The sequence below is a fragment of the Gaetbulibacter sp. S0825 genome, assembly GCF_011777505.1.
GTDB lineage: Bacteria > Bacteroidota > Bacteroidia > Flavobacteriales > Flavobacteriaceae > Pontimicrobium.
On record NZ_JAATJT010000002.1, the window covers coordinates 519043 to 576713 of the forward strand.

Below are 57671 nucleotides of genomic sequence, written 5' to 3' on the forward strand. Positions count from 1 at the left end.
CTATAATAGGTGTGCCAAGGTCTATATACATAACCTCTGTTGTAAACATTAATAAATCCTGTACAGTGCGAAAACCTATTGTATGCATTGTAGTGTACATATAATCCACCAACTCGGTTTACGTAACCATAGTTGTTATATCTAATACGTACATCACCAGCGCGAACAATACGACCATAATAATCGTAATAGATTGGAATGTTTTCAATTTGCACAACGGCACCATAATCATCATATTGTACATAGGCATCGTAACTGTGCCCTGTGTTAAAACTAATACTTACACCATTAAAATCGCTATAAGCACTAAAGCGTGGACCATAATCTAGTACGTTAAAGTCGAACTGACCATCTGGAAACACCGAAAACTCTACACCTTGTTCCACAAAGATGAAAGAATTACCATAACCTCTCACATAAGTGTTTTGTGCATGAGCATTAATATCTAAACTGTTGTCGGTTGATGTTGCGCTAACAGAGACTCCTGTAAGGAGCACACCTGCAAAAAATAATAGTAACTTTTTCATCTTAATTTGATTTTTGCGTTAAGCAATACAACAAACATGTACTACAAAACAATTCGTTTTTCTCTTGATACTTAATAGTTACCAAGCATCGTGCCAAAAGATGTTTTTAAATAAAACTACTTGAATATTAAGCTAATAAGTATGAATAGAATATTTAGATGTTGATAAGTTTATAAGAAGTGTATGAAAATCATTACTCTATCTTGTGAGAGTTTACGACCTTAGACCTATAAATTAATTAAACACTATTTGATATGAAAAAAAATTACATTTTACATTGTATTGTTACTTGCTTAATTTTTATAAGCACACAAGTGATTGTTGCTCAATCTACCGAAGCTTTTGAAGGCGAAGCTGGTAAATCAACAACGTTTACTGATGGTGGACAAACATTTAATATAGTTTCTGCAGAAGGGTATGATGTCTTTCTTCATGGTACAGTAAATGGTATTGGACCAGGAACAGATAATTGTACTGGATGCGGTTGGAGTGGTTCTGCTCCAGACCAACAATTTGTTGATAATACAGGTAATGGTAATTATGATGGAGATAACAATGGAAGTAGTTTCTCAATTGTTCCAGTTGGAATTGAAATGACTGTACAATCACTGTATCTTTTTTGTTCAACAAGATCTTTAGCTGCAACTACTGGTACATTAACTATTACTGGTAATAAAGGAGGAGTAGAAGTTTTTTCTTTCTCAAAATCTTCTGGATTTGCAAGCCCAGTTACATTTACACCAAATAATGGGTTTACATTTATTGATTTTGCAACAGAAGGAGCATCAGATTTTTCTATTAAAGGAATTGATGAATTAGTTATTTCTAGTACTGGAAATTTAGATTATATGGCATTGGATGCATTTTCTTGGACATTAAATGTTTTATCAAATGATCACAAAGAGCTAAACAATATTTCTGTTTTCCCTAACCCATCATCAGATTTTATTAATATGGCAAATTTGGAGACTTCAGAAAAATATAATGTGTATTCTATAACTGGGAGATTAATTAAGCAAGGTGTTGTTAGCAAAACAAAACCAATTAATATTCAAAATTTTTCTAAAGGCATATATTTTCTACAAATTGAAAACTCAAATAAAAGTTATAAGTTTATTAAAAATTAGTATTTGTTTATGGCAAAAGGCTACATACTTATTAACTTAAACTAGCATCCATGAAAAATTTAGCACTTTTTATTACATTATCACTCATTGTTTTTAGCTGTAATAATTCAAAAGAAAAAGACGTCAAGAATTCTGAAAAAAGTAGTTACTTAGACTATTCCAAGCGTGATGACAAGCTTAGCGGTGGCGTAAAAATGATTCCAATACAAACTGCTTCTGGTGAATTTAAGGTTTGGACCAAAAGAGTAGGGAATAACCCAACAATGAAAGTGTTATTGCTTCATGGAGGTCCTGGTGCTACCCACGAATACTTTGAAGCTTTTGATTCGTATTTCCCAAATGCTGGAATTGAATACTATTATTACGACCAGTTGGAATCGGCGTACAGCGACCAACCAAACGACAGTACATTATGGAGTGTTAATAGATATGTAGATGAAGTAGAACAAGTTCGCAAAGCTCTAGGTTTAAATAAAGATAATTTTTACTTATTAGGAAATTCTTGGGGAGGCATTTTATGTATGGAATATGCCTTAAAATATCAAGATAATTTAAAAGGATTGATTATTACCAATATGATGGCGTCTGTTCCTGAATATAATAAATATGCCAATGAAGTTTTAGGGCCACAGTTGCCGCCAGAAGTTTTAAAAGAAGTTAAAGAATTAGAAGCCAAAGGAGAGTTTGATAACCCTAGATACAGTGAACTCTTATTTCAGCATTATTATACTGAGCATATTTTAAGAATGCCTCTTGATGAATGGCCAGACCCAGTAAATAGAGCGTTTGCTAAGATGAATCATGGCTTGTATATCACTATGCAAGGGCCAAGTGAATTTGGCATTGTTGGTGACGCAAAGTTAAAAGATTGGGATATTACTGCAGAATTACCAAAGATTACAGTACCAACGTTAAGTATTGGTGGCGCTTACGACACCATGGATCCTAAACACATGGAATGGATTGCAACACAAGTACAAAACGGTCAATATTTGCATTGTCCAAATGGTAGTCATATGTCTATGTACGATGATGCAGAAACGTATTTTAAAGGCTTGATTAAGTTTATTAAGGAAGTGGATAAAAAATAAAAAGCGAATTATGAAAAACTATTTTTTAATAATATGTTGTCTCTTATCATTCACAGCACCTGGACAAGTAAAAGATAACGAGGCTATTGATAAAGTTTTTGCAGACTGGAATAAAATAGACGCTCCAGGAGCTGCTCTAGGAATTGTAAAAAACGGAAAACTTATCTATGCTAAGGGATATGGTATGGCAGATTTAGAGCATGATTTGCCAATCACGCCTTCTTCTGTTTTTTATACAGGATCTGTTTCAAAACAATTTGTAACCTTTGCTATTCTATTACTTGAAGAAGAAGGTAAATTGAATTTAGATGATGAAATTCAAGTCTTTTTACCAGACTTTCCAAAATATGAAGCTCCGTTAACGATTAGACATTTTATACACCATACCAGTGGTGTTAGAGATTATTTAACATTGATGGCTTTAAAAGGAAGAAGTTATCTAGATAACATGGAAGTGGATGAGGTATACGAATTAATAAAGAGCCAAAAAGTTCTAAATTTTTCTCCTGGAGATCAATACTTATACAGTAACTCCTGCTATTTTATGTTAGCAATGATTGTTGAAAAAGCAGCAGGTAAATCCATAAGAGATTTTGCTGAAGAAAAGATGTTTGGGCCGCTAGGGATGAAAAACACACTTTTTTATGATGATAATAGAGATCTTATAAAGAATAAAGTGTTTAGTTATGAAAAGAAAACAGAAGGAGAGGGTTTTAATAACCTAATAATGAGGTTTGATCTAGTTGGTTCTGGAGGTGTTTATTCCAGTATAGAAGATCTTTTGTTGTGGGATCAAAATTTTTATAATAATATTCTAGGTAAAGGAGGTCAAGACATTATTACTAAAATGCATCAAGAAGGACTGCTTAATAATGGAAAGAGTAGTGGGTATGCTTTTGCGCTAAATAATGGAACTTATAAAGGATTAAAAACTGTTAGTCACGGTGGTTCTTTAGCTGGGTATCGTGCGCAATTAATGCGTTTTCCAGATCAAAGTTTTTCTGTAATTATTTTGGCTAATAGAAATGATGCAAATCCAACTGTTATGAGTTACCAAGTTGCTGACATTCTTTTAAAAGATAACTTCAAAGAAAAGCCTGAAAAAGTTGTTAAGAAACCCGTTACGCCAACTTCAAATAGTAAAACAGAATTTGCCTTAAAGCAAATGACTGGTCTTTATGAAATACAACAAGGAGTTGATGCAGAAATTACTATTAAAGACGGAAAGTTAAATGTTTTGCAAAAATGGAACAATTCGTCCTACCCTATAGTAAATACAAACGGAAATATATTCGAGATACCTAATAATGATACAATACAATTTATTTTTTCAAATTTAAAGAATGATCAAACTCAAGTGCTTACAGTTGTTCAAAATGGTAATAAAACTACTTCTAAGCGGAAAGAAGAAGCTACTTTATTAAAAATCAATTTAAAAATATACTTGGGTAATTATTATAATGCAGAAATTAATGCTATTTACCAATTAGTATTGCATGATGGTGTTTTAAAAGTAAAAATACCAAATGAACAACCCGAAGAAATTGTACGAATTGATAATGATAAATTTTTATTTGATGGTGTTGTGTTTAGATTTATTAGAACAGATGGTAAGATAACTGGCCTTTTTGTTGATGCTGGCAGGGTTAAGAATTTAGAATTTATTAAGCAATAGAAAACCCCAAAAGTCATTGGGAAATAACTAATGAGGTTTCTAAATAACCAATTTTAGTAGGTTACGAACAATAGGTTAATACTTGCGTCTTTTTTTAACGCCTTTCTTTTTCTTTTTTAAGGTTTTATCATTCTTTCTGTAATAGTAGTAATCGTCATCGCGACCATCCCATCTATCATCATATCTATCATCATCATACCAATCGTTGTCTTTATGGAAATGATCGGTTGTGCAACCTGTCATTCCACAAAAGCCACAACCTTGGTTGCTTCTATTAACTTTTCCTCGTACGTCAATCATATCACCCCAACGGTTGTATTGTATATGCAAACCACCAACTTGTTTAAGTTGACCAAAACGATATTGCATATATACTGAACCTATACGTTTTACACGTCCTTGATAATCATAGTTAATAAACACATTACCAATTCTACGTACACGTCCTAATCGGTCATGGGTAATAATAACACCACGTGGACGGTTGTAGTTAATTCTTACTCCTGGTGCTCCAAAAGTGGCATTAATGCTACCACGCTTAGTTCTCGATTTTCGGTAATATGAATCACCAAAATGTCCATAATTGACATCGGTATTAAAATCGAATTCACCATTTGGAAAGATTAAGAATTCCACACCACGCTCCACAAACAAAATAGGTTGCGTAAAACGATAGCGTTTCGTAATTCTTAAATCTTTACTGTCTAATTCAGAAACTTGTTCTGATGCTGTTGCAAATGTTACTCCAAGTAACATAGTTGCTAATACTAAAGTAATTTTTCTCATAGTAAAAGTATTTAAGATTAATGCCTACTCATTTAGCTTTTCGGCTTACGCTATTTGTTAAGGTAGTTTTCATTTATCGTGCCAAAATTGTAAGTATCTGAAATACAACAGTTAACATGATTTTGTAACAAGTTGTTGGTATTACTCGTCATTATAATGAAGAAGTAATCTTCTTTTTATTAAATTTATATCGCACTATAAAATCGTTAACCAACCATCGATGGCAAAAAATTCCGAAATAACCAATTCTTCAGAAAATGACGAGAACGTAGATTTTGCATTAGAGCAAAACATAACGACGTGTCAAAACTGTGAAAAGGAGCATAATATCGAGTTTGATTTTTGCCCTCATTGCGGACAACAAACCAATGATGAGCTAACGGTTGGCGTATTGTTTTATAATACCATTGCCAATTATTTCTCGTTCGATGCACGATTTTTTAGAAGCTTTATTCCTTTAGTATTTAAGCCAGGGATTTTAGCAAAACGTTTTGTAAGTGGTAAACGTTTAATGTATTTGCATCCAGCACAAATGTATTTGTTTATTTCTGTTGTGTTTTTCTTCATGTTTTCGTTTACAATTCGAGAGTATAATGCCAATTTTGATAAAGTTTTGAGGAAAGGTTTTGAAGTTGAGCAATCTAAGGACTCTATTAACCTAAGACCTTTAGATTCTGCTGCTATTGCTAAGATTGCTAAGCCATTGCAGAACGAAAACTTAATGTCAGGACTTTCTGAAGAGGAAAAAGAAGCTATGGATTCTATATTGACAGCTGCTTCTAATCCAGCTAATGTTAAGAATAACTTCAATTTTGGGTATGATACAAAAAAATTAGACTCCTTAATAGCTATTAATGCACCTGAAAAGGAGCAATTGCAGGCTGTAGGTATGAAAGAAGATGCAGGATTTTTTAAAAAGCAGTTTTTTAGGCAGTTAATTAAGTTTCATAAAAATAGAGGAGGAGGTATTGTGCAAGCAATTTTTGATAGTGTGCCTATTTCGTTATTTATTCTCTTACCAATATTTGCACTGTTGCTTAAAATATTTTATTGGCGCCGAGGACGATTTGCACATCATTTAGTATTTAGTTTCTATTATTTCTCCTTTTTGTTTACTGTGATGTGTATTATAATTGGCATAAATTATATTGTGGAAATCCCAGATTGGATAGATTTTCTGGTGCTTCTCTCAACATTTTTCTACTTAGTTTTTGCAGTACGAAATTATTATGAACAAGGCTTTTTTATTAGTTTGATAAAATCATCAATGCTCACATTTATGTATATGATGGTTGTAGTTCCTATGGCAATTGCAATTATGCTTGTATTGTCATTTTTACTTTATTAATTACTGAATTTAGTCAATTCACTATAACCCATGAGTTTGCCTTTTTTATTATAGGATTCAGAGCGAACCATACCAACATTTTCTGAATACCATTCTTTAGAAGACGCAGTTACTTTTATCATCATTTTTGTATAAATGGTTTGTGATAATACAAGGCAATCAAATGTTCCAGCAGGTGTCGTTAGTTCTTCTCTTTTTTGTACTTTTCTATCGGTAATTTCAATATTCATGTTTACAGCCATAATTCCTGTATCTACACTTATACCAAGAGTTGCATCATCTAAGGTTGTTCCAGCTGGAGCATCCATATCTGGAATTTCAAATTTCGATGCATCTACTTGAACGTCCATGTCTTCATATGCTTGTAATTGATTGCCATCCATTTTAAAAGCCATACCAAAATCGAATTTACCATCCTTACAAACGGCTTCAAACTCATTAGTGTATGCTTCTTTTCCTTTTTTGTCAACTGAAACGGCTCTAATCTTAAAGGTTACATCATTGCCAGTGACTACTTTATCTAACAATTCATAATTTGTTACACCTTGAACTTTCCCCTTGGCATTGTAATTTGTTATCTCCCAAGTAGCGCCTTTATTTGTTGGTACATAAGGTCTGCAATCGGGTTGAGCGTAAGTGGTTCCTACAATTGCCAAAAGCAAAAGGATGGTTTTAATAACTTTCATTTTAAGTGATTTATTGGTTTATAAATACTAGGGAGAATTGTTGCTTAAAGATAGCAATAATTATAGAATTAAAACTCTAAAGCTTGTCTTTTAAGTATTTACCAGTAAACGATGCTTTGCTTTTTGCTACTTCTTCTGGAGTTCCCGAAGCTAATAGTTGCCCACCATTCTCGCCTCCTTCTGGACCTAAATCGATAATATAATCTGCACATTTAATGAGTTCTACATTATGTTCTACTACAATAATGGAATGCCCTTTTTCAATAAGAGCATTAAACGACTTTAGCAGTTTTTTAATATCATGAAAATGCAATCCAGTAGTAGGTTCATCAAAAATGAATAAAGCAGTTTCTTTAGTATTTCCTTTACCAAGGAAAGTTGCTAGTTTAATACGTTGCGCCTCACCACCAGACAATGTCGATGAACTTTGACCAAGTGTCACATAGCCTAAACCAACATCTTGTAAGGGTTGTAGCTTATTCTTTATTTTAGTTTGAGCGGTTTCCTCAAAAAATGAAATGGCATCATCAATGGTCATGTTTAAAATATCATCAATGGTTTTGCCTTCGAAAGCGACTTCTAGTACTTCCTTTTTAAAGCGTTTGCCTTTACAAGTTTCACACTCCAAATGCACATCTGCCATAAATTGCATTTCAATGGTTACTTCACCCTCGCCTTTACAGGTTTCACAGCGACCACCATCGACATTAAAACTAAAATGTTTTGCTTGATAGCCTCTAATAGTACTTAATTTTTGTTTTGAGTACAAAGCTCTTATGTCATCGTAAGCTTTGATATAAGTTACAGGGTTTGAGCGCGATGAACGACCAATTGGATTTTGGTCTACAAATTCAATATGTTTTACATTGCTGAAATTACCAGAAATAGAAGTAAACTCTCCAGGTTTATCACCATAACTCCCAATTTCTTTGATAAGCGCAGGATGCAGTATTTTTTTAACTAAAGTACTTTTTCCACTTCCTGAAACACCCGTAATTACTGTTAGCATTCCTAAAGGAAAGGTTACATCAATATTTTTTAGATTATGTTCTCTGGCACCTTTTATATCTACAAAATATTTTGAAGTTCTTCGTTCTTTTGGGGTTTCAATTTCAAATGTGCCATTTAAGTATTTGGCTGTTAAAGAATCGGAATTCAATATATCATTGTAACTTCCAGTAGCAACAACTTCGCCACCAAAGGTTCCGGCTTCTGGTCCAATATCAATAATTTCATCAGCTGCAGCCATAATATCTTCATCATGCTCTACAACAATCACAGTATTTCCAAGGTCACGTAAAGACTTTAATACGGTTATTAAACGTTCTGTATCACGTGGATGCAAGCCAATACTTGGTTCGTCTAAAATGTACATAGAACCCACTAAACTACTACCAAGCGATGTCGCTAAGTTGATACGCTGGCTTTCACCACCAGACAAGGTGTTGGATTTTCTGTTAAGCGTTAAATAATTTAATCCAACATTAGTTAAGAAAGATAATCTATTGGATATTTCTTTTAATAAGCGTTTAGCAATTTGAGTGTCGTAATCGTTTAGCTCTAATTGCTGAAAAAATGTGACTAACTTATTTAAAGGCATTTCTACCAAATCGGTAATGGTTGCATTACTAATTTTCACATAGTTAGCTTCTGGACGTAATCGCTTACCATTACATACGTTACATTTTGTTTTGCCTCTATATCGAGATAACATGACACGGTTCTGGATTTTATAGGCTTTAGATTCTAGTTCTTCAAAGAAACTGTTAAGTCCTTCAAAATACTCGTTCCCTGTCCAAATAAGTTGTTTTTGCTCAAGGGTCAATTCAAAATACGGCTTATGGATTGGAAAATCGAACTTATGAGAATTATTTACTAATTGGTCTCGGTACCAACTCATACTTTCACCTCTCCAAGCAAAAATGGCGTTTTCGTAAATAGACAACCCTGTATTTGGAACAACTAAATGTCCGTCAATACCAATAACATCACCATATCCCTCACATTTTGGGCAAGCGCCATAAGGATTATTAAAACTAAATAAATGAATATTTGGCTCTAAAAAACTAATACCATCCAATTCAAACTTATTACTAAAGTGCTGCTGCGTATTATCTTTTAAAGACTCAATATAACATTGCCCTTTTCCTTCAAAGAATGCTGTTTGAATAGCATCAGCTAAACGATTAAAGAAATCTTCATCGTGTTTTGTAATAACACGGTCTATAACCAAAAACACAACGTCTTTGCTATTTGGTTTTTGAATATACTCATCAATTCTAATGACAGTATCGTTAACTTTAACTCTCGCATATCCTTGTTGGTATAAAACTTTAAGCTTATCGCTCATAGTTCTTCCTTCTTCTAAATGAATAGGAGCGAGGAGTAATAATTTTTCACCTTCATCAAATGATTTTATATGATTGATAACATCAGAAACGGTATCTTTTTTGACTTCATCTCCAGATTTTGGTGAGTAGGTTTTACCAATTCTGGCAAACAACAATTTTAAATAATCGTAAATCTCGGTAGTAGTACCTACAGTTGATCGCGGATTTGTTGAATTGACTTTTTGCTCAATGGCAATAGCAGGAGCAATACCTTTTATGAAATCTACCTTGGGTTTATTAAGTCTTCCTAAAAATTGACGTGCGTAGCTCGACAAGCTTTCAACATAACGCCGTTGTCCTTCAGCATACAACGTGTCGAATGCTAAACTAGATTTTCCAGATCCCGAAAGTCCAGTAATAACAACTAGTTTATTTCTTGGGATAACAACATCAATGTTTTTTAGGTTATGCAGTTTTGCACCTTTAATAATGATGTTTTTCTTAGGATCTACGTTTATAATGCTAGTATTTATCGACATTTTTAAGGAATAATTTTGCAAAGATACCACTTCTATCTTAGCTTTTAAAATGGATGTTTCATCGAATATTTAAGAAAAAAAAGAGTTTTTTTTGTTTTTTAGGAACGATTGTTGTTATATTTGGAACATATTAATCAGCAAATTAAACTATTAGCTTATAGCATAACATTACTTTTTAAATTCTAAACCCCTAACAAAGAAGATTGCTTCTTTGCGAATTAAAGTAATGACTATGAAAAAAGAACTTATCACAGATGCTGAGTTAGTAAGTAACTACATTAAAGGCGACGAGAGCGCTTTATCAGTTTTAATTACCAGACACAAACAAAAAATTTACAGTTTTATCTATTCTAAGGTTTACGATCGTGACGTTACCGAAGATGTCTTTCAAGACACCTTTATTAAGGTTATTAGAACGCTAAAGCTTGGAAAATACAATGAAGAAGGAAAATTTCTTCCTTGGGTAATGCGTATTGCTCATAATTTGGTGATTGATCATTTTAGAAAAAATAGCAGAATGCCAAAATTTGATAACAATCAAGAATTTAATATTTTTTCGGTAATAAGTGATTCGTCTTTAAATGCAGAAAAAACAATTATAAAAGAACAAGTACAAGAAGACGTTAGACGTTTAATTGAAGAACTTCCTGAAGACCAAAAACAAGTATTGGTTATGCGTATGTATAATGATATGAGTTTTAAGGAAATATCTGAAAACACAGGAGTTAGCATTAATACTGCATTAGGTAGAATGCGTTACGCACTTATTAATTTAAGAAAGGTTATAGATAAACATAATATAGTTTTGACAAATTAATGCAATAAATAAAGTTATGCCACGTTACTCTATTATATTAACAACTAATTTAGTCAGATGGCAAAACTTTACATTGAAGATTCAAAACATTTTGAAACGTTAAAACCGAAGGAAGAGACGGTTAATTTTCTTCTGAATTATTCTCAGGCTTTAAGTGTTATCAGTCATAATAAATTAAAGTTTGAAGCGCTTTTAAACTAAACTTTGGCGAAAAAAAGCCCTAATTTAATTATTAGGGCTTTTTTGCGTCATAATATTTCTGGATTACTGTTTTTCTTCCAATAGTTTTAGTGATAATATCTTTTTCAAGATCCCATCCTCTTGCAGGCGAATATTCACGACCATACCATATTATTTGTAAATGCAAATCGTTCCATAATTTTTTTGGAAACAATCTTTTAGCATCCTTTTCTGTTTGTACTACATTTTTTCCATTCGTTAAACTCCAGCGATACATCAATCTGTGAATATGTGTATCTACAGGAAATGCAGGCACACCAAATGCTTGAGACATCACTACACTAGCCGTCTTATGACCAACAGCAGGCAATTCCTCTAAAGCTTCAAAACTTTGAGGTACTTTGCCATCATGCTTGTCAATAAGTATATGGGATAGCCCATGTATTCCTTTACTTTTCATAGGCGATAGTCCTACAGGCTTTATGATATCTCGTATTTCGTCTACAGTTAGCTTTATCATATCGTATGGATTATCGGCTTTTGCAAATAATAAAGGTGTTATTTGATTTACTCTCACATCTGTACTCTGAGCAGACATTAGTACAGCAATTAATAATGTATAAGGGTCTTTGTGATCTAACGGAATAGGTATTTCTGGGTAGAGCTTATTTAAGGTTTTTATAACAAAATCTACTTTTTCTTGCTTGGTCATTGACTTATCTTTGTAAAAAATCAAATATACTAAATATGACGAGTTTAAAAATAGGGGATAAGGCTCCAGATTTTCAAGCCAAAGACCAAGATGGTAATATTATTTCTTTAAGCGATTATAAAGAAAAAAAATTGGTGTTATTCTTTTATCCAAAGGCAAGCACACCTGGATGTACAGTGGAAGCTTGTAATTTAAGAGATAATTACGAACGTTTTCAGTCTTTAGGCTACGAAATACTAGGAGTAAGCGCTGATAGCGAAAAAAGACAATCAAATTTTAGAAACAAATATGATTTCCCTTATCCATTATTAGCTGACGAAGACAAAACTGTTATCAATTCATTTGGAGTTTGGGGACCTAAAAAATTTATGGGTAGAGAGTTTGATGGTATACATCGAACAACATTTGTGATTGACGAATATGGTGTTATTGAAGATGTAATTACTAAGGTAAAAACCAAAGAACACACGAGTCAAATACTTAAGTAGAAATAAAAAAAGCGACCAGAAAGTCGCTTTTTTTTATTTTTTTATTTTTTTCTTACTAATGACAATTGGTTTCCTTGTAAAACCAAACATTCTATAATCTTTTATTAAGTCACCAATTCCTTCAGGTAATTTATCGCTCCAACCTCGCTTTCCGGTTGCAATTTTCTCTAATATTTCACGTGAGAAAATATTTAAAGTCTCCAGGTCGTAATCTTCTATATCTGTAACTTTCCCATTGTATTTAAAGAACTTGTATAATTCTTTCATTCGAGGGTGTACTTTTAAATTTTTGCTTGTTATTAATTCACCAGACTTTTTGTCAACCATTGGATATAGGTAAACTTTTAAATCTTTAAAGAACAGCTTACCAAAGGCTTCTAAAATACCTCCACTTAAATGTCTGTAATATTTTTCATCAAAAATATCTACCAAATTGTTCACTCCCATTGCTAATCCAAGACGAGCTTTTGTGTATTGAGAGAAGTATTCTACTAGTTTATAATATTCTTGAAAATTGGAAATTAATACTGTTTGCCCCAACGAACAAAGCAAATCTGCTCTATCCATAAAATCCTGTTCATCAATTTCACCTTCAGCTCGAAGATTGGAAAGCGTAATTTCAAAAAGGGTTTGTGTATTTTTTTCGTCAACTCTATTTTCTTTTAAGAACATTTCATAAGACTTTTGAAACATATCCATGTTTACCTTGGTAACAGGCCTAAAACTACCTCTAAGTGCTAAAATATTCTTTTTATAAAGGACTCTTGCTGGCAATACATTATGACCATCTGGATCAAACATTACAGCATCAGTCATAGCGTTTTTAACTAGTTGCAAACTCATCAAACGATTGTCGACATTCTCGAAAATTGGTCCAGAAAAATTTATGGTATCAATTTCCAATTGGTCTTTATCTAAATGATCGTATAAATAGCGCAATAATTTTTTAGGCTCGTTATATTTATAAAAAGCGCCATAAATTAGGTTAGTACCAAGTTTTCCAAGAGTTTCTTGTTGCAATCGTGCATCATTTTCTTTAAAGCGAAAATGCAAGATAATTTCATTGTAATCTTGATTAGGGTCAATTTGATATTTAATACCAACCCAACCATGTCCTTTAAATTTTTTTGCAAAGTCAATAGTAGTAACGGTATTGGCATACGCAAAAAACATTTTATTTGGGTGCTTATCTCTTGTTATACGTTCTTCAATAAGTTGTATTTCGTGAGAAAGCATTTTGCGTAATCTCGATTCGGTTACATAACGTTTATCATTTTCAATTCCATAAATTGCGTCACTAAAATCTTTATCGTAAGCCGACATTGATTTTGCAATGGTTCTCGAAGCTCCACCAGCTCTAAAAAATTGTCTAACGGTTTCTTGCCCGGCTCCAATTTCTGCAAAGGTTCCGTAAATATGTTCGTTTAAATTTATTCGTAGTGCTTTTTGCTTCAGTGAAGGGATATTTTCAATATCCATATCTCCTTTTAGAGTAATTTCCATCGCAATTGTAACGTTTTTTATTGTGTTCACAAAGGTATTAAAATAGAGGCGCAAAGAAAAAAAATAACATTACTTTTGTTATAAAATTTCCACTTTTGAAGATTACATTTTTAGGAACTGGTACATCTCAAGGAATTCCTGTAATAGGAAGCAATCATCCAGTTTGCCTAAGTAAGAATATAAAGGATAAGCGTTTGCGTGTATCTGTTTTAATTGAATGGGACAATTATTCCTATGTTATTGATTGTGGACCAGATTTTAGGCAGCAAATGCTTCGTGCAAATGTGTCTAAAATTGATGGTATTTTATTTACTCATGAACATGCCGACCATACCGCTGGGTTAGACGATATTAGACCGTTTTTTTTTAGACAGGGAGATATTCCCGTTTTTGCACATCAAAGGGTTATGAGGTCTTTAGAAAGGCGTTTTGACTATATTTTTGAAACTGAAAACAAATATCCTGGAGCTCCAAGTGTTAAGAAAATTGTTGTTGAGAACAAACCTTTTCAAGTAGGTAATTTAGAAATTATACCAATTAATGGATTTCATAATAAATTACAAGTTTTTGGGTTTAGATTTAAAGACTTTGCTTATCTCACAGATATGAAAACTGTTGAAGAGCATGAGATAGAGAAGTTAAAAGGAGTTGAAGTACTTGTTGTAAATGCTTTAAGGGAAGAGAAGCATGAATCGCATTTTAATTTAAAAGAAGCGCTCAATTTCATCAAAAAAGTAAACCCAAATAAAGCATATTTAACGCATATTAGCTCCTTGCTTGGGTTTCATGACGACGTTGAAAAATCGTTACCTAAAAATGTTTTTCTGGCTTACGATAATTTAGTAGTGACTGTTTAATTAATTATTTTATGAAAAGTAAAATTTACCTATACCTATTTGTGTTCACCTTGTTATTGGTGCTTTTTATGTATGTTAATTCTAAAAGTATTTTAGAGAAATATGAAAAAGATATTACTACCGCTAAAGAGCGTATAGAAATATATAAGGATTCATTAACTGTTTTACAAGATGAAAATTATGACCTAATGTACTTTAATTTGGAACATAATGAAGATGCCATTACTTATTTTGAAAAAGAAGGTATCGATGTAACGACCTTAATTCCGTTTTTAAAGGATGAGTTATATAAATTAAACGAAGCAAAAGGTGAACATCCATTGGTCCCTTATGTCGCTATGACTAATGGAAAGATGATGATTAACAATATTAAATTCTTGAATCATAAATGGATAATTGCCGATTTCTCTGATGGAAAATATTGGGGTGAATTGTTTTTAACTTATGAAATTACTAAAGATAAACAACTAACTTATAGATTGGTTGAGCACTTTTTATACCCTCCACAAAGCTATTAGGTACGCTTCACTAGCCAAGTCTTAAAGTCATAAAAGTTTTGAGGCGCTACGCCGTGTCCAACAGGGAATTCCGAATATTGGTGCTTAACATTTAGAGATTCTAAAATTTTTGGTGATTGTCTTGCCCACTCTACAGGAATCACTTGGTCTACACTACCATGTGAACAATAAAAATCTAGATGTGATAATTTAGTTTTATCAAATGTTTCAGGAATAATATCTGGATTAATGTAGCCACTTAATGCAACTATATTCTTAATTTTTTCTGGGTAGGTGAGTGCCACAGCGTAACTTAAAATAGTGCCTTGACTAAATCCTAACAAAGTGACATTATCTTTATTTACAGGATAAGCATCACAAGCTTCATCTATAAACTTAGCAATTAAATCTCTAGATTTTATCGCTTGTTCATTGTCGCTCCATTTTCCTTTTTCAGCATCAAAATTTATAGCATACCAAGCATTTCCAAAGGGCTGCATTGCATAAGGTGCTTTAACAGAAATGATAAAGAGTTCCTCTGATAATTCTGAAGCAAATGAAAACAAATCGTTTTCATCGCTGCCATAACCATGAAGCATTATGATTAAAGGAGCATTATCTGCTAAAGACGAAGGTCTTATTATGTGCTCTAGGGAAAGATTAGTGTTTGTCATTTAGTTACCGAAACTTGCAAAAATACGTTGATAAAATTCTCCTAAAATTGGAGTAGGTTGGTTGCGACCTGTAACTGCTGTCATAAATCCAAAGATGAATAATACACCAAAGAAAATCCAAAAGCCAATAGTTATAAGCCAATTATCAAAAAGACCAACAAAATATCCTAAGGCAAAAAATGTTAGCCATAAGCCTAGAGCTTGCCTAAGATGAAAAGCTGCAAATCTATTTTTCTTTTCATTATTCATAAAAAATGCAATAATGACTCCAAACAATGTCAAGTAACTAATTATTGCAATTGTTCGACCTTCTTCTATTGTTTGATTATCCATAATTTTAAAATTATAAGATTATTTTTTTATTGGCTATAATGCCATATGCTTTTCCTTTAAGAGTATATCCTTTGAAAATAGCGTTTTTTGATTTCGAGATAATATCCTCTTTTGAAAATTCATAAGAGATATCTGGGTTGAAAAGAGACATAGTCGCTTTGTTTCCAATGCTAATGGTGCTATCTTCTATTCCAAATCGTTCTTTTCCTTTAGTTAATAGCTTTACAACTGTTTTAGTTGGAAGTATTGTGTTTAATGCTCCAAATGCACTTTCTAATCCAATAGTGCCGTCTAATGCGAAATCAAATTCTAATTTTTTATGCTCAATATCTAAAGGGTTGTGGTCACTCGTTACCATATCGATGGTGCCATCTTTTAAACCACTAAGTAATGCGTCAATATCTTGTTTGGTGCGAAGAGGAGGAGAGACTTTAAAATCACTATCAAAACCTGTTAAAGCATCATCACTAAACACTAAATTATGTATAGCTACACTACAAGTAACATCGAGTTTTTTCTTTTTCGCTTCTCTTATCAATGCTACTGATTTTGTAGTAGAAATCGTAGGGATGTGTAATTTTCCTTCTGTATATTCTAAAATAAATAAGTCTCTGGCAACTTGAAGCTCTTCCGCAAGCGCTGGAATACCTTTAAGTCCAATAGTAGTACTTGTAATATGCTCGTTCATCACGCCTTGTCCAGCAATATTATTTTCTTGTGGAAAAGAACAAACCAACCCATTAAAACTACCAGCATATTGCAACGCTATCTTCATTAAGTTTGGATTGCTAATAGGTTTTTTGTAATCACTAAAAGCGACAGCTCCAGCATTGGTCATATCGAATAATTCGGCTAAGTCTTTACCTTGACTATTTTTTGTTAAGGCACCAATTGGATGTAAGGATACAGCATTGTTTTGGGCTATAGATTTCACGAAGGAAATATCTGAATTAGTATCTAATACAGGGTTAGTGTTAGCATTTAATGCTACATTTGTAAAGCCTGATTTTGCTGCGGTTTTAAGACCATTTGCTATTGTTTCTCTTTCTTCAAACCCAGGTTCACCAAAGCATACACTACTATCGAACCAACCTTGAGAAATGTGTAAGTTTTCAAGTTGGATTTCTTTGTAATTATTGGGGTTTTTTATGCGTTTAGAAATGTTGGTAATGATTCCTTTTTCAATTAAAATATCTTGTGTTTGATTGTGAAAATCGCTTTTGGAATCTAGTATTGTAGCAGACTTTATAAGTACGTTCATTTAAAATATTTTAATATGAGCATCTCTATTACTAATAAGACTAGTGCAAAAATAGTAAACCATTTCCATAGCTCATTAATATTTGATTTATTTTTTATGGAAGTGAATACATCCTCAATAGAGTTTGAAACCGTAGCGTTTTGAAAATTGGACAAATTCATATACTGTGAGTTGCTCTCATTTCTATTGTAATTATAGCTTACCTTTTTGAAAGTTTCTCCATTATTATTAATGCTATAAATTCCAGCAGCTGATGGCATATCTCTAGTAATAACACTAATTTTATTGCTATATGAACGCTGTTGAGGGATGATTTCTTCGTTTATAGATTTCAATTTTAATATATCGTCTTGCTGAAGGGTTATGTTAATATCATAAGTGTTTTCTTCTCCAATAGTATAATAAAGATTGGGTAGTTTTAAACTTTGTTTTCCAATATTATAAATCACTGGCACTACAAGAGGAGAGTTAATGAAATTTGAATTTGATGTATTTAGCGCAGATGCAAAAGCGAAAATATTTCCTTGTTGATTTAAAAAGGGTTTTCCATCTTCAAATTTAAGAATATTTGAGCCTGATCCTAGTTCATAAAAACTATTAGCTTTTGGGTATTGAAAGTTGCTTATTTCTTTATCAAATACTTGATCTAATATTGGATGTGAATAATTAATAGTTGTTATTCTTTTTTCAATGTTATTTATTTCTGAATTATAATTAAATAATTGATTGTAAGAATTTAATGAAGCATTAATTGAAGGAATAATTAATATATTACCTCCATTGGCTATAAAGCTATTTAATGAATTGATTAGCGATACAGGAATATTATCTATCTCGTTTAGCACCACTAAGTTTTGGTCTCCAATCTCGTTGTAATTTAGCTTGTCTAAATCTGTCTCCTTGTAGTTAAATTCATTGTTGGTAAATATGCGTTCTAGATAATTATTTTCAGTTGGATTTATGGTTAGCACATTTATTTTATCTCTGTTATTGACATTGAAGTACAAGGTATTGTCAAAGTTTAAGCCAGAATCTTCTACAGTCACTTTCCCATTAATAACAGTATTTGTTGGTAACGTAAATTGGGCTTGTTTTGAATCATCAATAGCAGATTTTGCCAATAGCAAGTCGTCATTATATAAGGCGACAGATGTGTTTTCTAAACTTTCATTACCCGAAATAGTAGCAGTAAGCTCAAAATTTGATGGTGTTTCCTTAGAAATGTAAACGCTATCAATGCTAATATTTCTATTTGTTACAGCTTCCAGTTGCACTAAGTTTAGAGTGTATGTTGCATTTAAATCATCACTTAATGTAGTGTTATTTATTTGAAAATCAGATAGTAACACTAGGTTTTTAGCAGAAGCATCATCTTGACTAAATAATTTTTCTCCCTTAAGGATTACTGCGTCGTAATCTAACTGATTTGGTGAATAATTGAGTTGTAATAGTTCGTTAGAAAGCGTTTTTCGAGTAGCGTTTCTAAATGTGTTATCGTTTGTGAATAGTGTTATTTCATCAGAATCGTCTAGTGTGTTTAAAATATCTTGAACACTGCGTTTAAGCAATTCTCCTTTACTTCCTTTAGCTTGCATGCTAAAAGAGTTGTCTAAATAAACAACCGTTTCTGTTTTTATGTTTAAACCTTCAGATTCAGAAAAATAGGGTTGTGCAAAGGCAAAAATAATTGCTGTAAAAAGTAATAGCCGTGTTATAAGTGTTAGCCACTTTTTAAGCTGTGAACTTTTACGCGTTTGTATAATCACGTTTTTTAAAAACTGAACATTGGTGAAAGGTACTTTTTCAAAACGACGTAATTGAAAAAGATGAATAATTATAGGAATTAGCAGTAAAAATAAAAAGTATAGAATTTCTGGGTGCTTAAACTGCATTCGTAAGTATTATTTATAAGGGTAAAGATAGAAAATGAATTGAGATTTGCTGTTGCCTATTTGAGAATTTTAACGTTTAGCAGAAGAAAAAGTAATCTATCATCGTCTTCATATTCTGTTTGTGCAAATAGTCTCTAATTTCCTTTTGGGCTTCGTTATTAGCCACAGTTATAATACTCTGAGGGTTTTTTAAGTTCTCCAAATACTTGAACTCTTTAAGTTGTTGATTATAAATATGCTTGTTTATTTTTTTTGGATTATCGCAAATCCAATGAAAGGGAATGTTTTTAGCTGCTAATGATTTTGCTACTGTCTTTCCTTTAAGCCCTGCTCCCCAAATTGTTAGGGGTCTTGAACTATCATAATTCAATTCTAAAAAGTAATGCAATTTTAAATCGATAAAATGATTTTGTGCATAATGCTCATGCGTTCTAGATGTTCTAATTGGATAATCTCGCCAATGATGAAGCATTTCTTCAGTTGGAATGCATTTTAGCTCGTATTTATAAAACCTAAACGCTAAATCGTAATCTTCAGGATATCGATTTGGTATAAAAGCTTCACAATTTATAAAATCTTCTCTATAAGTCATCCAACAAGGTGAAGGGATGACGCATTCCTTATATATCTCCGAGTAATTGCTACCTAATCTTGTGAGTTTATTTAGCCATTGTTCATAATTTGCATAACCTTCACTAATCCCTTCTTTTGAAAAATAGCTAACCAAACCCAATGCAACATGTCCTTTTCCAGACTCTAGCAGTGAATTCATCATCACTTCAAGTTTGTTTGGTGTCATGATATCATCACTATCCATTCTTGTAATAAAATCACCTGAACTGTGTTGAAACGCTAAACGCAAAGCCTCAATAATCCCGGAGCCAATATTTTTATGGAGTTTAATCCTAGAGTCTTTTTTTGAATATGCTGAAACGATACTATAACTATCATCAGTCGAAGTATCATCAACAATCAACAATTCCCAATTAGAGTAGGTCTGATTAATAATTGAGTCTAAACATTCTTCTAGATATTTGGAGGTGTTTTTAAAAGGCGTTAGAATACTAATAAGAGGTTGTTGCATGAGGCGAAGATATTAAACTCTTCTATTAACACAAATTAACAATGATTTACTATAAAATATAAAATGGAATATTATTTTTGTTGCACTTAAAAAAATTATACATGAAAAAAATCACACTAATGTTAGGTGTTTGCGGATTGTTGCTAGGATGTGGCTCTGCAAAAAGAACAAACGATTTAGCAATTAGCAATCCAATCGTAACAAAAATAGATTTAACAAAAGTTGTTGCAGACAAAGCTCCTGTAACTATAAACCCGGGAAGATTCACGACTGAAACTGTAACTTACAGGTTGCCAAAAGTAGTCCAAGGTACTTATTCAGTAAGTGATTTTGGGAAGTATTTAGATAATTTTAAGGCAGTTGACTATGATGGAAATGAACTAGCTTTTAGTAAAAGTGATACAAATACTTGGGTTATTAATGACGCTACAAAGTTGGATTATATCACTTATAATGTAAATGATACTTTTGATGTTGAAACCTCAGGAGGAATAGGTGGTGATACACCGTTCTCACCAGCTGGAACTAATATTGAGCCAGATAATTATGTGTTAAACTTACACGGATTTATTGGTTACTTTGATTCTTTAAAGAACAATCAATACACATTAGATGTTACTGCTCCAGCCGATTTTGTACGTACATCAGCATTACAACAAGCTGGAAGCACAACAAGTACTGATGGTAGTTCAATAACTTCTAGTTATTTGGCACCAAGGTATTTTGATATTACCGATAACCCAATGATGTACGGGAAACTGGATATTGAAGAGTTTATGGTTGGTGATATTAAAATTGTTTTAAGCGTGTATTCTCCAAATAAAGTGCATTCTGCTGCATCAATGAAAGAAACGATGTATAAGATGATGCAAGGGCAAAAAGCATACTTAGGAGATGTAAATGCAACTCCTCGTTATGATATTTATGTATATCTATCTGAAGGAAAACCAGAATCTCCTAAAGGGTTTGGTGCTTTAGAGCATCACACATCGACTGTTGTGGTTATGCCTGAATCTATGCAAGAAGCAGCTTTAGCTACACAAATGGTGGATATTGTTTCACATGAATTTTTTCATATTGTAACGCCTTTAAGTGTGCATTCTGAAGATGTTCATTATTTCGACTATAACAATCCTACATTTTCTAAACATCTATGGATGTATGAAGGGGTAACAGAATATTTTGCAAGCTTATTTCAAGTAGACCAAGATTTGGTATCTGAAGATGAGTTTTACAGCAAAATAATGGGTAAAATACAAACATCTAGAGCGTTGAACGATTCAATGAGTTTTACCGAAATGAGTGAAAATGTTTTAGAAGAGCCTTATGCTAGTCAGTATTACAATGTATATCAAAAAGGTGCTTTAATCGGTATGTGTATTGATATTTTAATGCGTGAGGGAAGTAACGGTAACCGAGGGATTTTATCATTAATGAAAGAGTTATCTCTTAAATATGGTAAAAACAAACCTTTTGAAGACGATAAAATTCTAGATGAAATTGTTGCAATGACGTATCCTTCTTTGGGAGAATTTTTTGATGCTCACGTTGTTGGCACAACACCTATTGATTACGATAAATTCTTTGAAAAAGTTGGTTTACACGTTGCTGAGTCTAAAATTAAAGCAAACTACTTATTAATTAATGGAGCACCAATAGTATCTGGTGATGGTCAAAAAGGAACCATCTTTTTCACTGCTTTAGCAGAACAAAATAGCTTTTGGGCAGAACAAGGAGTGAAAGCGAATGATGTGATTAAAATGGTAAATGGGCAAGAAGTAACACTTCAAAATGCAAACGCCATTTTCCAAGAAGTATATGGATGGCAACCAGGAAAAGAGATTGAAATTAAGTTGGATAGAAATGGAGAGGAGATTATTATTAAAACAGCATTAACTCAAGGTTATACAGTTGGAAATAAACTACAAGCAAAACCAGATGCTACAAAAGCACAAGTGGAGTTGAGAAATGCTTGGTTAAAAGGATAATACTTAAGTTTATATAAAATAAAAAGAGGTTGATATAATATCAACCTCTTTTTTTGTGTACATTTTATAAGTTCCTTATTCTATTAAATCTGTATTTACAATAGCTGTTTCAATAGACAGCTTATTTCCTTCGTTAACCTTAGTCCAAGTAATATATGCTAGATTATCTTTTACAACCATCCTAGGGAAGCCACTCGAGCGACTTTCCGATGATTCTGCTAAAGTTATGATATTACTTAGTTTTCCATTTTTGGCAACACGTTGCAACTGAATACTTGTTCTGCCTTCAACAGTATCCATCCAACTTACAAGCGCAGAGTTATCTTCAAGCATTTCAACATCTACACGACCTAAAGGAGTGACATCTCCAATCTCTATGGGCTCATTAAATGTTTCTCCATTGTTATTGGAGAATACTACTTTTACTGACGGTAAATTATTAGCAACAGTAAACCAAGCAATAGCAACACTGTTTGCTTTAGTTGAGATTGCAGGCCCATTTACTGGGCAACCCTTAATTTCCCAATTATCATTATAAATGGCTTTAGGTTCAGTCCATAATCCATCAACTAACTTCACATAATAAACATCTCTAATTTCTGTATCAGAACGGTCTCTATAAATAACTATTGGACCTTCTTCTGTCATTGCAACATCTGTTTGACAACAATCACATACGCGATCGTCTAGTAAGTATTCATTTTTCACATTACCTTGACTATCAAAAATAGCTCCACGAAGTGTCATTTGTTTTGCAATAGTGGAGTCTTGTTCTGCGTAAGCCATTTGTCGACCATCTAACCAAATCGATAAAAACGAATTATCATCCAAAGCAACTTTGCTAACAAAACCATGTTCGGTATTTGTACTATCTGTATGAGGTGTTATAGCAGCCCTCCAACTATTGCCATCATCGTTAGATATGGTGAGTTTAACATCATAAGCATACGTATCACTAGCACTTTTTTCCAAATAATGTGCTGCTAAATTATTTCCAAAGGAAACTACAGAAGGGAAGTCAGCCCAATTTAAAAACCAGTTATCACCAGTTGCTATAGTCTGTGATTCAGACCATGTATTGTCATTATTTAATTTTGACAGTAAGAGCTCACTGGAATCATTCTCTCCAGTTTCTATCCAACTTATGTAAATAGAGCCATCATCAGCTTTATGCAAACTAGATTCTGAACCATTTAGGCCAATAGGAGCAGGAATGTAAGTGACTACGTTTACTGGCTCTTTATTACAAGAAAAAAGGATTAGTGTAAAGGCACTTAATAAAATTTGATATTTCATAATTAATATTTTGCAGCTTTTCCGTTGGCTGAAGATTTTTTAATAAACTCTCTTATATCTTCATTAGCCTTAATTAAGTCTTCCTTTCTAAGATACATCATGTGACCACTTCTATACCCTTTAAAACTCATACGGTTTTTTAATTTTCCACTTGGGTCAATTTGCGATAAGGTATATTTTGCTGTAAAATAGGTGGTCGCTCCATCATAATAACCAGATTGGTTTAATACATGTAAATACGGATTAGTTGCCATTGCCTTACGTAAATCATCTCTAGTAGTGTTGTTATCATTATTCCAAGGGTGTACAGGACCAAACATATTGTATTTAATATCTGTATCGAAGTTCAACTCATTTTTTATGTAATGGTTAATTGCTGGCGTAAACGAATGTAACCAAGACGTTAATTCGGCACTATAATCTGGACTCATTCCAGCTTGCATTCTGTCAATACCTAAATAACGTGAATCTAAACGACCAATGGTTTGTCCAGTTTTATCGCGTAATAATTCTTTCCAGAAAAAATTATTTGGCACTACTAAATTGTGTTGCAAAATCACTTTTTTACTTAAACCAGTGTATTGCGACATTTTCTCAGCGACACTGTTTCGTTCAGCATCACTAATAAAGCCACCTTTGGCGATTGCAGGCATTAATGTGTTAATAGCGTAGCTTTCAACTTCTGGTAGCATATCTGTTAAATCTTTACTTTGTAAAGCAGGGGGTAACATTTTATGATACCATGCAGCTGCAGCTTTATAGGGTAAATCAAGCGCCGAATACTCTGGCTGATTATCTACATTATAGGCATTATAATCGGCTGGTGATACTAATATCACACCATTTAAATACATCCATTGGCTACCTTGCAACTGGTTTGCTAATCCCATAACACGAGTGCCTCCATAACTTTCGCCAATAATATATTTTGGCGATTCCCAACGGTTTTTTCGAGACACAAACGTATTTACCCATTCTGCTAAGTATTTGATATCCTCATTAATTCCAAAAAATTGTTTTCTATCAGGCATTTTGCCTTCTTTATCTGGAACCATTCTCGAATAACCTGTATTAACAGGATTTACAAACACGATGTCTGCTACATCTATAATAGAGTTGGGATTACTTTTAAATCCGTAGGGTTGCACAGGATAGCCTTCGTCATCAATATTTAGAATTCTTGGACCTGTATAAGCCACATGCATCCAAACCGAAGCTGAACCAGGACCTCCATTAAAAGAAATGATTAATGGTCTAGACGCTCTGTTTTTAATATTATTTCTGGTGTAATATGTGTAAAACAATGTTGCAACTGGGTCACCCTTTGCGTCCCAAACAGGTTGTGTGCCTGTTTCGGCTGTGTATGACATACTCACACCTTTTATAGTTGTGTTATGTGTTGTTTTAACTAAGGTATCTACTGGAATTGTTCTACTTTGAGCAAACGATGTTGTTATTCCTATTATGCATAGAAGTGTGATTATTTTTTTCATTGATTAGAAAATTTTGTTGGTTGATTTTGAATAATACTAAGGTACTATTTTAGAAGAAATAGTAAAGAATAATTATTAATTGTTATTAACTATTAAAAACCCTCAAAAACACCAAGACCAAAAAGCGCAAAATCATATTTAACGGGGTCGTTTTTGTCTAATGTTCTCAATGAAGCGTCTAACTCATTTAAAGCTTTAGCATCATTTTGCTTTCTATTGAGTAATTCCAGTTTTCTGGCTACGTTTCCAGAATGGACATCCAAAGGGCAAGATAGCTGGCTAGGAGAGAGGGTCTTCCAAATACCAAAGTCAACGCCTGCGTTATCCTGTCTAACCATCCATCGTAAAAACATGTTAATACGCTTTGCTGCTGAATTTTTTAAAGGGTCGCTAATATGCTTTTGAGTTCTAGGTAAATGCTCAATCTCAAAAAAATGTTTTTTAAAATGATGGATAGATGCTTGTAAGGAATCTTGTTTAGCATGCTTTACAAACACAGCTTCCAAGCCATGATGCTTTTTGTAAATATGCTGTAAACTTTTAATAAATTGTATAAAATCGTTTCCGTTGAATGTGCGATGTACAAATGGTTTTAGAGCTTCTAAATCTTTGTCTTGATGATTGATTATAAAATCGTGAGGAACATTATCTATCAACAGCATCATTCGCTTAGCATTATTGATGATACTTTTTCTATTTCCCCAAGCAATGGTAGCTGTTAGAAAACCAGCGATTTCAATATCTTCTTTTTTATTGAATTGATGCGAAATTTGAATAGGGTCGCTCTCAATAAACTTTGTGTTATTGTATTGAGCGACTTTTGTGTCTAGAAAATCTTTGAGGTCTTTAGTGTTTAAAAAGTGTATAACTTTAATGGTTTTGCTGTTGAAATGCTAAAGTAAAAAATAAAATTTGCTTACTTGTACTGAACTTGCTTCAGTATCGTCTGATATAAATCATTAAAAAAAATCATATCAAAAAAGTTAGCATTTATTAGAAAATGGAGAGTTTATATTTAAAACTCTAGTAACTGTAACAAGTTTCAATATAACTCGTCTTATTGTTTTAAATTAAAAAATATGAAAAATAAAATTCTAGTATTACTTGCAGTAGTAATAGTTAGCGCATGTAACGACACAACCAAATACAGCACCACCAACCAACCAACTCTCGCTGATTATGAGGTTGGTGAGAAATGGGTTTGGAAATATAAAGGTATAACTACGGAAGGAGAAGTACGCTCGGATGGAATAGATACAAGAGAAATAGTCAATATCGATGGGATTTTAGGTATGACAATCGGTAAGGACACCATTCCAGTTACTGAAATTGTAAAAAAGGATGAAAGCAAAACACCTAAATACGCTTGGCCTCTAAAAGTGGGAAAAAAGTGGAAATACGAAAACAACTGGACTAGTCAAGATGGGACAACTGGAAGTCAAAATCAAGAAGCTGAAATATTATCATACCGAGAAGAAACAGTTGAAGCTGGAACATTTATGGCTTATACAATTGAATATACAGGTAAAACTACCAATTCTAGAGGTTATAGCGCAGATGAAAAGGAAATTTGGTTGTACGCACCAGCAATAAAAAACTTTATTAAACTCACTCAGAATCAAGGAGACTTTTTATACGTAGAGGAATTAATTGAATATTCAAAACCAGAATAAATCGAAATATTTTAAAAAAAACTAAATGAAAAACAAATGTTAACAACGTGATAATTAATTGCTTGTTCTGTATCCATTCGGAAAATCCTTTGGATTTTCTATAAGGTTTATATTTTCTAAATTAGGCGTATAAACACAATAAGCGTAACTCAAAACTTACCCTGATTACTTCAACTTCTTCAAAGACTTAGCAACTAATACACATACACAGCTATCACCAGAAATATTCACTACCGTTCGTGCCATGTCCAAAGGTCTATCAACTGACATTATCATCGCTAAGGCAACTGCTAATTTCTCAGAAGGAAATCCAACAGATTCTAAAACTATCACTAACATAATAATACCAGCACTTGGTGTTGCTGCTGCACCAATAGATGCAAGCGTTGCTGTAAGTACAATAGTTAATTGGTCGGTTAAAGTTAAATCATGTCCCAAAACTTGGCATACAAAAACGGCTGCAATGGCTTGCATTAAACTTGTGGCATCCATATTTATGGTAGCTCCAACTGGACATACGAAACTACTTATTTCTTGTTCAACACCTAGATTTTCTTCAACACATTTCATGGTTACTGGTAGTGTTGCCATACTAGAACTTGTAGTCAATGCTGTAAGTTGCGCTGGTAATATGCCCTTTAAAAAATATTTAGGCGATTTTTTGGCGTATAGCATAATTAGTAGTACATACACACCAACCAATAACAACATACCAAATAGGAGTAAAGCAGCATATCTTAATAAAGCAATAAATAACTCGGCATTGGTAGTTTCTGCGATAAGCGTCGCGATTAAAGCAGCAACTGCGTAAGGAGCAGTAAGCATGATAACATCCACCATTTTAAGCATGATTCTATTTATTGAATCAATCAACTTTTTTACTGGTTTTGTATGTTTACTAGGTATTAAGAGCATGCATACGCTAAAAAAGATGGTCACAAAAATGACTTGCAACATACTTGCATTATTAGTAAATGCACTAAACATATTTTGAGGCACTAGCTCTACAAAAAAGCTTAACGGTCCTTTATCCCCAACATCAGCAGAAGCTATTTTATCGCTCATGCTTGCTGTAAAACCTTCAGACAGATTGATTAAAGCATCAGGATTTACATTAGAGCCTGGTGAAAAGGTGTTTACTAAAAACAATCCTAAGACAACGGCCAAAACTGTTGTAAATAAATAAAATCCAATAGTTCTACCTCCAATTTTTGATAAATCGGATAAATCTTTAAAATCGGTAATGCCTTTAGAGAGTGACACAATCACTAACGGAACAGCAATGAGCTTTAAAAGGCTTATAAATATTTGCCCTATGGGTTTAATCCAATCGGTTACAAAACCCTGTCCCCAAGAAAATTGAATAGCGACTAGACCAATAATAACACCTAATAGCATTCCTAATAGAATTTTCCAATGCAATGCCATTTTTTTCATATAATATATATTACTAAGTATTATTTACCATTTTGCCATCGACCATTACAAGTTTTCTATCTGCCATATTTGCCAATTCTTGATTATGGGTTACAATAACAAAGGTTTGTCCAAATTGGTCACGAAGTTTAAAAAATAGATTATGAAGGGTTTCAGCAGATTCGCTATCTAGATTACCAGAAGGCTCATCTGCAAAAATGATTTTAGGATTATTTATTAATGCTCTAGCGACAGCCACACGTTGTTGTTCGCCACCTGATAATTCATTAGGTTTATGATTTATTCTATGCGACAATCCTAAAAACTCTAGAAGTTCTTTTGCTCTTTTTTCCGCTTCAGTTTTTGGAGCTCCTTTAATAAATGCAGGGATGCACACATTTTCTAGAGCAGTAAATTCTGGCAGTAATTGGTGAAATTGAAAAATAAAGCCTAAATGTTCATTTCTAAATTTCGCCAACTCTTTTTCTTTAAGATCAGTGATAGATGTATTATCTATAATTAATTCATGAGTTTCTATTTTGGAAGCTTCGTCTAGTGTGCCTAATATTTGCAATAAGGTGGTTTTTCCTGCACCTGAAGCACCAACTATAGATACTATTTCACCTTGTTCGATAGTTAAATCTACACCTTTTAATACATGTAAATCATCGTAATACTTATGAATATTTTTTACTTTAATCATACTTTTTGTAATAAAGTAAAAATACAGAATTGAAGTGTAACCTTTTTATAAAATTTGAACAATATTGATTTTTGTTTATGGCACACCAACTGTTGAATCTTTTTTCTTGAAAATACCTTTTAACGAATTATAATCCAAGAAATACACCATTTTTAAAGAGAATGTATGCTGAATGTCCTGATCAAACAAATCTTTTAAGCTATCTCTAAAAGAATCTCTGGATGCAGAAGAAGAATTAAATAATTGATTTCTATATAAAGCAATTAATTGACTTCCTGGAGCAAATTGCCATTCGTAACTTAGGTCTAAGTTCCAAATATTAAAATTTCTATGAGGATCAAGATCTAAATTAGTAATTGTATGACCTGTATTAGTTGTAAGTTCACCATCCTCAAGTAAAGTGTAAAGGTTTTCGTCGTAAGTTGCTGTAGACCAATAATTTCTAAAAGATAGGGTTAGCGAGTTTAATGAGTTGAAATTAAGCGTTCCAGAGATTGTATTTTCAACAGTTTTTACATCTCTTTGGCCAAAGATAATTTCACCATCATTTATATTATCTACATAACCTCGATCATTAATTTTTCTTTGATAATCTATTTGATATTTTATTGTTAGTTTATCACTAAATCTATATTCTGGTCCAACTCTAATACCGTATTCACGGATGTCTAGTCCATCTTGAAATAGCTTACCATAGCTAAAATTGGCATTAGTGGAAAGTGCTTTATTACTATTGGTGTAAAGGTATGTTCGTCCTTGTATCCAATTTGAAAATGAGAAAAAGCGGTCATTCTCTTGATCTCTAGGCTCGAAGTAATCACGTTGTTCACCTAGCATCATCGTAATGTTTCCACCCATCCACATGAGGTTTTTTGTTCTGGTACTTACGTTTATACTTGTTCTATTTCCAGTAAAATCGTTATTACTATGTCTCCAGTTAAATTGACTTTCAGCCCTGACATTAAAACTGTTAAAAATGCCAAAAGGCTCAAAAATTTCATAGCGAAATTTACCCTGTAAGTTTTTAAAGTTATTTCTCACTCCAAATCCTAAATCGTTGACATCGTATTTATTGTCTCTTATGCTTCCTTCAATTCCGTATTGGTAAGTACCACTAACTTTTCCTATTTCAAAGCCTGCATCAAAACCAGTAGAATTATCTTCAATATCAGTAATTCTACTCATTTTTCCTTGACCACTGACCCTGTACGTATTGGTCTTATCTGTTAAACTTAGAAGCAAAGCAGATGCATTTGCATCTCTAAAATCACCAGTTCTTGTTACATTTGTATTAACAAAACTCACTGAAGAATTTTGATTAAAACGCTGATCTAAAACAATGATATTATAATTTGTAAAAGGTTCGGTTGTTTGATCTCGGTATGTTATTGTTGAGTCAATTTTTTCATCGTTTATATCAAGGTCATATTTTGTGTTTTTAATTCTTGCTGTTGTTTTTTCGGTAATTGCATTAAATACTCCAATTCCTAACCCATGTTTATTTCTACCAGAAATCTTAATGGCATTTAACATTTTTACACTTTTTGGATTGTCAATAACCTCTTCAACTTCGTCAATTTCATCAATTAAATCGTCATAGATATCATAACGTCCAACAGGAGCATTACCTATTCTTCTTGAATAGAACAAATCTCCTTTACTAAACAAATTCACACCTTCTTTGAAAAACTGACGCTGTTCGTCAAAACGTTGCTCAAAAGGACCTAAATTTAATTCTACTTTATCGAAAGCAGCTTGACTAAAATCTGGAATCAAGGTTAAATCCAATGTAAAACTTTCAGTAATTCCATATTTTACATCCATACCAAAACCAGTATTACTCACAGTTTCTCCACTTTGGTTAATTGCGGTATACGAAGCAAAAGGATAAAAGCTCAATCGAGTAGGAGGAGAAATGTTTTTTAAACCATGAAGTTCACCATCATAAATTCCTTGTTGCCCAACCGTTCTATCTATTGGACTCCAGCTATAATCAAGTCCACCTTTTCTATATTTTCTATAAAACTGAATTCCCCAAACAGGGTCTTCTTGATTTGAAAAACGAAGAGCTGCGTAAGGAATTTTCATTTCAACAATCCAGCCATCATCCACGTGTTTCACAGCACTATCCCAAACAGCATTCCAACCTCTATCTCCTCTTGGTCCTGGGCCACCACCTCTTCGCCCACTTGAACCTCCTACAATATCTGCTTGAGTTCCTGAACTCATTACATAAAATTTTATATCGTTTTGTGCATCGTTATTTGGATTAAATGTTACTCCAAAATAATCGGCTTGACCAAAATCGTCTCTAGGAGAAAAGACTTTAAAAATATCTTCAGGGTTATCATGTAAGTAAGCTGCAATAAAAATAGCTTGGTCATTATAGGTAACTCTTACTTCGGTTTTTTTGTTTTCTGCTGCTTTAACTCCCATTTCTGGGTCATATTGTACAAAATCGGTAGCTACTTCAACAGTACTCCAAATAGCATCGTCCAATACACCATCAATTTTTGGAGCTTTGGTCGTTTTTGTAATATTTAGTGTTTTTTTCTGTTGCGCAGTAGTCAGTGTAACCCAACAACAGATGGATAAAAAGAAGAAGGCTCTTTTCATTTTTTAATGATGATTAGTATAGTTTAGTCTTTATTTGCAAGCTTGATTCTTAAAAAACTGCAAAATTTTCTCAAAACTACACTTAGTAACGTAAGTATTGTCCTAACTAAATGTTAAAAAAAAGACCCATTATATTAAAATAACAGGTCTTGTTGCGAAAATTATAGATTTCTTCTTAGGTGTTTTTCTTTTTAAATACGTTTTTAACATTGTTATAATCTATATAATACACCATGCGTAGTGAGAATATATGTTCTATTGGCTGATTGAAAAGTGTATCTATACTATTAAAAAAGTTTTCTTTTGACATATTATCAAAATTGAATAACGAATTCCTATATAAAGCAGTTAGCTGACTTCCAGGAGCGAATTGCCATGAATATCTAAAATCTAAATTCCATGTATTAAAGTTTACATTAGGATTGAAATTTGGATTGTCAGATAAAAAGGTGCCAATATTGTCTAAATTATATCCAGTATTATTAATTGTGCTTCCATCATTTTCTAAGCTAAATAGATCATAATCATAATCTACAGATGACCAGTAGTTTCTAAATGTTAATGATAATCCATGAAATGAATTAAAGTTATACGTGCCAGAAATACTATTTTCAATTGTTTTTTGTAGACGCTCACCAAAAATAATATCGTCATTGTCTGCTGTTGCTACATAGCCACGACCACCATTACCTCGATTATACTGGTATGAGTAGGAAAGACTAAATTTATCTGAAATTCTTATAGTTGGATCTACTGCCCAAAAGTGTACAAACACATCGCGATTTTTATCAAAAAGTGTTGCAAATCCTTGACGTGTCATAAACGAGAACTTTTTAGCTCTGTTTGTACCAATCCAAGCATTCATGTTAAAACCATTATTGAAAGTGAAATATCGACCATCGGTTCTTGGTTCCCAATAATCGAATTGTTTACCAATTTCCCAATTAATATTTCCACCAAAATTGAATAATTTCTTGGTTTGTGCATTAAAGTTAATACCTATGTTTTTACTTGTATAAGTGCTTGGCCTAAATAAACGCTCATAGTTAAACCACATATTTATTCGGTAATTATTAAGCTTTTCGGTAGGTTTAAATGTTTGGTAGGAAGCATAGGTAGAAAAATTACTAAAGTTATTTCGGAATTGGATTCCCATATCATTGATGTCGAATTTTTTATCAGCCATTTCGTAATCAACACCAAATCTATAATTACCACTAATTTTATTAAACCCTAAACCACCACTCACACCAGTAGTTGTTTCATCTATTCCTTTATAATTTACATTGCTAACTTTTATCGCTCCTTCATAATTATACGTGTTTTTCTTATTATTAATATCAAACAATCCAGCCGTAACATTTGCGTCTCTAAAACCTCCATCACGCATTACATTAGTATTTACTAAACTAACAGATGAATTACCATTAAACTGTTTATCAACTACTAAAATATTATAGTTAGCAAGAGGCTCAACTATTTCTTTTCTAGTGTTTTGAGTGGTATTGTCTTTAATTGTCGCTTCGGTTTTCTCGGTAATAGCATTAAAAAATGCGACTCCTAAACCTTCCTTTGTTCTTCCTGAGAGTTTTAATGCATTTATTACTTTTACATTGTTTGGATATTTAGTAACTCTTTCGTTAGCACCAAGTGTTGGGTATGCGCTAGGTCTATTGCCAATACGTCTAGAGTAGAATAGATTACCTTTACTGAAGAGGTCTACACCCTCAGTAAAAAACTGTCGTTGTTCTGAAAACTCTTGCTCAAAAGGGCCTAAGTTTAATTGTACATTATCAAAACCAGCTTGACTAAAATCTGGAACTAAGGTCGCATCTAGGGTGAAATTTTCAGTAATTCCATATTTTATATCCATACCGAAACTGAAATCACTATCGTTTTCTCCATCGAAACTTCTAGTTATAGCTGAAGCAAATGGATATAAGCTCAATCTAGTTGGTGGGCTAATATTTTCGATACCACGTATCTCACCATGCATTAACCCGATTTTTTTTCCTGATGAAAGATCTATAGGATTCCAGGTATACTGGCGATTATCCCTCATATAACGTCTATGGTAGTTTATTCCCCAAGTTTGCACGCCCTTATTTGAGAATCGTAATGCCGAATACGGTATTTTAATTTCTGCAACCCAACCGTTGTCAACGATTTTGACTGCACTATCCCAAACAGCATTCCAGCCCCAATCTTCATTGCCATCTGATGTAACAATAGCATCTGCTTGGGTTCCTGTTGTAAATACTAAAAACTCAGTATCGTTTTGTCCATCATTATTTGGGTTTATAGATATTAAAAAGAAATCGGCTTGACCAAAATTATCACGTGTTGTAAATTGCTTCATAATTTTAGAAGGGTCGTCCTGCATAAAAGCTGCAAAATACACTGCATTGTCATCATAGGTAACTTTGACAATGGTTCTTTCATCCACAGTTTCTTTGACTCCAATATCTGGTCTAAACTGTATAAAATCTTTGGCTTCTTCGGCTTCTGCCCAAGCAACATCGTTTAAAACACCATCTATTTTTGGTGCTATCTTAGCTCTTTTAAGGTTTACGAATTTTTTTTCTTGTGAAGAGATGGTGGTAATACACAAAAGTGCAATAAACACAGAGAGAATGTTTTTCATTTTTTGATTGATTAGATGAATGTACTTTACAAAGACTAACAAAAATCTTGAATGTTACAATATTGTAAAATTAAAAGAGTATTTGTTGCTTTTTCATAAGTAAACGTTAAAAACAAAAATATAGTGTTAATACTTGTTTTGGCTCTTATAATGACATTTATACTATAATAATAAACTTGGTATATTTCTTGTTATAGTTTTAATAAATACTTTAATTAATTTTTCACTATGAATAAATATAAAAAGCTTGCTATAGGCTTGGTGTGTGATGCCTTAGGATATGTATCGTTTGTGTTTCCACCATTTGATATAGTTTGGGCACCATTAGCAGGTTATTTAATGACCAAACTATATAAGGGTAGAACAGGCAAAATAGCAGGTGCTATTGTGTTTATTGAAGAGGCAATGCCTTTTCTAGATATTGTGCCAACCTTTACATTAATGTGGTTGTATAGTTATGTTTTTAAAACTGAGGAGAAGGTAATAGAAGTGTAGTTTTTCAATCCCAAATTTGTGGTCTATCGATTCCTATACTTTAATAAGACAACTAATATACTCTTTATATTGTTTTATTCTTTAGGCGCAAAAAGTTTAATCGGTAATTGTTTGATTTTGTGTTTGCTTTTCAAGAAACTTCAGTATTTTTTTAAAATAGTCTTCACCACCAACTTTCCACACATTAGAATGATTTGCTGTATCTATCTCTAAAAATTTTTTATCAGTACTCTTAATCTTAGCAAAATTTTCTTTGGCATATTTAATATTAATGCGTTTGTCTTTGTTACCATGTACTATTAAAATAGGTTGTTCTATGCTTTCACAGTATTTGATTGGTTTTGCATCATTTGAATCAAACTCTGCAATGCTACCAGTTCTGTTTACTAGATAATTAGAGAATGGAGCAAAGCTAAAACCTAAGTGAAAGTCAAAATAATCATTCACAATAGTTTTAAAATCTGAAAATGCACTTTCAATAACCCCAAACTTAATTCTTTTATCAAACCCCATTGCTTGCAAACCGACAGCTCCACCAAGCGATTGTCCCCAAATACCAATATTATTTAATTGTTCATTATCAATTAAATAGTCGATTAATTTATTAACATCTTTTTTTTCATTTACTCCAAAAGAACAAAACTTACCTTCGCTCTCTCCGTGAGCTCTTAAGTCTAGAGCAACCGAATTAAATCCTTCAGACGACAAGAAACGGCTCAATTCATTAAAATGACTCTTATTAGATCTTATTCCATGCAATAAAATAATCGTGCCTTTTGTTGAATCTAAACTGGAATAAGTTAAGTTGGCAGATAGCTTATAGCCATCAAATGAAGTTATTGAAAAAGTTTTTCTTTTTATTTTAAATTGATTGTCGAGAGTCAATTCATGACTAACATTATGATTTCGTTTAATTAGACTAACTACTGGGTTTCTAATCTCTGAAATAAGTCTAGGGATGAAAAAGTGAACAGAAATCATCCCTAGAACTATTAAAATTATAGTTATACGTTTTAAAATTTTAACTCTGCGTTTTCTTGTCATTTATCAAACGTATAAAAATACCAACAATTATTTATAATTTATAACTCATTGCAAAACTAATATTTCGTCCCATATTGTATATACCATCAGGCTTTAAACGTGATAAGTGGTTAATATACTTTTTATTGGTTAAGTTATTACCAGTAATACTTAACCACATGATGTTGTTAAACACATTAAACTCACCTCCAATACCTGTACTTATTAGAGAATAGCTTGGTGTAACTGTTTCAAAATCGCTAATATTATTTTGTTTTAAATTGGTAAGTAGTTTTACAAATGCGTAGCCTTTTTTAAACCAGTTGTTATCAAATTCCACACGAACTGTATTAGTGATTTTATTAGCAGGAATAAGAGGTAAATAACTATCGTCTTCTAACTTTCCTGTAACTGTTTCAAAAGTATTTTCAATATGCAGCCAATCTAATGGATGCGGATGGAAATGCAAACCGACTTCACCACCAAATAATTTCGCATCGTTCTGTAAATACACAAATACTGGGTCGTCATCAATAACATCGCCATTTGGTGATAAGAAAATATAATCGTTCACTTTATTATAAAATCCATTTACAAATAGTTCCATATGAGGAGCATTATATTCTATGGCAACATCTACTTGAAAATTTTGCTCATTGTTTAAATTGCTATTTCCAATTTCATAGCGGTTAGTACCTTCATGACTCCCTTCAGAGGTTAATTCGGCCAAGTTAGGCGCTCTAAAACCTGAAGCAAGATTCACTCTTGTAGTCACTTCATCATTAAAATCCTTTTTTAAACCAAAAGCACCATTAAAACTACTGTAGTTTTTGGAAAAACCATTTTCAACATCAATAATTCTATTGTCATAGCGCGCACCAAGTTGTAAATCCATAGTCTCAAAATGAATGTGAGATGTTGCTAATAATCCGACATCGTTGGTAGTAGCGTCTGGAATTAATTCTTCTTCTCCATAATTAGTATTGGTTTGAGACATACCTTGTAAGCCTACTATTGTTTCAAACCTACCTAGTTTTGGCAGATTGTATTTAAAATCGTAGTTAAACGTTTTTAACTTCATATGTAACGCAGCTTCTAAATCTTCTTCATCTTCATGCTCTTCCTCATGTTCTTCTTCTTCTTCTTCTTCTTCATGATCATCGTCGTCGTGATGATGATGTTCTTCAAACTCCTTTCTACTATTATAGATATAGCCAACATTAAGCTCGAAACTAGAATTTTCTAAAAATAGTTTCGATTTAGAGCTAAAAATGTGATTTTGGATATTTTGGTTTGGTAATAACGGATTTGTGTTGGTATTTTGTACACCAATCTCTTCAGGAATCCCTAATTGAGAAGTGTTTAAATTATATCTAAACTCCGTGTTAAAATTAGATTCTTGGTAACCTAAAGCAGCTTTAAAATCTTGTTCTTTAAATCTAGAGTTGGTAACACGATAGTCTTCGGTTTTATAATCGGCGTGCTCAGTAATACTTCCTCTAAAAATAAGTTTAATATTATCTATCGAAGTTTTGTAACCTGCATTGGTATTATAACCTTGGGTGTTTGTAAAATAATTAAAGTTTAGATCACCGCTTTTTGTATTTGCTGGAGCGAATTTCTCAGGATTGATATATAGAACACCTCCAAGCGCATCGCTACCGTAGAGTAGGGAAGCAGGTCCTTTTATAACTTCAATACTTTCTACACCAGCATCACTTAGCCCTAAGCCATGTTCTTCACCAAATTGTTGATTTTCCAATCGCACCCCTTGTGCGTATACTAACACTCTATTGCTGCTTAAACCTCTAATAACAGGCTTACCAATACCAACTCCAGTAGATATAGTTTCTACACCAGATATGGTATTAATACCTTCGGAAAGCGTTACTGCACCAGTAGATTTTAAATCACCGATGTTTTTTTGCTCTACTTTCATCACATTATCTCGTTGCAACTTGTGAAATGGTGTTGAAAGAATGATTTCTTCCATTTCTATTGCCGATGGAAATAACGCAATTTTTAAGTAATCGTTTAATGGTAAAGTTATAATGGCATCATAAGTCTCAAAACCAATAATAGATATAATCATTTTATGACTTCCGTTTGGTAAATCATAAATGGTAAACTCTCCATTTTCGTTAGTGATGCCTCCTTTTTCGAGTGTTGGAAAATAGATGTTGGCGAAAGGTAATACTTCGTGAGTATCAATATTTGTAATGGTACCTTTTACTGTGTTTTGTGACTGTATAGGTAAATATGCTACTAGTAATAGTAGCCAAAATATGTTTGATTTCATTTTTGAATTTGTTTAGTGTTTATTAAAATAGCTAATAATAATACTAAACAGTAGGAGGTCCTCTTAAACTAAAAGATAATCGTTGATAATCGCTTATAAATTGATATTGCGAAACAATTGGAGAAGTGTTGTTTTCAATATTTATGCTCTCCTCATAATCAAATGAAATAGCAACTTGAGGATTTGTTTTGAATTTATAGAATTCACAATCAATATCGTACTCATGAAAATGCTCCTTTTGAGGTGTTACACAAATTTCATGTTCATGATTTTCGAAAGCATGAGCTAACTTTACAAAAGAAGGTACTAAAAGCGTAATCACTAATGTGACAATCAGGCTTTTAAAAATGATGCTTTTTTTGTATTTACTCATTCTTCTTTTACTAATCTGCTTAATCCAATTCGCTTTGCCAATCTTTTTAAAAAATCTCTAAAAAATGCATATTGACCAAAAATCCAAGCTATTGTAATTAACAGGATTTGATAAAATATGAGTCCAATAATAACATAAAGTATCCAATAGACAAATATATTTAAGTTTTCTTTAGTAATTCCTATAAATTTCATAATAGGTTTACTTACAAAAACTGATGATGTTCCAGTTATGGCAAACACAATAAAAATGCGAATCATTTCCCATTTGTAGTCAACTATCCATTTGTTTTCCAGTCTATTGAAACAGAAAAGAAAGAACTTTAATAGGATAAAATAGAAAATAGCCGATAATAAGACTAAATATGGAATATTTGGAGCTTCGTGCCTGTTAAAAAATATCCCAGATAATTTATAAGAACTATAAACTAACAATACCACACCTAATATTGGAAAAAATAATTGCCAATTTTTCTTTATCTCCCAGCGTTCTTTAAATTTTTTCATAGCACTAACTAAAATGTGCCGCAAATATAAAGCGTTCTACTAAATTCTTGGAGTAAAACCTGTTAATTGTTGTTTGTGTGTTATTTGAAAGTAAATAAAATAATTATAAAGCTTGTAATTAACTTCATATCCATAATCAATATTTGGTTCATAGTCTATTCTTGCTTCATATAGACTAGGGCTGTATCTATTTGGTTGTAAAACTCTACTGTTCCACTCTGAAACTAACATTTGATTTCTTGATTCCAAAAACTCTTGAGAGTAATAACCTTCTGGTTTCGCAGTGCTTAATAACCAAGTGCTAAAACCTGGCTCTATTATAATTATTTCGTATTCTAATTTGTCGTTTGCTATTCTAACGGTATCTTGCTCAACCTCTGAAACTTGGTTGCTTACATTTGCTTTTTGGGAAGTTTTGCAACTTATTACACCAAAGCAAATCAAAAAGATTAAAAATAGATTTTTCATTTTCTTTGTTTTTCTCTTAAAGTTACAAAAATCGTTTCGTAATTTTTAATTTTTAACACAAAAAAAGCTAAATATCAGATAGATACCTAGCTTTTAAAATGTATTTAGTAGACTGCTATTTTTTTCCAAAAAGACCACCTAGCAATCCGCCAAGACCACCTTTCTTTTTATTTCCTCCAAGAACCATTCCTGCAACATCATCAATAATACTTCCGTCACCATCTGCATCTAGCATAGACTCAAGAAAACTTTGCTCTTGTTGAGGTGAGTTGCCTTTTAGTAACCCTCCTAAAAGCCCTTCAATGCCACTAGGACTTTCAACTTGCTGTTGTCTTTTTTGTTTTCCAAGAACTCCCATTAAAATTGGTGCAGCTACTTTTAAAATTTGTGCGACAGAACCAGCATCCATTCCTGATTTTTGGCTTAAGGCGTTTTCTACATTACGTTGTTTACTTCCTAAAACATGACCTAAAATTTTTCCACCATCGTCCATAACATCATTTGATATGCCACCTCCAAAAAGACCTCCTAAATTATCTAGAATACTTCCATCATGCTTGTTTTCTAGTGCTCCCAATAGTCCTTGAGCACCTTCAGGTGTTGCTGCATTTCTTTTCATAGCTTGCATTAATACAGGCAATGCCATAGTTAATACATCTCCTGTTTTGTTTTGATCTTGACCTGTTTGATTAGATACACCGCTAACAATGGTTTTTCCTAGATCACTGTTTAATAAGTCTAAAATTCCTGACATAATTTAAATTTAATATGGTTAATGATAATGCGTTAAGGTACAAAAAAAGTCCTAACACCTATTAGTTAGGACTCATATATACTTAAATAGTCACATTTATTTTTTTACGCAAGAAGGCTAATAATTTGAGATGCTAATTCTTCACCAATTCTATCTTGTGCTTCGTTTGTTGCGGCTCCAATGTGAGGCGTTAATGATATTTTTGTATTCATTAAAACTTGAACAGCTGGAGTAGGTTCTTCTTCGAAGGTGTCTAAACCTGCAAAAGCAACCTTTCCAGACTCTAAAGCTGCAACTAGGGCAACCTCGTCAATTACTCCTCCACGAGCTGCATTAACAATACCAACACCATCTTTCATCATTTCTAATTGTTTTTTGCCAATAACATACTCTTTTTGAGCTGGTACGTGTAAGGTAATAAAGTCTGATTGCTTAAGAATCTCCTTCATAGGTTCAGTCTTAATATTTACATTTATAAACTGACCGTTATAGAATTCAACCTTAATGGTTGCATCACCAACAAACTTATCGCTTGCGATAACTTTCATACCAATTCCTAAGGCAATTTTTGCAACTTCACGACCAATACGACCAAAACCAATAATCCCTAGAGTTTTACCTCTTAATTCTACACCTTTAGCATAGCTTTTCTTTAGGTTTTTAAACTTGGTATCGCCATCCAATGGCATATTTCGATTAGAATCGTATAGAAAACGTGCACCTCCAAATAGGTGAGCAAACACTAATTCTGCAACTGAATTTGAAGATGCAGCAGGAGTATTTATTACATGAACACCTTTTTTTCTTGCGTAATCCACATCAATATTATCCATGCCAACTCCACCACGACCAATAATCTTTAAAGATGGACAAGCATCAATTAATTCTTTTCTAACTGTTGTTGCACTTCTTACCAATAATACATCAATTGTATTTTCATTAATGTAATTAACTAGTTGTTCTTGTGCTACTGTTGTTGTATTTACTTCAAAACCTGCAGATGTTAAGGTGTCAATTCCACTTTGTGAAACTCCATCGTTTGCTAATACTTTCATTTATTTATGCTTTACTTTCTAATTCACTCATAATTTCTACTAATACCTGTACGCTCTCTAGAGGTAAAGCATTGTACATAGAGGCTCTATAACCTCCAACACTTCTATGACCATTGATGCCATTTATTCCAGCTTCTTTACACATAGTATCGAACGTTTCTTTTAAATCTTCGTTTGCTAATGTAAATGTGACATTCATTATAGAGCGGTCTTCTTTTGTTGCGTAGCCTTTAAATAAAGGGTTTAAATCAATTTCAGAATACATTAACCGTGCTTTCTTTTCGTTTTCTTCTTCAATAGCAGCAATACCTCCTAAATTTTTTAGCCACTCCATTGTTAGCATTGATGTATACACGGCAAAAACAGGAGGCGTATTGAACATGCTGCTCTTGCTTATATGTACTTTGTAATCCATCATAGAAGGAATGTGTCTTGAAACCTTTCCTAATACTTCTTCTTTGATAACTACTAACGTTGTTCCTGCTGGGCCCATATTTTTTTGTGCTCCAGCATATATCAAATCAAATTTTGAAAAATCCAATTGACGTGAAAAAATATCACTACTCATATCACAAACCATAGGAATTGGACAGTCTGGAAATTGTTTTATCTGTGTTCCGAAAATGGTATTGTTTGATGTGCAATGAAAATAGTCGTAATCGGTTGGAATGTCATATCCTTTTGGGATATAATTATAGTTGGCGTTTTTAGAAGAAGCTACTTCGTAAATATCGTCATAAATTTTAGCTTCCTTGATGGCTTTGTCACTCCAAGTCCCTGTATTTAAATAGCCAGCTCTTTTTTCTAATAAATTTAAAGCTACCATTAAAAACTGCATGCTAGCTCCACCTTGTAAAAATAAAGCTTTATAACCTTTTCCTTCTAAACCAAGTAATTCTAAAGCCAAGGCTCTTGCTTTTTCCATGATATCCACAAAGTCTTTACTTCTATGTGAAATTTCGATGAGAGATAAACCGCTGCCATTTAAATCCATTACAGCTTCTGATGCTTTTAAAAGTACTTCTTGAGGAAGTATACAAGGTCCTGCGCTAAAATTATGTTGTTTCATTTATTTAATTATTTTTTGCGACGTAAATGTCTGAATTTATTACCTATTAAGTATTAATAATATTATAAAATTATCATCAAATTTTCAACAAAAACGCAATGGTGTCCACATTGTCTGCATAGTCCCATAATTTGGGGTTTTGTGTTTCTCCAAAGTTGATTTCTGAATCCACAAACCCTAAAGACACTACACACTGGATTTTATCTTCATCGTCCTCCAGTTTTTCTTTTAACTCTTCTTTAGAATCGTAATGTTCATAAAACAAAGTTGCAATAGGCGAGGAGTAGCTTGCATCTTCTTTAATCATTAAAAATCCGTTTTCTAACATTTCGAACTCACTCATTAAGTATACAGCCTTGTTATAGTCGTAATTATTGGCGTATTTGGCTTCGTTTATAACTGGATGCCATTTGTATACTGCTTCAAAAAAGTCCTTAAAATCATAATCTTTTGGTACAAACAGCTTAGATACATTACGACAACCCAAGCCATAATATCTAAATATATCGTCGGATAGTGCTTCTAGCTGCTCTTTGTTTTCATTGCCTGTTAAAACTGCTACCGAGTTTCTGTTTTTTCTGATAATTGATGGCTTATTCTTAAAATAATACTCAAAATATCTTGCTGTGTTATCGCTTCCTGTTGCTATCACAGCATCAAAGGCTTCTAGTTTCTCTTCAGTAAATGTTATTTTATTCTTAAAATTTGGCTCGACATACTCTAAATATTTTGCTAAATATGGCAATAAATGCTTGTCGTTTGACGATTGTTTTACCAAAATATCATGACCAGAAATTAGTACCGAAATAAAATCATGAAAGCCAACTAATGGGATGTTTCCTGCCATAATTATGGCAACCTTTTGAGGTGTTACATTATTAAAGTTATACTTTGTTAACCATTTATTAATGTAATTGTTATTCAGCAATTTAGACCATCCATTAATAGCATATATAATATTTTTGTTTGTAAACCAGCCGTTATGTTCTTGTGCTAGTTTTATTTGATGTTTAAAACCCACAAAGAACAAATCATTATGCTTAACATTTTCTAGTTTTTCAACTTTTTCTTTGCTGAATTGATTTAGGAATTTCCCCAATTCAGTAAATGCATTAACTCGTTGTTCTAAATTCATTATAAGGTTTGGTTATGAATTGTTTTGGCTTTATTTTTGCAGCTGCAAATTTAAGCAAACTAAAAAGAAAAATTGTTATGGCGATCATAATTACAGATGAATGTATTAACTGTGGGGCTTGCGAACCAGAATGCCCAAATACTGCTATATATGAGGGTGCCGATGATTGGAGATACAATGATGGTACTAGTTTAAAAGGCGGTGTTGTGTTGCCAAATGGAAAAGAGGTTGATGCTGATGAGACTCAAGAGCCTATTAGTGACGAGATTTATTATATAGTTCCAGATAAGTGTACCGAATGTAAAGGCTTTCATGAAGAACCGCAATGTGCTGCTGTTTGTCCTGTAGATTGCTGTGTGCCTGATGAGGATAACGTAGAGACTGAAGAAGTGCTTTTAGGTAAGCAACGCTTTATGCATCCTGAAGATTAATCGATATTGAAGTAAATTCTGCATAAATAATCGATTTCTGATTATACAAGAATCCTAAGCTTTTGCTTGGGATTTTTTTGTTTATAAGTTTTAGTGTTTAATGCTTTGGTTATCTTGATATTAAAATTTATTAAAAACTAACTTCGCATTAAGTTGTGTATAAACAATTAAAAAAGATCATTCGCTTAAAAAGTTTTGCAAAACCAAAAAAATCATTCAAAATTTTTAATTCTCCTCACTGCTCTTAAAACGTTTCATTTCGGCTAAAGGTTCAATGGCGTTGTGGGTTTTCCAAATAGATGGGTCGTATTGTTTTAATTTTTGATAAGGCACATCTTCTGCTTCAGTAAATGAAGAAAATTCACTCTGGTTTAAGCTGGATTTATTAATAATGAATAGTTCCTTTTTCGATCGTGCGCTTCCTTCAATTAAGAAGTTAAAGCCTACTTTGTTTTTCTCTCTACTGTTCTCAATAAATTTAATAGGCCTGTTTACATAAAAATAACGCCCTTCTTCTTGATTAATATATTTTGGGCTATATGTGCTGTCTGCGTTTTTTTGAAAGATAATAGTGCCTTTATTAATGTTTTCTACATACTTAATGCCTAGCAATAATTTAAGATTGAATTTCTCTCCTCTTTTGCCTTTACCAAAATCGTAATCTAGTTTAATAACTGCAAAGGTTTCATCTGCTATGTATAATTTGCCAGCGTATTTTGATTTTGCTTTTCTAGGTTTGAAATTAATAATATAAACTAACTCACCATTAAAACCTGTAACATCAACAAACTCGTAATTGTATAATTCTGGATTTATAATTTTTCTCAAAAACGAATCATTATAGGTTTGTGCGTCATGAAGCAAGCCATGTGTTTCTCCTTTAAGATTTTTAATGTCGTATATATTTTCATTGTCCTTATCGTTATTATTATCCGATTTTAAAGAGAGTGAATCTTCAACTTTAATAAGTCCAGTTTTTAATTTATAAGTAAGCGTAGTATCTAAGTATTTTAAAATAATATCTTGTGCTTTGGTTTGCACATTGTCTAATGAGAAATTTTTGCTATTGTCTACTAAACTTGTTGCTTTATGTATATTTAGCTTAGCTTCTTTTCTATTTTTAATCATTAAATCACCTAAATAATCCTGAAAATACATTGTATTGCTATTAACAATGGTTCTAGTTAAAGAGTCTAAACTTTTATTAACACCTTCATGTTGCTTTTTACGCATTCCAGATGCTTTGGTTACTTTAGCTTCAAAGCGGTCAAAATCGGCATAGGCTGTATTACGATGAAAAAACTGAACAGTTTGGTTATCATGTTTATAGTTTTTTGCAAGGTTGTTATTTACCTTTTGGATAATGTCATCGGCATTAGGCTTAGAATTACTCAAGAATACTTTGCTTAATTCGTCAATAAACTCCTCTAAAACAATAATATTATTATTGTTTTTTATGGCTTCAATAGAAATAGAGCGAGAGGCAAACCCAAGACAGCTAAACGTAATTTCATTAGAAGCTACATCTTCAAGATCAATTGTAAAAAAACCTTCTTCATTAGTAATTACACCAGAATCCTGATCGGTTTGTACTGTTGCAAATGGAATAGGGTTGTTATTACTGTCTACAACTTTAGCTGTTAGGCTTTGACCAAACAATGAAGTTGTTATTAGGAAGATAAAAATTGAAAGATAGGTTTGCATAGAAAAATTGATGATTATAAAAGATAGACGATGAAATTACGCATTTGTAACATTTAGTATATAAAATTCTTGTTAAAATAGTTACATTTGCCACCTTAAAATTATTTCGATGAAAGCAGGAATTGTAGGATTACCAAATGTTGGAAAATCAACATTATTTAATTGTTTATCTAATGCAAAGGCGCAAAGTGCAAATTTTCCTTTTTGCACTATTGAACCAAATATTGGTGTGGTAAATGTCCCAGATCCAAGGCTTGAAAAATTAGAAGAGCTAGTTAATCCTGAGCGAGTATTGCCTGCAACTGTTGAAATTGTTGACATTGCAGGTTTAGTCAAAGGTGCTAGTAAAGGAGAAGGTCTAGGAAATCAATTCCTTGCAAATATTCGTGAAACTGACGCAATTCTTCATGTAGTACGCTGTTTTGATAATGATAATATTGTTCATGTTGATGGAAATATAAATCCAATTAGAGATAAAGAAACAATAGATTTTGAGCTACAGCTTAAAGACTTAGAAACGGTAGAAAAGAAACTGGACAAAGTAAAGCGAGCAGCTAAAACAGGAAATAAAGAGGCACAAAAAGAAGAAGCTGTGCTTTTAAAAATAAAAGGAGGTTTAGAAGCTGGAACTTCAATTAGAGCTTTAGAATTTTCGGATGAAGATTATGCAGCTTTTGTAAAACCACTGCAGTTTATTACAGATAAGCCTGTAATGTATATTTGTAATGTTGATGAAGCTTCTGCTGTTTCAGGAAATGCTTATGTAGAACAAGTTAAAGAAGCAGTGAAGGATGAGAATGCCGAAGTATTAGTGCTTGCTGTTGGTACTGAAGCAGATATTAATGAATTAGATGATTACGAAGAACGTCAAATGTTTTTAGATGATATAGGCTTAGATGAACCTGGATCTTCTAAGTTAATACGTTCAGCTTACAAGCTGTTAAATCAGCAAACCTATTTTACAGCTGGTGTCAAAGAAGTCCGTGCTTGGACCATTGACATTGGTGCAACCGCTCCACAAGCCGCTGGTGTAATCCATACAGATTTTGAAAAAGGCTTTATTAGAGCAGAAGTAATTAGTTATGACGACTATGTTCACTATGGTAGCGAAGCAAAGGTGAAAGAGGCTGGAAAAATGCGAGTAGAAGGAAAGCAATACATTGTTAAAGATGGCGATGTGATGCACTTCTTGTTTAACGTATAGTTTGGGTTTTTGTTTATAACTAAATCGACTGTCAGGTTGAGCATTAGCGAGATTAAAATATATTTTGAGCGAAGTTAGCTTACAAAGTAAGTCGAAACCTAAAATAAAATAATGTCACTAATAGAAATCAAAACACTTATTAATGCAGATATTAAAACATGTTTTGATTCAGCTCGTAATATAGATTTCCACAAAGAATCATTGCAACATTCCAACGAAAAAGCCATTGCAGGGAAAACATCAGGTCTAATTGATTTAGGCGAATGGGTCACTTGGGAAGCTAGACATTTTGGTGTTAAACAGAAGTTGACTTCTAAAATAACCAAATTTAATTCACCTACTTATTTTGTTGATGAACAAGTTTCGGGAGCATTCAAATATTTTAAGCATGAGCATATTTTTGAAATACATGATGAACAAACTTTAATGATAGATAGGTTTGATTTTGAATCTCCTTTTGGCATTTTTGGGCGATTGATAAATGTTTTGTTTTTAAAAAAGTATATGACTAACCTTCTCGCAATCAGAAATCAATTCCTTAAACAAAAAGCAGAAGAAATAAATTGCCATACTTCATAATCTAAAAGCTCTTTTCATTCGTATGTATTTAATAACCTATTTATTAAAACAAACCCAAACCTATGAATGCAAAGCAATCAATTGTAGTTACTCTTTTATTAGTTTTTACAACCCTAACTTACGCTCAAATAACTACCGACGACTCTAAATTAGCCCTTGGTGTTTCAACTGGATACAATCGAGGAATTGGTATTCAGCTAAACGCAACTGCCCTTAAACCATTAGCAAATGTTTCCATGCAAATACGTTTTGGATTGGGAATGACTAAGTTGGATCCTGGAAATTCGGCAGATTCAAGGCGAATTTTTATTAATAATGCCACAAATGGAGTTCCTGAAGAAAAAGCAAGGTCTTTTGATTATAGATTAGATTTTATGCTAAATTCAAATTTTTTAACTTCTGATGCTTCTCATATAGTTTTTGGTCCAAGATATTCTAGTTTTAAGGCTAATTTCAAGTACGTTGGAGGCAACGAAGACTTTGATGTCACGTCCAAACAGTTTGGTGTTGGATTAGGTGCAGAAAGTCAGTTTAAAATGAATAAAAACCTCAACTTAGTGACAGCAGTTGGATTAGACTATTTTTTTAATAATACTTTAAAAGGACACGATACACATTACAGCCCAGATAATGATAATGTAAATGCAAGAAATGACAACGAAAACGACAATGTGGAGTTTGTATATGCTGATGCTAACGAAGCCATAAAACAACCAAGCTTAATGCCTAGAATAATTATTGGTTTGGTCTACAAATTATAGCAGTAATAAAAATTTAGCAAAATAGCCAACGTTCTCAACAATATTGGCTATTTTTTGTTAATTACTTTGTATATTCTGTGTTTCTTTTTTTGTAGGGTTGTGTTATATTAGCAACCTGTCAAAATTTTACCCAATTTATGTCTCAAGAAACCAAATATACTGAAGATAATATACGCTCACTCGACTGGAAAGAACACATCCGAATGCGTCCGGGAATGTATATTGGTAAACTTGGTGATGGTTCTTCTCCTGATGATGGTATTTATATTCTTGTAAAAGAAGTACTAGATAACTCTATTGACGAATATGTCATGGGAGCAGGTAAAACCATTGAAATTTCCATTCAAGGTAACAAAGTCATTGTTAGGGATTACGGACGTGGTATCCCTCTTGGAAAAGTGGTGGACGTAGTTTCAAAAATGAACACTGGAGGGAAGTATGACTCCAAGGCATTTAAGAAATCTGTTGGACTAAATGGAGTGGGTACAAAGGCTGTAAATGCGCTTTCTACCTATTTTAGAGTAGAATCTACACGTGAAGGGAAATCGGCTTCTGCTGAGTTTGAACAAGGAAACTTAACGAATCAAGAATTACTTGATGACACCTCACGACGTAAAGGAACAAAAGTGTCTTTTGTGCCAGACGAACTTATCTTTAAAAATTATAAGTACAGAAATGAGTATGTTGCAAAAATGCTCAAAAACTATGTGTACTTAAATCCTGGGTTGACTATCGTTTTTAATGGTGAAAAATTTTACAGTGAAAATGGTCTTAAAGATTTATTAAGTGATAACATAAATGAGTCTGATAGATTATATCCAATTATTCATTTACGCGGAAACGACATCGAAGTTGCTTTAACGCATAGTAAAACGCAATATAGTGAGGAATATCATTCGTTTGTTAATGGTCAAAACACCACTCAAGGTGGTACGCATCTATCGGCTTTTAGAGAGGCTTTGGTTAAAACCATAAGAGAGTTTTATGGAAAGAATTATGAGGCTTCAGATATAAGAAAATCAGTAGTTTCAGCAGTTTCTATAAAAGTGATGGAACCAGTTTTTGAAAGTCAGACAAAAACAAAATTAGGGTCGACTGATATGGGTGGTGATCTTCCAACGGTAAGAACGTACATCAACGACTTTTTAAAAACACAGCTTGATAACTTCTTGCATAAAAATCCGGATACAGCTGAGAAAATTCAACGAAAAATTCTTCAAGCCGAACGAGAGCGTAAAGAGTTATCTGGTATTAGAAAATTAGCAAAAGATAGAGCAAAAAAAGCAAGTCTTCATAATAAAAAATTGCGTGATTGCCGTGTGCATTTTGGTGACACCAAAAATGAGCGTAATCTTGAAACGACTTTGTTTATTACCGAGGGAGATTCTGCTTCTGGTAGTATCACAAAATCAAGGGATGTTAACACACAAGCGGTTTTTAGTTTAAAAGGAAAGCCATTAAATTGTTATGGTTTAAGCAAGAAAATTGTGTATGAAAATGAAGAATTCAATTTGCTTCAAGCTGCTTTAAATATAGAAGAATCTTTAGAAGATTTACGCTATAACAATGTAGTAATTGCAACTGATGCAGATGTAGATGGTATGCATATTAGACTGTTGTTAATTACCTTCTTTTTGCAATTTTTTCCTGAGGTAATTAAAGAAGGTCATTTGTACATTTTACAAACGCCATTATTTAGGGTTAGAAATAAAAAAGAAACTGTTTATTGTTATTCTGAAGAAGAACGAAGAAATGCTATTGAAAAATTAAAACCAAAGCCTGAGATTACACGATTTAAAGGTTTGGGAGAAATATCGCCAGATGAGTTTGTGCATTTTATTGGGGAAGATATTCGCTTAGACCCTGTAATGTTAGATAAAGAAATGTCTATTGAAAAGTTGCTGTCTTTTTATATGGGAAAAAACACGCCAACAAGGCAAGAATTCATTATTAATAATTTGAAAGTTGAGCTTGATTTAGTAGAAGAGGATAATTAACTATGAGTGAAGAAAACGAAAACTTAATAAATAATAATAACGACGATAACCAAGAAACAATCACTAAAGTTACAGGGATGTACAAGGATTGGTTTTTGGACTATGCTTCGTATGTCATACTAGAACGTGCAGTTCCTGCCATTGAAGATGGTTTTAAGCCTGTACAGCGACGTATTATGCACTCCATGAAAGATTTGGATGATGGTCGTTATAATAAAGTTGCGAACATTGTTGGTCATACCATGCAATATCATCCTCATGGCGATGCAAGTATTGCTGATGCTATGGTTCAAATTGGTCAGAAAGATTTATTGATTGATACCCAAGGAAACTGGGGAAATATTCTAACAGGAGATAGAGCTGCTGCATCACGTTATATCGAAGCACGATTATCAAAATTTGCTTTAGACGTTGTTTACAACCCTAAAATCACAGAATGGCAAGCTTCTTATGATGGTAGACGTAAAGAGCCTGTTAATCTTCCAGTGATGTTCCCATTGCTTTTAGCTCAAGGAGGAGAAGGAATTGCAGTTGGGTTGTCAACCAAGATTTTACCCCATAACTTTATCGAATTGATTGATGCATCAGTAAAGCATCTTCAAGGAAAGCGATTTACTATTTTACCAGATTTTCCAACAGCTGGAATAGCCGACTTCACCAATTATAATGACGGTCTAAGAGGAGGGAAGGTACGCGTAAGAGCAAAGATTTCGCAATACGATAAAAACACATTAGTCATTACCGAAATTCCTTTTGGAACAAATACCTCGTCTTTAATAGATTCTATTTTAAAGGCGAATGACAAAGGAAAAATCAAGATTAAAAAAATTGAAGACAATACTGCTGCTGATGTTGAAATATTAGTGCATTTGCCTTCAGGAATTTCTCCAGATAAAACAATTGATGCTTTATATGCTTTTACAAATTGTGAAACCTCAATTTCGCCTTTAGGTTGTGTTATTGAAGACAATAAACCATTTTTTGTTGGTGTTACCGAAATGTTACGTCGCTCGACTGACAATACGGTCCAGTTATTAAAACAAGAGCTTGAAATAAAACTCGGTGAGTTTGAAGAACAATGGCATTTCGCTTCCTTAGAACGCATATTTATTGAAAATAGAATATACCGTGATATTGAAGAAGAGGAAACTTGGGTAGGTGTTATTAGAGCTATAGACAAAGGACTTCAGCCACATATAAAACATTTAAAAAGAGCTGTTACAGATGAAGATATCGCTAGATTAACTGAGATTAGAATCAAACGTATATCAAAATTTGATATCGATAAAGCACAACAAAAAATTGATGCCCTCGAAGATCAGATTGCCGAAGTGAAGCATCATCTGGCTAACTTAATAGATTATGCCATTGCTTATTTTACTAGATTGAAAAAGGAATACGGTAAAGGCAGAGAGCGTCAAACCGAAATTCGTGTATTTGATGATGTAGATGCTACCAAAGTGGTTATTAGAAATACCAAACTTTATGTAAATAGAGAAGAAGGATTTGTTGGAACTTCATTACGTCGAGATGAATATGTATGTGATTGTAGTGATATAGATGATATTATCGTGTTTACCAAAGATGGTAAAATGATGGTTACTAAAGTAGACTCAAAAACCTTTATCGGCAAGGGAATTATACATGTAGCTGTTTTCAAGAAAAAGGACAAGCGTACTATTTACAATATGATTTATCGTGATGGCAAAGGTGGTCCATCGTATGTAAAACGTTTTGCAGTGACCTCTATTACTAGAGATAGAGAGTACGATTTAACGAATGGAACTAGCAATTCGATAGTGAATTATTTTTCGGCTAATCCAAATGGCGAAGCTGAAGTGGTGACAGTGATGTTACGACAGGTAGGTAGTATTAAAAAGTTAAAATGGGATTTAGATTTTGCAGATATTATTATTAAAGGAAGAGCTTCTAAAGGTAATTTAGTTACAAAGAACACTATAAAACGTATCGAGCTTAAAGAAAAAGGCGTAAGCACTTTAAAGCCACGTAAGATATGGTTTGACGATACCGTGGAACGCTTAAATGTGGATGGCAGAGGTGAATTAGTTGGCGAATTTAGAGGAGAGGATAGAATACTCATAATTACACAATCTGGACTGATTAAAACAATTATTCCAGAAATTACTGCACGTTTTGATAACGATATGATAGTAATGGAAAAATGGATTCCTAAAAAACCAATTTCAGCAATTTATTTTGATGGTGACAAAGAACGTTATTATGTGAAACGTTTCTTAGTTGAAAACGAAAATAAAATTGAAAGTTTTATAACTGATAACCAAAACTCACAATTGGAAATAGTATCTACTGATTGGAGGCCGATGGCCGAGGTGGTTTTTGCTAAAGAACGAGGAAAAGATAGGAAAGATAACTTACAAGTTAACCTTGAGGAATTTATTGCAGTAAAAGGTGTTAATGCTCTTGGAAATCAATTAACTAGAGATAAAGTCAATCAAATTAATTTAATTGATTCCTTGCCTTATGAGGCTCCAGAAGAAATGCCTGCTGATGAAATGGAAGTGATAGATGAAGAAGTTGTTGAAAACAAAGAATCGGTTGTAAAACCTTCAGAAAATGGCGAAGCATCAAAGGATTTAGATATTGATGATGAAGGGCAGATTACCTTGTTTTAGTATTGGCTATTAAGGCTTTATTAAAAATGTATTTTCTTCCCTTCATGAGTTGCTTTAAATCCTAAATCTTCGTAAAATTTAATAGCCTTTGGTCTTTATTTTTGTCACTTGTTAATTGTAACAAATTGCATTTCGTTCTTTGACTCTGTTTATTGTCCATTTAAACATGGTTTTTCCAATCCCGCTACCTCTTTTTGTCTTTTCGTATTCTTACTGCTTCTATTTGTGCTCTAATTCCGCAACGATAAGTTAGATACTGAATAAAGGATAGCTGTAAAGTCCCAATAATTTCGGCATATTCGTTTTCGACAACTATTAATTCTTGATTTTCATCAGCGTTTATTTTTCAAAAGCATGTAAGTATTCTTTAGGTAAAGGGCTTTGGAAGTTTTCTCTCTTTTTCCTAGCATATGGTCTGCAATCATTTCTACAATCTCAGAAATGTCATTTATAGTTGCTTTTCTAAAGGTCATTGTGATTTTGGTCTTGTTGCTTGTTGTCAGCTTGTTGTGTATAGTTAGTTGCGTTGGTTAGAACTAACCTAGTAAAAGAAAACAAACCATAGGAAATTATAAAGGAATTTCCAAGTAGGCGAGAACTTAGTAATTGACTTTACATGTTGTTGGCTGCTGTGTATTTAATTAAACAGTAATTATACTAGTTCTTAATTCGTACTGATACATAAGAGCCGTTCAATATTTTCCAATTGCCATTTTCTTTAATTAGTGTGAAATAGTCTAAATTATTATTTCTTGGTTCACCATTTATGGTAAAAATTGCATCAGCTCTTACAAATGCTAACATTCCCATTTCCATATGAACTATAAAATCAGAAACAGGTTCTGTATATTTTGTTGGGTTATTATAAGCTTTTAAGCGTTCCAAAAATTCCTGAATGGTATATGTATTAGTAATCCATTTTCCATTTCTTAAAGAAGCACCAGATATGTTAGCCTTATCGCTAAACAATGTCTGTACTGTCTCGATATCGTGATTACCAATAGCAGTTAGAAATTCTTCAACTAAATTTTTTACAGCTGCTTTTTCAGATTCGATATCCAATTCTTCAACTGTTTGTTGAGCAGAAGTTAAAAAACAAATTGTAAGTGCAATTAATAGTGAAAACATTTTTTTCATTCCGCCTTTTGTTTAATTAAACTAAAGTTTATTTGGCATTGCTGCCAACGTGTTTGTGTATGGCTCGTTGAGGAATATCAACTATGATTTTCCGACGTAACCGAAAGATAGTGAATTGCAATGAATTCCGATTAGGAGTTCAGACGCAATGAGCTGTACACATTGTTGTGTATAGTATTATAAGAAATATCCAATGGCAGATACAACTATTGCGATTACAGATAAAATAAATGCATATTTCGCATTTTTTCTAGCGTGATTCAATTCCAAGAAATTTATGTAGTTGAATTCGGATTCTAAAGTCACGATAAGTCTATTAGAATTAAGTACCGTAAACATAGAGTTTTTAGGAGGCCTTTCCTTATTTTCGTTCCATAAAGCATTTCTACAATGTCTTGATATTATTTTTTGTTCTGCACTTGTAATTTCAGAGATACCTAATATTTCATCTTCGGTAAATCCAGATGATTTAGTTCGCCCCCATTCTATAGCTTTAATGTAAGTACTCTTGTTCATAATATTTCACAAAACGGGTTATATGTGTACTAATATACTCATTATCCCAAATATTCTCAGGATAATAGGAATTTTAGCTTCCTCCTCATGGCTTCTTGTTTCTTGTTATGCGATAGTTTAAAAACTCTACAAAAAGAGAGAAAGCAATAGCAAAATATAAGTAACCCTTAGGAATAGCACCAACTTCATTTCCAAATACAGATGTGTGTGATAAATGCGCAGCTTCGGTAATTAACATAAAACCAATAAGTATTAAAAATGCTAAACCAAGCATTTGTATACTTGGGTGTGCATCTATAAACTTACGTATTGGGTTGGCAAAAACAATCATGATTATTATAGAAATAACCACAGCAATAATCATTAATACTAAATTATAGTTGTGGTTGCTAGATAAACCATTGGTCATACCAACAGCTGTTAAAATGGAATCAATTGAGAATATAAAGTCAATAATAATTATTTGAACAATGGCTTGAGATAGCGATTTTATTTTTTTTCCTTTTACAGCGTCTTCATCATGCGATGGTGTTTCTACTTTCTCACGAATTTCAGAGGTGCTTTTATAGATTAAAAACAACCCTCCAGCAAATAGAATAATACCTTGCCAGCTTAATGCAAGGTGCAACCAACTATTCTCAAAAATGTAAAAAGGTTCGCTTAAACTAATTAAGAACGACACAAAAAACAACAATATGATACGTTGTACCATAGCGAGTATTAGGCCAATGTTTGTGGCTTTTGCGCGTTGGTGTTCTGGGAGTTTGTTAGCAGCAATAGATATAAACACAATGTTATCAATACCCAGAATAATCTCTAAAAAAGTGAGAGTAAGTAATGCCATAATTGCATCGCTAGTAAGTAGGAAATCTAACATAGTACTATTTTAATTTTTTTGCGATTCCTTTTTGTTTTATTACTTCGCCAACATACGAATACTCAAACGTATATGATGAGTCAGTAGTGCTTAGTATTTTTAAATGGATATCTTTTCGTTCTGCCATGCTTTTCGGATTTATAGTTTTAAAAATCACTTCACAATCATTAATCCAACGTACAGTAGCAGAATCTGTTTTGTTTTCAAAAGTTTCTATTTGTAAATCGTTAGTTCGTGTAAAAGTAGAGGTATAGTCTATGTTATCAATAACAATAGAGCTCTCAAAAGTTCCAGTTTTAAAGTTTGTACAGTTTCTTTCAACTTGGTAGCAACTAAAAAGCATTGAACTAAGAACGATTATAAAGAAATATTTCATTGAAAAGCGTTTCATGCAAATTTAATAAAGAATATGCTTAATTCTTATAATTTTTATATGTACCATCCTTAAAAAAGATAATAACTCTATCTATGTCTTTAGATTTTGCGTTGAAAACATCTAATGATGTATTCTCTTTAAGATTTGCAGTATCGTTTTTCGGTTCGTTTTCTATATGTTTCGGAAATGTGCCTTTGCCATTTAACAACCAATACAAATCAACCTCAGGAAAAGAGGAGAGTATTTTCATGACAAAATCTAAACTAGGTTTATTTCTACCAGATAATATATGTGAAATGCTAGAACGTTGCACACCAATTTTATCTGCAAATGCAGACGCCGATAGGCTATAGAAATCTATAATTTGTTGCAGCCTTATGGTGAAATTTTTAGAGTTTATCATTGTAAACAAAGATATTTATTTTATAACTAAGATTGATGTGTTTTTATTGTAAAATTTGATATTAAAATATGATAATACTATTTAAAATATAAATTTAAAGTTCATATAAAGCGTCATAAATAAATGATATATAGATTATTAAGTATGATAATGTAATTTTGTTCTTTTTATGAATCCATACTCGTTAATATTGCATACAATTGTAAACAAAGGAGTTGTATGGAGTTGTTTACAATTGTAAAATTTAGTTTATTTACATTTGTAACTTAATAAAAGCTATGCTAGATTATTCGTCTTTACAATCCATATTCGATGCTTACAGAACAGAGGATCTATCAAATAGATATATTACCAACAACCATATTGAGCTTGTTCTAAAAAAAGTATCTAAAAATTTTGATGTTGCAACTATTGGGTATTCAGTTAATGGATTACCAATCTATGGCATCCAACTTGGAAATGGTCAAAAGCGCATTTTAATGTGGTCGCAGATGCACGGAAATGAATCGACCACCACAAAAGCGTGCTTTGACTTATTGAATTATCTCGAAAAAAACAATAAAACACTTGAAGCTTGTACATTATACATTATTCCTATCTTAAATCCAGATGGCGCAAAGGCGTATACTAGACTAAATGCTAATGGTGTTGACCTCAATAGAGATGCACAGGATCTTACACAACCTGAAAGTGTAGTGTTGAAAAATATATTCGAAAGTTTTAAGCCAAATTTTTGTTTTAACCTACATGGTCAACGAACCATTTTTACCGCTGGAACTGTCAATAAGCCAGCTACAGTAAGCTTTCTAGCTCCAGCACAAGATGAGCAATGTACAGTTACTAATAGCCGTAAAGTTGCCATGGAAATAATTGTAGCCATGAATAATATGCTTCAAAATATCATTCCAAATAGTGTTGGTATTTATGACGATGCTTTTAATATAAATTGTGTTGGCGATACTTTTCAAAGTAAAAATGTACCTACTGTGTTATTTGAAGCTGGACATTATAAAGATGATTATACCAGAGAAAAAGTGAGATATTTTATTTTTAGTTCATTGCTAGTTGCTATAGATGCAATTTGCAATAAGGAAAAGCTCGGAACTGAATATGAAGCGTATTTTGATATCCCAATGAATGATAAACTGTTTTATGATATTATTATTAGAAATTCTAAGGTTTTGGTTGCTTCCGAAGAAAAAACGCTGGATTTAGCTATTCAATATGATGAGGTATTGATTGGTGGAAAAATTGATTTTATACCAAAAATTAAAGATTTTGGTAAGCTTTCAAAGTATTTCGGACATAAAGAGATTGACGCAAGGAATCAAAATGTAATATTGGGAGATAATGAGTCGTTGCAAAGCAAAAACGCAATCGATTTCGTTACAATCAACAATGAATTATTCTCATTAAAATTAGTAAATAACCACTAATTTGTTCGTTATTATTATTAAAAATGCGCTATTTTTGATTTTTATTTAACAAAATTTGAAAAATGGCAAAGTTTAAATTAGACGAAATCGATCACCAGATTCTTGATATGTTAATAGATAACACAAGAATTCCTTTTACAGATATTGCAAAAAAATTATTGATTTCGGCTGGTACAGTACACG

53 protein-coding genes (2 of these 53 only partly in view) are annotated in these 57671 nt (G+C 32.7%); 19 read left to right on the forward strand and 34 right to left on the reverse strand.

Annotated elements, in window-relative coordinates:
- Window positions 1-527, reverse strand: partial view of a hypothetical protein gene (locus HB672_RS10070; protein ID WP_167611842.1) — the start only. The gene continues 742 nt to the left of window position 1, outside the view; the window shows 527 of its 1269 coding nt (coding positions 1-527); it begins with the start codon at window positions 525-527; its stop codon lies off the left edge, out of view.
- A gap of 254 nt (window positions 528-781) precedes the next feature.
- On the opposite strand from HB672_RS10070, the gene HB672_RS10075 reads away from it, so the two are divergent.
- From HB672_RS10075 to HB672_RS10085, 3 genes are read left to right on the forward strand one after another with little or no spacing between them, the layout of a single operon-like run.
- Window positions 782-1654 carry a T9SS type A sorting domain-containing protein gene (locus HB672_RS10075; RefSeq protein ID WP_167611845.1) on the forward strand — a complete coding sequence of 291 codons (873 nt, stop codon included), beginning with the start codon at window positions 782-784 and terminating at the stop codon, window positions 1652-1654.
- A 50-nt stretch (window positions 1655-1704) separates the two neighbouring features.
- Complete coding sequence (locus tag HB672_RS10080) at window positions 1705-2745, forward strand: proline iminopeptidase-family hydrolase (protein WP_167611848.1); 1041 nt, start codon at window positions 1705-1707, stop codon at window positions 2743-2745.
- A gap of 10 nt (window positions 2746-2755) precedes the next feature.
- A complete protein-coding gene (locus HB672_RS10085) occupies window positions 2756-4420 on the forward strand; it encodes a serine hydrolase domain-containing protein (protein WP_167611852.1) in 1665 nt (554 codons plus the stop codon).
- A gap of 75 nt (window positions 4421-4495) precedes the next feature.
- Here HB672_RS10085 and HB672_RS10090 read toward each other — a convergent pair whose 3' ends face one another.
- Window positions 4496-5206 (reverse strand): hypothetical protein, encoded by a 711-nt coding sequence (locus HB672_RS10090; RefSeq protein ID WP_167611855.1) that lies wholly within the window; start codon window positions 5204-5206, stop codon window positions 4496-4498.
- 220 nt (window positions 5207-5426) lie between these two features.
- Here HB672_RS10090 and HB672_RS10095 point away from each other — a divergent pair, with 220 nt between their 5' ends.
- Window positions 5427-6554, forward strand: a complete 1128-nt coding sequence (locus HB672_RS10095) for a DUF3667 domain-containing protein (RefSeq protein WP_167611859.1) — start codon at window positions 5427-5429, stop codon at window positions 6552-6554.
- Here HB672_RS10095 and HB672_RS10100 read toward each other — a convergent pair.
- Entirely contained in the window at window positions 6551-7240 is a 690-nt protein-coding gene (locus HB672_RS10100) for a hypothetical protein (protein ID WP_167611862.1), read from the reverse strand. The genes HB672_RS10095 and HB672_RS10100 overlap by 4 nt on opposite strands.
- 76 nt (window positions 7241-7316) lie before the next feature.
- Window positions 7317-10109, reverse strand: a complete 2793-nt coding sequence (uvrA, locus tag HB672_RS10105) for an excinuclease ABC subunit UvrA (protein WP_167611866.1) — start codon at window positions 10107-10109, stop codon at window positions 7317-7319.
- 232 nt (window positions 10110-10341) lie between these two features.
- On the opposite strand from uvrA, the gene HB672_RS10110 reads away from it, so the two are divergent.
- Window positions 10342-10926, forward strand: a complete 585-nt coding sequence (locus HB672_RS10110) for a sigma-70 family RNA polymerase sigma factor (protein ID WP_167611869.1) — start codon at window positions 10342-10344, stop codon at window positions 10924-10926.
- Window positions 10927-11158: 232 nt separating this feature from the next.
- On the opposite strand, the gene nth is transcribed toward HB672_RS10110, so the two are convergent.
- Window positions 11159-11818 carry an endonuclease III gene (nth, locus tag HB672_RS10115; RefSeq protein ID WP_167611872.1) on the reverse strand — a complete coding sequence of 220 codons (660 nt, stop codon included), beginning with the start codon at window positions 11816-11818 and terminating at the stop codon, window positions 11159-11161.
- A gap of 35 nt (window positions 11819-11853) precedes the next feature.
- Between nth and bcp the strand changes: the two genes are divergently transcribed.
- Window positions 11854-12306, forward strand: a complete 453-nt coding sequence (bcp, locus tag HB672_RS10120) for a thioredoxin-dependent thiol peroxidase (RefSeq protein ID WP_167611875.1) — start codon at window positions 11854-11856, stop codon at window positions 12304-12306.
- Window positions 12307-12339: 33 nt separating this feature from the next.
- Here bcp and HB672_RS10125 read toward each other — a convergent pair whose 3' ends face one another.
- On the reverse strand, window positions 12340-13809 hold the full coding sequence (locus tag HB672_RS10125; RefSeq protein WP_167611878.1) for a TonB-dependent receptor: 1470 nt from the start codon (window positions 13807-13809) through the stop codon (window positions 12340-12342).
- Window positions 13810-13904: 95 nt separating this feature from the next.
- On the opposite strand from HB672_RS10125, the gene HB672_RS10130 reads away from it, so the two are divergent.
- Together HB672_RS10130 and HB672_RS10135 are read left to right on the forward strand one after the other, a co-directional pair.
- Window positions 13905-14666 carry an MBL fold metallo-hydrolase gene (locus HB672_RS10130; RefSeq protein ID WP_167611882.1) on the forward strand — a complete coding sequence of 254 codons (762 nt, stop codon included), beginning with the start codon at window positions 13905-13907 and terminating at the stop codon, window positions 14664-14666.
- Between the two features lie 11 nt (window positions 14667-14677).
- A complete protein-coding gene (locus HB672_RS10135) occupies window positions 14678-15184 on the forward strand; it encodes a hydrolase (protein WP_167611885.1) in 507 nt (168 codons plus the stop codon).
- Here HB672_RS10135 and HB672_RS10140 read toward each other — a convergent pair.
- The 5 genes from HB672_RS10140 to HB672_RS10160 all read right to left on the reverse strand — a co-directional run bounded on the left by HB672_RS10140 (window position 15181) and on the right by HB672_RS10160 (window position 20407).
- Window positions 15181-15837: an alpha/beta fold hydrolase gene (locus HB672_RS10140; protein ID WP_167611888.1), complete on the reverse strand. Its 657-nt coding sequence runs from the start codon at window positions 15835-15837 to the stop codon at window positions 15181-15183. The two genes, HB672_RS10135 and HB672_RS10140, sit on opposite strands and share 4 nt — an antisense overlap.
- A complete protein-coding gene (locus HB672_RS10145; RefSeq protein ID WP_167611891.1) occupies window positions 15838-16170 on the reverse strand; it encodes a hypothetical protein in 333 nt (110 codons plus the stop codon).
- Window positions 16171-16180: 10 nt separating this feature from the next.
- Window positions 16181-17431: a dihydroorotase gene (locus HB672_RS10150; RefSeq protein WP_167611895.1), complete on the reverse strand. Its 1251-nt coding sequence runs from the start codon at window positions 17429-17431 to the stop codon at window positions 16181-16183.
- Entirely contained in the window at window positions 17428-19323 is a 1896-nt protein-coding gene (locus tag HB672_RS10155) for a BatA domain-containing protein (RefSeq protein WP_167611898.1), read from the reverse strand. Before HB672_RS10155 ends, HB672_RS10150 begins: the two co-directional genes overlap by 4 nt.
- Before the next feature lie 76 nt (window positions 19324-19399).
- Entirely contained in the window at window positions 19400-20407 is a 1008-nt protein-coding gene (locus tag HB672_RS10160) for a glycosyltransferase family 2 protein (protein ID WP_167611901.1), read from the reverse strand.
- A 101-nt stretch (window positions 20408-20508) separates the two neighbouring features.
- Between HB672_RS10160 and HB672_RS10165 the strand changes: the two genes are divergently transcribed.
- On the forward strand, window positions 20509-22395 hold the full coding sequence (locus HB672_RS10165) for a peptidase M61 (protein WP_167611905.1): 1887 nt from the start codon (window positions 20509-20511) through the stop codon (window positions 22393-22395).
- A gap of 75 nt (window positions 22396-22470) precedes the next feature.
- On the opposite strand, the gene HB672_RS10170 is transcribed toward HB672_RS10165, so the two are convergent.
- The 3 genes from HB672_RS10170 to HB672_RS10180 form a co-directional block, all read right to left on the reverse strand.
- Window positions 22471-23691: a hypothetical protein gene (locus HB672_RS10170; RefSeq protein ID WP_167611908.1), complete on the reverse strand. Its 1221-nt coding sequence runs from the start codon at window positions 23689-23691 to the stop codon at window positions 22471-22473.
- A 2-nt stretch (window positions 23692-23693) separates the two neighbouring features.
- Window positions 23694-25184: a carboxypeptidase gene (locus HB672_RS10175; RefSeq protein ID WP_167611911.1), complete on the reverse strand. Its 1491-nt coding sequence runs from the start codon at window positions 25182-25184 to the stop codon at window positions 23694-23696.
- Window positions 25185-25276: 92 nt separating this feature from the next.
- A complete protein-coding gene (locus tag HB672_RS10180) occupies window positions 25277-26050 on the reverse strand; it encodes a TIGR02757 family protein (RefSeq protein WP_167769586.1) in 774 nt (257 codons plus the stop codon).
- Window positions 26051-26263: 213 nt separating this feature from the next.
- Here HB672_RS10180 and HB672_RS10185 point away from each other — a divergent pair, with 213 nt between their 5' ends.
- A complete protein-coding gene (locus tag HB672_RS10185; RefSeq protein ID WP_167611914.1) occupies window positions 26264-26857 on the forward strand; it encodes a hypothetical protein in 594 nt (197 codons plus the stop codon).
- Window positions 26858-27022: 165 nt separating this feature from the next.
- Here the strand turns inward: HB672_RS10185 and HB672_RS10190 are convergent, their stop codons facing one another.
- From HB672_RS10190 to HB672_RS10205, 4 genes are all read right to left on the reverse strand, one after another.
- On the reverse strand, window positions 27023-28294 hold the full coding sequence (locus HB672_RS10190) for a dicarboxylate/amino acid:cation symporter (protein ID WP_167611917.1): 1272 nt from the start codon (window positions 28292-28294) through the stop codon (window positions 27023-27025).
- Between the two features lie 13 nt (window positions 28295-28307).
- Window positions 28308-28976, reverse strand: coding sequence for an ABC transporter ATP-binding protein (locus tag HB672_RS10195; RefSeq protein ID WP_167611920.1), 669 nt, complete (start codon window positions 28974-28976; stop codon window positions 28308-28310).
- Window positions 28977-29051: 75 nt separating this feature from the next.
- Entirely contained in the window at window positions 29052-31592 is a 2541-nt protein-coding gene (locus HB672_RS10200) for a DUF5916 domain-containing protein (protein ID WP_167611923.1), read from the reverse strand.
- Between the two features lie 175 nt (window positions 31593-31767).
- Entirely contained in the window at window positions 31768-34236 is a 2469-nt protein-coding gene (locus tag HB672_RS10205; protein WP_167611925.1) for a DUF5916 domain-containing protein, read from the reverse strand.
- Window positions 34237-34464: 228 nt separating this feature from the next.
- Here HB672_RS10205 and HB672_RS10210 point away from each other — a divergent pair, with 228 nt between their 5' ends.
- Window positions 34465-34731 carry a hypothetical protein gene (locus HB672_RS10210; protein WP_167611927.1) on the forward strand — a complete coding sequence of 89 codons (267 nt, stop codon included), beginning with the start codon at window positions 34465-34467 and terminating at the stop codon, window positions 34729-34731.
- Between the two features lie 96 nt (window positions 34732-34827).
- Here HB672_RS10210 and HB672_RS10215 read toward each other — a convergent pair whose 3' ends face one another.
- From HB672_RS10215 to HB672_RS10255, 9 genes are all read right to left on the reverse strand, one after another.
- Window positions 34828-35775 carry an alpha/beta fold hydrolase gene (locus HB672_RS10215; RefSeq protein ID WP_167611929.1) on the reverse strand — a complete coding sequence of 316 codons (948 nt, stop codon included), beginning with the start codon at window positions 35773-35775 and terminating at the stop codon, window positions 34828-34830.
- A gap of 31 nt (window positions 35776-35806) precedes the next feature.
- On the reverse strand, window positions 35807-38053 hold the full coding sequence (locus HB672_RS10220) for a TonB-dependent receptor (RefSeq protein ID WP_167611932.1): 2247 nt from the start codon (window positions 38051-38053) through the stop codon (window positions 35807-35809).
- Between the two features lie 43 nt (window positions 38054-38096).
- Window positions 38097-38426 (reverse strand): hypothetical protein, encoded by a 330-nt coding sequence (locus HB672_RS10225; RefSeq protein ID WP_167611935.1) that lies wholly within the window; start codon window positions 38424-38426, stop codon window positions 38097-38099.
- Entirely contained in the window at window positions 38423-38932 is a 510-nt protein-coding gene (locus HB672_RS10230; protein WP_167611938.1) for a DUF6787 family protein, read from the reverse strand. Before HB672_RS10230 ends, HB672_RS10225 begins: the two co-directional genes overlap by 4 nt.
- A 39-nt stretch (window positions 38933-38971) precedes the next feature.
- The gene (locus HB672_RS10235) at window positions 38972-39400 is read right to left on the reverse strand and encodes a DUF6146 family protein (RefSeq protein WP_167611941.1); all 429 of its coding nucleotides are present in this window, start codon (window positions 39398-39400) and stop codon (window positions 38972-38974) included.
- A gap of 115 nt (window positions 39401-39515) precedes the next feature.
- Window positions 39516-40154 carry a DUF937 domain-containing protein gene (locus tag HB672_RS10240; RefSeq protein ID WP_167611944.1) on the reverse strand — a complete coding sequence of 213 codons (639 nt, stop codon included), beginning with the start codon at window positions 40152-40154 and terminating at the stop codon, window positions 39516-39518.
- A gap of 104 nt (window positions 40155-40258) precedes the next feature.
- Window positions 40259-41209: a D-2-hydroxyacid dehydrogenase gene (locus HB672_RS10245; protein WP_167611947.1), complete on the reverse strand. Its 951-nt coding sequence runs from the start codon at window positions 41207-41209 to the stop codon at window positions 40259-40261.
- A gap of 4 nt (window positions 41210-41213) precedes the next feature.
- Entirely contained in the window at window positions 41214-42278 is a 1065-nt protein-coding gene (serC, locus tag HB672_RS10250) for a 3-phosphoserine/phosphohydroxythreonine transaminase (RefSeq protein WP_167611950.1), read from the reverse strand.
- 76 nt (window positions 42279-42354) lie between these two features.
- On the reverse strand, window positions 42355-43413 hold the full coding sequence (locus HB672_RS10255) for an acyl-CoA reductase (protein WP_208864206.1): 1059 nt from the start codon (window positions 43411-43413) through the stop codon (window positions 42355-42357).
- A gap of 77 nt (window positions 43414-43490) precedes the next feature.
- Between HB672_RS10255 and HB672_RS10260 the strand changes: the two genes are divergently transcribed.
- Window positions 43491-43844 carry a 4Fe-4S dicluster domain-containing protein gene (locus HB672_RS10260; protein ID WP_167611953.1) on the forward strand — a complete coding sequence of 118 codons (354 nt, stop codon included), beginning with the start codon at window positions 43491-43493 and terminating at the stop codon, window positions 43842-43844.
- A gap of 225 nt (window positions 43845-44069) precedes the next feature.
- Here HB672_RS10260 and HB672_RS10265 read toward each other — a convergent pair whose 3' ends face one another.
- Window positions 44070-45548 (reverse strand): carboxypeptidase-like regulatory domain-containing protein, encoded by a 1479-nt coding sequence (locus tag HB672_RS10265; protein ID WP_167611956.1) that lies wholly within the window; start codon window positions 45546-45548, stop codon window positions 44070-44072.
- A 109-nt stretch (window positions 45549-45657) separates the two neighbouring features.
- Here HB672_RS10265 and ychF point away from each other — a divergent pair, with 109 nt between their 5' ends.
- The 5 genes from ychF (at window position 45658) to HB672_RS10290 (ending at window position 52743) form a co-directional block, all read left to right on the forward strand.
- On the forward strand, window positions 45658-46752 hold the full coding sequence (ychF, locus tag HB672_RS10270) for a redox-regulated ATPase YchF (RefSeq protein WP_167611958.1): 1095 nt from the start codon (window positions 45658-45660) through the stop codon (window positions 46750-46752).
- Window positions 46753-46863: 111 nt separating this feature from the next.
- On the forward strand, window positions 46864-47331 hold the full coding sequence (locus HB672_RS10275; protein WP_167611961.1) for an SRPBCC family protein: 468 nt from the start codon (window positions 46864-46866) through the stop codon (window positions 47329-47331).
- 62 nt (window positions 47332-47393) lie between these two features.
- Window positions 47394-48092: a TonB-dependent receptor gene (locus tag HB672_RS10280; protein WP_167611964.1), complete on the forward strand. Its 699-nt coding sequence runs from the start codon at window positions 47394-47396 to the stop codon at window positions 48090-48092.
- Between the two features lie 137 nt (window positions 48093-48229).
- Window positions 48230-50089, forward strand: coding sequence for a DNA topoisomerase IV subunit B (locus HB672_RS10285; RefSeq protein ID WP_167611967.1), 1860 nt, complete (start codon window positions 48230-48232; stop codon window positions 50087-50089).
- A 2-nt stretch (window positions 50090-50091) separates the two neighbouring features.
- The gene (locus tag HB672_RS10290) at window positions 50092-52743 is read left to right on the forward strand and encodes a DNA gyrase/topoisomerase IV subunit A (RefSeq protein WP_167611970.1); all 2652 of its coding nucleotides are present in this window, start codon (window positions 50092-50094) and stop codon (window positions 52741-52743) included.
- A 332-nt stretch (window positions 52744-53075) separates the two neighbouring features.
- Here HB672_RS10290 and HB672_RS14705 read toward each other — a convergent pair whose 3' ends face one another.
- The 6 genes from HB672_RS14705 to HB672_RS10320 all read right to left on the reverse strand — a co-directional run bounded on the left by HB672_RS14705 (window position 53076) and on the right by HB672_RS10320 (window position 56052).
- Window positions 53076-53216, reverse strand: coding sequence for a hypothetical protein (locus tag HB672_RS14705; protein ID WP_244306602.1), 141 nt, complete (start codon window positions 53214-53216; stop codon window positions 53076-53078).
- Between the two features lie 184 nt (window positions 53217-53400).
- Window positions 53401-53880: a nuclear transport factor 2 family protein gene (locus HB672_RS10300; protein ID WP_167611973.1), complete on the reverse strand. Its 480-nt coding sequence runs from the start codon at window positions 53878-53880 to the stop codon at window positions 53401-53403.
- Window positions 53881-54057: 177 nt separating this feature from the next.
- Window positions 54058-54396 (reverse strand): hypothetical protein, encoded by a 339-nt coding sequence (locus HB672_RS10305; RefSeq protein ID WP_167611976.1) that lies wholly within the window; start codon window positions 54394-54396, stop codon window positions 54058-54060.
- A gap of 85 nt (window positions 54397-54481) precedes the next feature.
- Window positions 54482-55273: a TerC family protein gene (locus tag HB672_RS10310; RefSeq protein WP_167611979.1), complete on the reverse strand. Its 792-nt coding sequence runs from the start codon at window positions 55271-55273 to the stop codon at window positions 54482-54484.
- Between the two features lie 4 nt (window positions 55274-55277).
- Complete coding sequence (locus HB672_RS10315) at window positions 55278-55649, reverse strand: DNA topoisomerase IV (RefSeq protein ID WP_167611982.1); 372 nt, start codon at window positions 55647-55649, stop codon at window positions 55278-55280.
- Window positions 55650-55686: 37 nt separating this feature from the next.
- Window positions 55687-56052, reverse strand: a complete 366-nt coding sequence (locus HB672_RS10320; RefSeq protein ID WP_167611985.1) for a helix-turn-helix transcriptional regulator — start codon at window positions 56050-56052, stop codon at window positions 55687-55689.
- A gap of 278 nt (window positions 56053-56330) precedes the next feature.
- Here HB672_RS10320 and HB672_RS10325 point away from each other — a divergent pair, with 278 nt between their 5' ends.
- On the forward strand, window positions 56331-57488 hold the full coding sequence (locus HB672_RS10325) for a M14 metallopeptidase family protein (RefSeq protein WP_167611988.1): 1158 nt from the start codon (window positions 56331-56333) through the stop codon (window positions 57486-57488).
- Between the two features lie 62 nt (window positions 57489-57550).
- Window positions 57551-57671, forward strand: the beginning of a protein-coding gene (locus HB672_RS10330; protein WP_167611992.1) for a winged helix-turn-helix transcriptional regulator. The gene runs 359 nt beyond the window's last position; only the first 121 of its 480 coding nucleotides appear in the window; it begins with the start codon at window positions 57551-57553; the stop codon falls past the right edge of the window.

Excerpts from the sequence above, each read along its gene's own strand:
- HB672_RS10175 (WP_167611911.1), bottom strand. The coding sequence starts at position 25,184 with ATGAAAAAAATAATCACACTTCTATGCATAATAGGAATAACAACATCG.
- HB672_RS10260 (WP_167611953.1), top strand. The coding sequence starts at position 43,491 with ATGGCGATCATAATTACAGATGAATGTATTAACTGTGGGGCTTGCGAA.
- HB672_RS10240 (WP_167611944.1), bottom strand. The coding sequence starts at position 40,154 with ATGTCAGGAATTTTAGACTTATTAAACAGTGATCTAGGAAAAACCATT.
- HB672_RS10205 (WP_167611925.1), bottom strand. The coding sequence starts at position 34,236 with ATGAAAAACATTCTCTCTGTGTTTATTGCACTTTTGTGTATTACCACC.
- HB672_RS10085 (WP_167611852.1), top strand. The coding sequence starts at position 2,756 with ATGAAAAACTATTTTTTAATAATATGTTGTCTCTTATCATTCACAGCA.
- HB672_RS10140 (WP_167611888.1), bottom strand. The coding sequence starts at position 15,837 with ATGACAAACACTAATCTTTCCCTAGAGCACATAATAAGACCTTCGTCT.
- HB672_RS10305 (WP_167611976.1), bottom strand. The coding sequence starts at position 54,396 with ATGAACAAGAGTACTTACATTAAAGCTATAGAATGGGGGCGAACTAAA.
- HB672_RS10165 (WP_167611905.1), top strand. The coding sequence starts at position 20,509 with ATGAAAAAAATCACACTAATGTTAGGTGTTTGCGGATTGTTGCTAGGA.
- HB672_RS10080 (WP_167611848.1), top strand. The coding sequence starts at position 1,705 with ATGAAAAATTTAGCACTTTTTATTACATTATCACTCATTGTTTTTAGC.
- HB672_RS10210 (WP_167611927.1), top strand. The coding sequence starts at position 34,465 with ATGAATAAATATAAAAAGCTTGCTATAGGCTTGGTGTGTGATGCCTTA.
- bcp (WP_167611875.1), top strand. The coding sequence starts at position 11,854 with ATGACGAGTTTAAAAATAGGGGATAAGGCTCCAGATTTTCAAGCCAAA.
- HB672_RS14705 (WP_244306602.1), bottom strand. The coding sequence starts at position 53,216 with ATGACCTTTAGAAAAGCAACTATAAATGACATTTCTGAGATTGTAGAA.
- HB672_RS10315 (WP_167611982.1), bottom strand. The coding sequence starts at position 55,649 with ATGAAATATTTCTTTATAATCGTTCTTAGTTCAATGCTTTTTAGTTGC.
- HB672_RS10075 (WP_167611845.1), top strand. The coding sequence starts at position 782 with ATGAAAAAAAATTACATTTTACATTGTATTGTTACTTGCTTAATTTTT.
- HB672_RS10215 (WP_167611929.1), bottom strand. The coding sequence starts at position 35,775 with ATGACAAGAAAACGCAGAGTTAAAATTTTAAAACGTATAACTATAATT.
- HB672_RS10095 (WP_167611859.1), top strand. The coding sequence starts at position 5,427 with ATGGCAAAAAATTCCGAAATAACCAATTCTTCAGAAAATGACGAGAAC.
- HB672_RS10280 (WP_167611964.1), top strand. The coding sequence starts at position 47,394 with ATGAATGCAAAGCAATCAATTGTAGTTACTCTTTTATTAGTTTTTACA.
- HB672_RS10185 (WP_167611914.1), top strand. The coding sequence starts at position 26,264 with ATGAAAAATAAAATTCTAGTATTACTTGCAGTAGTAATAGTTAGCGCA.
- HB672_RS10145 (WP_167611891.1), bottom strand. The coding sequence starts at position 16,170 with ATGGATAATCAAACAATAGAAGAAGGTCGAACAATTGCAATAATTAGT.
- HB672_RS10290 (WP_167611970.1), top strand. The coding sequence starts at position 50,092 with ATGAGTGAAGAAAACGAAAACTTAATAAATAATAATAACGACGATAAC.
- HB672_RS10225 (WP_167611935.1), bottom strand. The coding sequence starts at position 38,426 with ATGAGTAAATACAAAAAAAGCATCATTTTTAAAAGCCTGATTGTCACA.
- HB672_RS10325 (WP_167611988.1), top strand. The coding sequence starts at position 56,331 with ATGCTAGATTATTCGTCTTTACAATCCATATTCGATGCTTACAGAACA.
- HB672_RS10265 (WP_167611956.1), bottom strand. The coding sequence starts at position 45,548 with ATGCAAACCTATCTTTCAATTTTTATCTTCCTAATAACAACTTCATTG.
- HB672_RS10220 (WP_167611932.1), bottom strand. The coding sequence starts at position 38,053 with ATGAAATCAAACATATTTTGGCTACTATTACTAGTAGCATATTTACCT.
- uvrA (WP_167611866.1), bottom strand. The coding sequence starts at position 10,109 with ATGTCGATAAATACTAGCATTATAAACGTAGATCCTAAGAAAAACATC.
- HB672_RS10125 (WP_167611878.1), bottom strand. The coding sequence starts at position 13,809 with ATGGAAATTACTCTAAAAGGAGATATGGATATTGAAAATATCCCTTCA.
- serC (WP_167611950.1), bottom strand. The coding sequence starts at position 42,278 with ATGAAACAACATAATTTTAGCGCAGGACCTTGTATACTTCCTCAAGAA.
- HB672_RS10135 (WP_167611885.1), top strand. The coding sequence starts at position 14,678 with ATGAAAAGTAAAATTTACCTATACCTATTTGTGTTCACCTTGTTATTG.
- HB672_RS10275 (WP_167611961.1), top strand. The coding sequence starts at position 46,864 with ATGTCACTAATAGAAATCAAAACACTTATTAATGCAGATATTAAAACA.
- HB672_RS10190 (WP_167611917.1), bottom strand. The coding sequence starts at position 28,294 with ATGAAAAAAATGGCATTGCATTGGAAAATTCTATTAGGAATGCTATTA.
- HB672_RS10310 (WP_167611979.1), bottom strand. The coding sequence starts at position 55,273 with ATGTTAGATTTCCTACTTACTAGCGATGCAATTATGGCATTACTTACT.
- HB672_RS10255 (WP_208864206.1), bottom strand. The coding sequence starts at position 43,413 with ATGAATTTAGAACAACGAGTTAATGCATTTACTGAATTGGGGAAATTC.
- HB672_RS10300 (WP_167611973.1), bottom strand. The coding sequence starts at position 53,880 with ATGAAAAAAATGTTTTCACTATTAATTGCACTTACAATTTGTTTTTTA.
- HB672_RS10200 (WP_167611923.1), bottom strand. The coding sequence starts at position 31,592 with ATGAAAAGAGCCTTCTTCTTTTTATCCATCTGTTGTTGGGTTACACTG.
- nth (WP_167611872.1), bottom strand. The coding sequence starts at position 11,818 with ATGACCAAGCAAGAAAAAGTAGATTTTGTTATAAAAACCTTAAATAAG.
- HB672_RS10195 (WP_167611920.1), bottom strand. The coding sequence starts at position 28,976 with ATGATTAAAGTAAAAAATATTCATAAGTATTACGATGATTTACATGTA.
- ychF (WP_167611958.1), top strand. The coding sequence starts at position 45,658 with ATGAAAGCAGGAATTGTAGGATTACCAAATGTTGGAAAATCAACATTA.
- HB672_RS10230 (WP_167611938.1), bottom strand. The coding sequence starts at position 38,932 with ATGAAAAAATTTAAAGAACGCTGGGAGATAAAGAAAAATTGGCAATTA.
- HB672_RS10100 (WP_167611862.1), bottom strand. The coding sequence starts at position 7,240 with ATGAAAGTTATTAAAACCATCCTTTTGCTTTTGGCAATTGTAGGAACC.
- HB672_RS10245 (WP_167611947.1), bottom strand. The coding sequence starts at position 41,209 with ATGAAAGTATTAGCAAACGATGGAGTTTCACAAAGTGGAATTGACACC.
- HB672_RS10320 (WP_167611985.1), bottom strand. The coding sequence starts at position 56,052 with ATGATAAACTCTAAAAATTTCACCATAAGGCTGCAACAAATTATAGAT.
- HB672_RS10110 (WP_167611869.1), top strand. The coding sequence starts at position 10,342 with ATGAAAAAAGAACTTATCACAGATGCTGAGTTAGTAAGTAACTACATT.
- HB672_RS10150 (WP_167611895.1), bottom strand. The coding sequence starts at position 17,431 with ATGAACGTACTTATAAAGTCTGCTACAATACTAGATTCCAAAAGCGAT.
- HB672_RS10090 (WP_167611855.1), bottom strand. The coding sequence starts at position 5,206 with ATGAGAAAAATTACTTTAGTATTAGCAACTATGTTACTTGGAGTAACA.
- HB672_RS10285 (WP_167611967.1), top strand. The coding sequence starts at position 48,230 with ATGTCTCAAGAAACCAAATATACTGAAGATAATATACGCTCACTCGAC.
- HB672_RS10160 (WP_167611901.1), bottom strand. The coding sequence starts at position 20,407 with ATGCAACAACCTCTTATTAGTATTCTAACGCCTTTTAAAAACACCTCC.
- HB672_RS10170 (WP_167611908.1), bottom strand. The coding sequence starts at position 23,691 with ATGAAATATCAAATTTTATTAAGTGCCTTTACACTAATCCTTTTTTCT.
- HB672_RS10235 (WP_167611941.1), bottom strand. The coding sequence starts at position 39,400 with ATGAAAAATCTATTTTTAATCTTTTTGATTTGCTTTGGTGTAATAAGT.
- HB672_RS10155 (WP_167611898.1), bottom strand. The coding sequence starts at position 19,323 with ATGCAGTTTAAGCACCCAGAAATTCTATACTTTTTATTTTTACTGCTA.